Annotated in this window: 50 protein-coding genes, 2 pseudogenes and 1 riboswitch (1 of these 53 cut by a window edge); of the genes and pseudogenes, 19 read left to right on the top strand and 33 right to left on the bottom strand. The window is 71.3% G+C overall.

From position 1 onward, the window contains the following. On the bottom strand, positions 1-732 hold the 5' portion of the coding sequence (locus tag ACQVFL_RS18250) for a condensation domain-containing protein (protein WP_431727101.1). Its footprint begins 666 nt before the window's first position; the window shows 732 of its 1,398 coding nt (coding positions 1-732); it begins with the start codon at positions 730-732; its stop codon lies off the left edge, out of view. Positions 733-963: 231 nt separating this feature from the next. Here ACQVFL_RS18250 and ACQVFL_RS18245 point away from each other — a divergent pair, with 231 nt between their 5' ends. Further along, positions 964-1,230 carry an acyl carrier protein gene (locus ACQVFL_RS18245; RefSeq protein ID WP_396694558.1) on the top strand — a complete coding sequence of 89 codons (267 nt, stop codon included), beginning with the start codon at positions 964-966 and terminating at the stop codon, positions 1,228-1,230. Here the strand turns inward: ACQVFL_RS18245 and ACQVFL_RS18240 are convergent. From ACQVFL_RS18240 to ACQVFL_RS18190, 11 genes are all read right to left on the bottom strand, one after another. Next, positions 1,209-3,029 carry an ABC transporter ATP-binding protein gene (locus ACQVFL_RS18240; RefSeq protein ID WP_431727100.1) on the bottom strand — a complete coding sequence of 607 codons (1,821 nt, stop codon included), beginning with the start codon at positions 3,027-3,029 and terminating at the stop codon, positions 1,209-1,211. The genes ACQVFL_RS18245 and ACQVFL_RS18240 overlap by 22 nt on opposite strands. Beyond that, a complete protein-coding gene (locus tag ACQVFL_RS18235; protein WP_431727099.1) occupies positions 3,026-4,900 on the bottom strand; it encodes an ABC transporter ATP-binding protein in 1,875 nt (624 codons plus the stop codon). The genes ACQVFL_RS18240 and ACQVFL_RS18235 overlap by 4 nt, the downstream gene beginning before the upstream one ends. A gap of 199 nt (positions 4,901-5,099) precedes the next feature. Next, positions 5,100-5,459 (bottom strand): GPP34 family phosphoprotein, encoded by a 360-nt coding sequence (locus tag ACQVFL_RS18230; protein ID WP_431727098.1) that lies wholly within the window; start codon positions 5,457-5,459, stop codon positions 5,100-5,102. An 87-nt stretch (positions 5,460-5,546) separates the two neighbouring features. Continuing rightward, complete coding sequence (locus ACQVFL_RS18225; protein WP_431727097.1) at positions 5,547-6,245, bottom strand: DUF6082 family protein; 699 nt, start codon at positions 6,243-6,245, stop codon at positions 5,547-5,549. Between the two features lie 32 nt (positions 6,246-6,277). Next, positions 6,278-6,874, bottom strand: a complete 597-nt coding sequence (locus ACQVFL_RS18220) for a DUF6879 family protein (protein ID WP_431727096.1) — start codon at positions 6,872-6,874, stop codon at positions 6,278-6,280. Positions 6,875-6,884: 10 nt separating this feature from the next. Beyond that, positions 6,885-7,154 carry a hypothetical protein gene (locus ACQVFL_RS18215; protein WP_431727095.1) on the bottom strand — a complete coding sequence of 90 codons (270 nt, stop codon included), beginning with the start codon at positions 7,152-7,154 and terminating at the stop codon, positions 6,885-6,887. 244 nt (positions 7,155-7,398) lie between these two features. Continuing rightward, the gene (locus tag ACQVFL_RS18210; protein ID WP_431727094.1) at positions 7,399-8,598 is read right to left on the bottom strand and encodes a helix-turn-helix domain-containing protein; all 1,200 of its coding nucleotides are present in this window, start codon (positions 8,596-8,598) and stop codon (positions 7,399-7,401) included. A 350-nt stretch (positions 8,599-8,948) separates the two neighbouring features. Next, the gene (locus ACQVFL_RS18205) at positions 8,949-9,737 is read right to left on the bottom strand and encodes a GntR family transcriptional regulator (protein ID WP_431727093.1); all 789 of its coding nucleotides are present in this window, start codon (positions 9,735-9,737) and stop codon (positions 8,949-8,951) included. Between the two features lie 252 nt (positions 9,738-9,989). After that, positions 9,990-10,175: a hypothetical protein gene (locus tag ACQVFL_RS18200; protein WP_431727092.1), complete on the bottom strand. Its 186-nt coding sequence runs from the start codon at positions 10,173-10,175 to the stop codon at positions 9,990-9,992. A 399-nt stretch (positions 10,176-10,574) separates the two neighbouring features. Next, positions 10,575-17,396, bottom strand: a complete 6,822-nt coding sequence (locus ACQVFL_RS18195) for a hypothetical protein (protein ID WP_431727091.1) — start codon at positions 17,394-17,396, stop codon at positions 10,575-10,577. Between the two features lie 397 nt (positions 17,397-17,793). Then, positions 17,794-18,774: a LysR family transcriptional regulator gene (locus ACQVFL_RS18190; RefSeq protein WP_431727090.1), complete on the bottom strand. Its 981-nt coding sequence runs from the start codon at positions 18,772-18,774 to the stop codon at positions 17,794-17,796. Positions 18,775-18,985: 211 nt separating this feature from the next. On the opposite strand from ACQVFL_RS18190, the gene ACQVFL_RS18185 reads away from it, so the two are divergent. From ACQVFL_RS18185 to ACQVFL_RS18165, 5 genes are all read left to right on the top strand, one after another. Beyond that, a complete protein-coding gene (locus ACQVFL_RS18185; protein ID WP_431727089.1) occupies positions 18,986-19,978 on the top strand; it encodes a glutamate ABC transporter substrate-binding protein in 993 nt (330 codons plus the stop codon). Positions 19,979-19,998: 20 nt separating this feature from the next. Next, positions 19,999-20,670: an amino acid ABC transporter permease gene (locus tag ACQVFL_RS18180; RefSeq protein WP_396694574.1), complete on the top strand. Its 672-nt coding sequence runs from the start codon at positions 19,999-20,001 to the stop codon at positions 20,668-20,670. Positions 20,671-20,850: 180 nt separating this feature from the next. After that, the gene (locus ACQVFL_RS18175; RefSeq protein WP_431727088.1) at positions 20,851-21,462 is read left to right on the top strand and encodes an amino acid ABC transporter permease; all 612 of its coding nucleotides are present in this window, start codon (positions 20,851-20,853) and stop codon (positions 21,460-21,462) included. A 28-nt stretch (positions 21,463-21,490) separates the two neighbouring features. Next, positions 21,491-22,282: a class II glutamine amidotransferase gene (locus ACQVFL_RS18170; RefSeq protein WP_396694578.1), complete on the top strand. Its 792-nt coding sequence runs from the start codon at positions 21,491-21,493 to the stop codon at positions 22,280-22,282. Between the two features lie 77 nt (positions 22,283-22,359). Next, the gene (locus ACQVFL_RS18165; RefSeq protein ID WP_396694580.1) at positions 22,360-22,926 is read left to right on the top strand and encodes a DUF2087 domain-containing protein; all 567 of its coding nucleotides are present in this window, start codon (positions 22,360-22,362) and stop codon (positions 22,924-22,926) included. Between the two features lie 57 nt (positions 22,927-22,983). Here the strand turns inward: ACQVFL_RS18165 and ACQVFL_RS18160 are convergent, their stop codons facing one another. Together ACQVFL_RS18160 and ACQVFL_RS18155 are read right to left on the bottom strand one after the other, a co-directional pair. Then, on the bottom strand, positions 22,984-23,160 hold the full coding sequence (locus ACQVFL_RS18160) for a hypothetical protein (protein ID WP_396694581.1): 177 nt from the start codon (positions 23,158-23,160) through the stop codon (positions 22,984-22,986). Positions 23,161-23,246: 86 nt separating this feature from the next. Next, positions 23,247-24,371, bottom strand: a complete 1,125-nt coding sequence (locus ACQVFL_RS18155) for a serine hydrolase domain-containing protein (protein WP_396694803.1) — start codon at positions 24,369-24,371, stop codon at positions 23,247-23,249. Positions 24,372-24,896: 525 nt separating this feature from the next. On the opposite strand from ACQVFL_RS18155, the gene ACQVFL_RS18150 reads away from it, so the two are divergent. The 4 genes from ACQVFL_RS18150 to ACQVFL_RS18135 all read left to right on the top strand — a co-directional run bounded on the left by ACQVFL_RS18150 (position 24,897) and on the right by ACQVFL_RS18135 (position 31,387). Continuing rightward, a complete protein-coding gene (locus tag ACQVFL_RS18150) occupies positions 24,897-28,001 on the top strand; it encodes a hypothetical protein (RefSeq protein WP_431727087.1) in 3,105 nt (1,034 codons plus the stop codon). Positions 28,002-28,171: 170 nt separating this feature from the next. Beyond that, complete coding sequence (locus ACQVFL_RS18145; RefSeq protein WP_396694585.1) at positions 28,172-28,657, top strand: hypothetical protein; 486 nt, start codon at positions 28,172-28,174, stop codon at positions 28,655-28,657. Positions 28,658-28,711: 54 nt separating this feature from the next. Further along, on the top strand, positions 28,712-30,694 hold the full coding sequence (locus tag ACQVFL_RS18140) for a histidine kinase (protein ID WP_431727086.1): 1,983 nt from the start codon (positions 28,712-28,714) through the stop codon (positions 30,692-30,694). A 51-nt stretch (positions 30,695-30,745) separates the two neighbouring features. Beyond that, a complete protein-coding gene (locus ACQVFL_RS18135) occupies positions 30,746-31,387 on the top strand; it encodes a response regulator (protein WP_431727085.1) in 642 nt (213 codons plus the stop codon). Between the two features lie 21 nt (positions 31,388-31,408). Here the strand turns inward: ACQVFL_RS18135 and ACQVFL_RS18130 are convergent, their stop codons facing one another. Both ACQVFL_RS18130 and ACQVFL_RS18125 read right to left on the bottom strand, forming a co-directional pair. Next, positions 31,409-31,963 carry a hypothetical protein gene (locus ACQVFL_RS18130; RefSeq protein WP_396694591.1) on the bottom strand — a complete coding sequence of 185 codons (555 nt, stop codon included), beginning with the start codon at positions 31,961-31,963 and terminating at the stop codon, positions 31,409-31,411. 112 nt (positions 31,964-32,075) lie between these two features. Then, entirely contained in the window at positions 32,076-33,032 is a 957-nt protein-coding gene (locus ACQVFL_RS18125) for an FAD-dependent oxidoreductase (RefSeq protein ID WP_396694593.1), read from the bottom strand. Between the two features lie 110 nt (positions 33,033-33,142). Here ACQVFL_RS18125 and ACQVFL_RS18120 point away from each other — a divergent pair, with 110 nt between their 5' ends. Further along, positions 33,143-34,051 carry a LysR family transcriptional regulator gene (locus ACQVFL_RS18120; RefSeq protein ID WP_396694595.1) on the top strand — a complete coding sequence of 303 codons (909 nt, stop codon included), beginning with the start codon at positions 33,143-33,145 and terminating at the stop codon, positions 34,049-34,051. Between the two features lie 29 nt (positions 34,052-34,080). On the opposite strand, the gene ACQVFL_RS18115 is transcribed toward ACQVFL_RS18120, so the two are convergent. The 4 genes from ACQVFL_RS18115 to ACQVFL_RS18100 are packed head-to-tail and all read right to left on the bottom strand — an operon-like array spanning position 34,081 to position 37,103. After that, a complete protein-coding gene (locus tag ACQVFL_RS18115) occupies positions 34,081-34,560 on the bottom strand; it encodes a hypothetical protein (RefSeq protein ID WP_396694597.1) in 480 nt (159 codons plus the stop codon). Then, a complete protein-coding gene (locus ACQVFL_RS18110; protein WP_431727084.1) occupies positions 34,557-35,813 on the bottom strand; it encodes a signal peptidase I in 1,257 nt (418 codons plus the stop codon). The genes ACQVFL_RS18115 and ACQVFL_RS18110 overlap by 4 nt, the downstream gene beginning before the upstream one ends. Positions 35,814-35,825: 12 nt before the next feature. Then, positions 35,826-36,458 (bottom strand): hypothetical protein, encoded by a 633-nt coding sequence (locus ACQVFL_RS18105; RefSeq protein WP_396694601.1) that lies wholly within the window; start codon positions 36,456-36,458, stop codon positions 35,826-35,828. Positions 36,459-36,467: 9 nt separating this feature from the next. Next, positions 36,468-37,103, bottom strand: coding sequence for a SipW-dependent-type signal peptide-containing protein (locus tag ACQVFL_RS18100; protein WP_431727083.1), 636 nt, complete (start codon positions 37,101-37,103; stop codon positions 36,468-36,470). A gap of 159 nt (positions 37,104-37,262) precedes the next feature. Here ACQVFL_RS18100 and ACQVFL_RS18095 point away from each other — a divergent pair, with 159 nt between their 5' ends. Next, entirely contained in the window at positions 37,263-38,000 is a 738-nt protein-coding gene (locus tag ACQVFL_RS18095) for a VOC family protein (RefSeq protein ID WP_431727082.1), read from the top strand. A gap of 13 nt (positions 38,001-38,013) precedes the next feature. Here ACQVFL_RS18095 and bluB read toward each other — a convergent pair whose 3' ends face one another. Next, a complete protein-coding gene (gene bluB, locus ACQVFL_RS18090; RefSeq protein ID WP_431727081.1) occupies positions 38,014-38,649 on the bottom strand; it encodes a 5,6-dimethylbenzimidazole synthase in 636 nt (211 codons plus the stop codon). Further along, a riboswitch (cobalamin riboswitch) is annotated at positions 38,641-38,744 on the bottom strand. (Overlaps the previous gene by 9 nt.) A gap of 72 nt (positions 38,745-38,816) precedes the next feature. Between bluB and ACQVFL_RS18085 the strand changes: the two genes are divergently transcribed. From ACQVFL_RS18085 to ACQVFL_RS18070, 4 genes are all read left to right on the top strand, one after another. After that, a complete protein-coding gene (locus ACQVFL_RS18085; RefSeq protein ID WP_431727080.1) occupies positions 38,817-39,974 on the top strand; it encodes a MalY/PatB family protein in 1,158 nt (385 codons plus the stop codon). 57 nt (positions 39,975-40,031) lie between these two features. Beyond that, positions 40,032-40,640, top strand: coding sequence for a TetR/AcrR family transcriptional regulator (locus ACQVFL_RS18080; protein ID WP_431727079.1), 609 nt, complete (start codon positions 40,032-40,034; stop codon positions 40,638-40,640). Positions 40,641-40,761: 121 nt separating this feature from the next. Then, a complete protein-coding gene (locus ACQVFL_RS18075; protein WP_396694613.1) occupies positions 40,762-41,346 on the top strand; it encodes a hypothetical protein in 585 nt (194 codons plus the stop codon). Continuing rightward, the gene (locus tag ACQVFL_RS18070) at positions 41,343-41,945 is read left to right on the top strand and encodes a hypothetical protein (RefSeq protein WP_431727078.1); all 603 of its coding nucleotides are present in this window, start codon (positions 41,343-41,345) and stop codon (positions 41,943-41,945) included. The genes ACQVFL_RS18075 and ACQVFL_RS18070 overlap by 4 nt, the downstream gene beginning before the upstream one ends. Positions 41,946-41,951: 6 nt before the next feature. Here the strand turns inward: ACQVFL_RS18070 and ACQVFL_RS18065 are convergent, their stop codons facing one another. The 4 genes and pseudogenes from ACQVFL_RS18065 to ACQVFL_RS18050 all read right to left on the bottom strand — a co-directional run bounded on the left by ACQVFL_RS18065 (position 41,952) and on the right by ACQVFL_RS18050 (position 44,357). Further along, on the bottom strand, positions 41,952-42,242 hold the full coding sequence (locus tag ACQVFL_RS18065) for a DUF427 domain-containing protein (protein WP_431727077.1): 291 nt from the start codon (positions 42,240-42,242) through the stop codon (positions 41,952-41,954). 41 nt (positions 42,243-42,283) lie between these two features. Continuing rightward, positions 42,284-42,781, bottom strand: a complete 498-nt coding sequence (locus ACQVFL_RS18060; RefSeq protein WP_396694619.1) for a metallophosphoesterase family protein — start codon at positions 42,779-42,781, stop codon at positions 42,284-42,286. Between the two features lie 45 nt (positions 42,782-42,826). Continuing rightward, a pseudogene (locus tag ACQVFL_RS18055) lies at positions 42,827-43,253 on the bottom strand (DUF664 domain-containing protein); the annotation flags it as partial. A gap of 135 nt (positions 43,254-43,388) precedes the next feature. Beyond that, complete coding sequence (locus ACQVFL_RS18050) at positions 43,389-44,357, bottom strand: AraC family transcriptional regulator (protein ID WP_431727076.1); 969 nt, start codon at positions 44,355-44,357, stop codon at positions 43,389-43,391. Positions 44,358-44,446: 89 nt separating this feature from the next. Between ACQVFL_RS18050 and ACQVFL_RS18045 the strand changes: the two are divergent. After that, positions 44,447-45,061 (top strand): annotated as a pseudogene (locus ACQVFL_RS18045) (SDR family oxidoreductase); the annotation flags it as partial. Between the two features lie 279 nt (positions 45,062-45,340). Here the strand turns inward: ACQVFL_RS18045 and ACQVFL_RS18040 are convergent. Together ACQVFL_RS18040 and ACQVFL_RS18035 are read right to left on the bottom strand one after the other, a co-directional pair. After that, entirely contained in the window at positions 45,341-45,709 is a 369-nt protein-coding gene (locus ACQVFL_RS18040) for a VOC family protein (protein WP_431729845.1), read from the bottom strand. Positions 45,710-45,737: 28 nt separating this feature from the next. Beyond that, complete coding sequence (locus tag ACQVFL_RS18035) at positions 45,738-46,055, bottom strand: MerR family transcriptional regulator (RefSeq protein WP_396694627.1); 318 nt, start codon at positions 46,053-46,055, stop codon at positions 45,738-45,740. Positions 46,056-46,888: 833 nt separating this feature from the next. Here ACQVFL_RS18035 and ACQVFL_RS18030 point away from each other — a divergent pair. Continuing rightward, a complete protein-coding gene (locus tag ACQVFL_RS18030) occupies positions 46,889-50,272 on the top strand; it encodes a S8 family serine peptidase (RefSeq protein ID WP_431727075.1) in 3,384 nt (1,127 codons plus the stop codon). A 110-nt stretch (positions 50,273-50,382) separates the two neighbouring features. Here ACQVFL_RS18030 and aztD read toward each other — a convergent pair whose 3' ends face one another. The 4 genes from aztD to aztB form a co-directional block, all read right to left on the bottom strand. Beyond that, positions 50,383-51,561: a zinc metallochaperone AztD gene (gene aztD, locus ACQVFL_RS18025; RefSeq protein ID WP_431727074.1), complete on the bottom strand. Its 1,179-nt coding sequence runs from the start codon at positions 51,559-51,561 to the stop codon at positions 50,383-50,385. A 79-nt stretch (positions 51,562-51,640) separates the two neighbouring features. After that, the gene (gene aztC, locus ACQVFL_RS18020) at positions 51,641-52,519 is read right to left on the bottom strand and encodes a zinc ABC transporter substrate-binding protein AztC (RefSeq protein ID WP_431727073.1); all 879 of its coding nucleotides are present in this window, start codon (positions 52,517-52,519) and stop codon (positions 51,641-51,643) included. 32 nt (positions 52,520-52,551) lie between these two features. Next, positions 52,552-53,736 (bottom strand): hypothetical protein, encoded by a 1,185-nt coding sequence (locus tag ACQVFL_RS18015; protein WP_396694635.1) that lies wholly within the window; start codon positions 53,734-53,736, stop codon positions 52,552-52,554. Further along, on the bottom strand, positions 53,733-54,611 hold the full coding sequence (gene aztB, locus ACQVFL_RS18010) for a zinc ABC transporter permease AztB (protein ID WP_431729844.1): 879 nt from the start codon (positions 54,609-54,611) through the stop codon (positions 53,733-53,735). The genes ACQVFL_RS18015 and aztB overlap by 4 nt, the downstream gene beginning before the upstream one ends. 50 nt (positions 54,612-54,661) lie before the next feature. Here aztB and aztA point away from each other — a divergent pair, with 50 nt between their 5' ends. Continuing rightward, positions 54,662-55,300, top strand: coding sequence for a zinc ABC transporter ATP-binding protein AztA (gene aztA, locus ACQVFL_RS18005; protein WP_396694637.1), 639 nt, complete (start codon positions 54,662-54,664; stop codon positions 55,298-55,300). 18 nt (positions 55,301-55,318) lie between these two features. Here aztA and ACQVFL_RS18000 read toward each other — a convergent pair whose 3' ends face one another. Both ACQVFL_RS18000 and ACQVFL_RS17995 read right to left on the bottom strand, forming a co-directional pair. Beyond that, complete coding sequence (locus ACQVFL_RS18000; protein WP_431727072.1) at positions 55,319-56,878, bottom strand: MFS transporter; 1,560 nt, start codon at positions 56,876-56,878, stop codon at positions 55,319-55,321. Then, positions 56,875-57,432 carry a TetR/AcrR family transcriptional regulator gene (locus ACQVFL_RS17995; protein ID WP_431727071.1) on the bottom strand — a complete coding sequence of 186 codons (558 nt, stop codon included), beginning with the start codon at positions 57,430-57,432 and terminating at the stop codon, positions 56,875-56,877. The genes ACQVFL_RS18000 and ACQVFL_RS17995 overlap by 4 nt, the downstream gene beginning before the upstream one ends. Positions 57,433-57,671: the final 239 nt, after the last annotated feature.

Raw genomic sequence — 57,671 nt, 5'->3', positions numbered from 1 at the left:
CCGCTGCCGGTCGGCCAAGATCTGCGCGGCCACCGCGACGGCCGACGACTCGATGTCGAGCTGCACGATCCGGGGCGTGTGCGGCGGCTCGGACGACGGCGGCACGAGCGACTCGGGCACCTCACCGAGCAGCTCCTCGCGGAACCGTACCGCCCGCCGGCTGCGCCGACGTCCCGGCTCGCTCGCCTCGTAACCGGCCTGATCCAGCGGCTGCCACCGCGACTCGGTCGGCTCGACCGACGCACCCGCGAGAGCGCCGTGCAGCTCCGCCTTGAGCAGGGCCAACCCGGTCGCGTCGACGGCCGCGTGCGAGACGTTCAGCACCAGCGCGGCGGGCGTCTCGTCGGCCAGCACCAGAGCGAAGCGCACCGGCCACTGCCGGGCCAGGTCGAACACCGTCGCGGTCATCGCCGCGACCAACTCCTTGGCGTCCGCTATCACCCGGTCGGGCGCCGCCGACCAGACCGGCACCGTCAGGGTGCCGGACCCGTCCACCTCCTGCCGCAGACCCGTGGCGCCCATGACCAGCCGGGTGCGGAGCACGTCGACGCGCGCGACGACCTCCTCCAGCGCCCGCCGGACCCCGGCGACCGTGACGCCGTCCGGAACCAGCACCATCTCGCGCATGGTGAAGCTCTGCGGCTGATCACCCAACCAGTCGATGACGTCCCAGATCTCCCGCTGGGCCCAGGTGGCCGACGCCTGCGCCTGCCGCGCCTGCCGCACCGTCACCACGAGATCGTGGCCGGTTCTCCGATCCATCCCGGTGCCCCCGTTCCGGTCTGGGCGCCGGCACCACCTGTCCGGCGGTGCGGCTTATGGCCGGAAGGTAGCCTATGAAGCCACTTCGGCCAATGTCAATATCGAGGGGCATCGCGGCGCGCACCGCACCGTCGGGCCATCGACAAAGGGCCATACTGGTTCCGCCCGCGACCGTGGGTGGCCCCCCGACTGGAGAGCGAGATGACTGAGCTGAGCCCCTCCGCCGCGCCGACCGACACCGAACGCCGACTCGTCACCGAGGTGGTCGAGCCCCTTCTCGGATTCACCCCCGACGAGATGAGCCAGGATCTCATCGCGCTGGGCGCCGACAGCATGCAACTGGTCCACATGCTCGCCCAGGCAGAGGACCTCTTCGACGTCGAACTCTCCGCCGTCGAACTGATGGACAACGTCAGCGTCGCCGGACTCGCCGCGCTCATCGACCGTCAACTCGCCTCCGGCGGCTGATCCTCGCCGGAGGGACCGTACGCGCGGGCCTGCATCAGATACAGCTCCGCGTACAGCCCACCACTGGCCAGCAGCTCGGCGTGTGACCCGGACTCGCGCACCGTACCGTCCTGGAGCACCACGATCAGATCCACCATCTGCAAGGTGGAGAAGCGGTGGGAGACGAAGACGGTGATCCCGCCACGCCGCTGCGCCCGCTGGGCCGACTCGGCGTACCGGACGAAGATCGCATGTTCGGCGGCGGCGTCCAACGCCGCCGCCGGCTCGTCCAACGCCAACAGGAGCGGCTCGGTCCGCATCTGGGACCGGGCCAGCCCCAACGACTGCCACTGCCCACCCGACAACTCCTGCCCGTCGGTGAAACCGGTGCCCAGGTAGCCGTCCAGGCCACCCTCCACCGCGTCGACGACCCGCTGCGCCCCCGCCGAGTCGATCGCCCGCCGCACCGACTCCTCGTCGTCGATCCGCTGCACCGCACCGATCCCGACGTTCTCCCGCAGCGTCAACTCCAACCGGGCGAAGTCCTGGAACATCGCCGACGTCCGGGACCGCCACTGCGCGGCATCCACCTCGTCCAGCGCCACACCGTCGACGAGGATCCGGCCCTGCGTCGGCTGGTACAGGCCGTACAGCAACTTCACCAGCGTGCTCTTGCCCGCACCGTTCTCACCGACGATCGCCACCGTCTTGCCCGCCGGCAACTCGAAGGTGACGTCCCGCAACACCGGCCGGGTGGCTCCCGGGTAGCGGAAACCCACCCCCTCGAACCGGATGCCCTCGTCGAGCCGGGTCGGTGCCGCCGATCCGGACGGCTCCGACACCCCGTCCGGCACCGCGCTGGCGGCCCGCAGCCACTCCAGCCGGCGTACCGTCGTGCCGAACCCCTGGAGCGTGCCGAGCAACCCCAGACCGTTGGCGACCTGCAGACTCACCTGCACCGCGAGCGTCACCGCCAACACCACGTCGCCGACGCTGCCCCGGCCGTCGGCGACGTCCCGGACCACCAGCCAGAGCGCCGCACCATAGCTGAGGGCGAAGAACGCCTGCCCGGCCGCCCGCACCGCCGCCCCGCTCGCCTGCGCCCGCCAGACCGTCGACGTCACCGCCGCCATCGTGGCCTGCTGACGACGCACCAGGTCCGGACCGGTCCCGAACAGCCGCAACTCCTTCACCGACGACGCCGAGGTGGCCACCTGCAACAGGTGCTGCGAACGCCGGATCCCCTCCGCCGTGTCGTCCTTGGCCTGGTCCACCAGCCGCTGCGCCCGCCGCGCCAACAGCACCGGCGGCACCGCCGCCAGCGGCAGCAGGGCCAACCACGGATTCAACAATCCCAGCAGCACCGTCGTGACCACGAGCTGACCGACCACCCCCGCCAGTTGCAGCAGCCCCTCCACCGGCACCTGCATCGGCGAGATGTCGTCCCGCACCACCTGCAACTCGTCGGCGAACCGGGAGTCGTCGAGCTGGGCCAAGTCCACGCTCCCGTTGGCCCGCTCGATCAGCTCACCGTGCAGCTTCAGCTCCATCAGCTCGGCGAGCTCGAAATACTGGAGATGGGCGAAGTGCGCCATCATCAACTCGACCACCAGCACCACGGCCACCGCCGCCGCCAGCGTCACCGCCACGTCCGTGTGCGCCGCCAACGCCGCGTCGACCAGCCGGCCGAGCAGCACCGCCACCATCGGCGAGGCCAGATAGCCGGCCGCGATCATGACTGCGGCCAGACCCGCCCGCCGCCGGTCGGTCCGCAGCGCCAGCACCACCAGGAAACGTGCGGCCCGCCCCAACCCGCTCATCGGCCGGCCTCCGCGTCGACGAACCGGTCGGCCTGCAACCGGAACAACGTCGCGTAACTGCCCCCGGCAGCCACCAACTCGTCGTGTGTGCCCTGCTCCTGCACCACCCCGTCGGCCACCACCACGATGTGGTCGGCCCGACGGACCGTCGAGAAGCGGTGTGAGATGACCACCGTCGTCAACCCCCGACTGATCTCCAGGAACCGGTCGAAGAAGTCGACCTCGGCGCGTACGTCGAGTTGGCTCGTTGGTTCGTCCAGCACGATCATCGACGCCCCCGCGGCGACCTTGCGCATCGCCCGGGCCAACGCCACCCGCTGCCACTGCCCACCGGAGAGGTCCTGACCACCGGCGTACCGGCTCGACAGCGTCGTCCGCAGACCGGCGTCCAGTCCCTCGACGACCTCCCGCGCCCCCGCCCGGTCCAGCGCCGCCCACAGCGGCGACTCGTCGTCGGGGGCGGCACCCGCCGCCAGGTCGACGTTCTCCGCCGCGCTCAGCTCCAACCGGACGAAGTCCTGGAACACCACCGCGATCCGGGACTGCCACTGTGCCACGTCGTACTCCCGCAGATCCCGCCCGTCCACCGTGATCCGCCCCGCCACCGGGTCGTACAACCGGGTCAACAACTTGACCAACGTGGTCTTGCCGGCACCGTTGAGCCCGACGATGGCCGTCGAGCGCCCCGCAGGCAACCTCAGATCCAACCCCCGCAGCACCTCCGCACCCTGCGGGGCGTACCGGAACCGCACCTGCTCGAACCGCACCTCCCGCTCCGGGCGGTCGGCCGCCGACTCACCGGCGACCGGCGCCGCCAGCGCCGCCCGCGACCGGGACGACCGCGCGAAGTCGGTCATCGCCTCGTACGACTGGAGCCCGTACTGCGTCGGCACGTCGCTCTCCGGGAAGTGCACCCCGAAGCGGATCGGGATCAGCGCCGCCTGCACCGCCAGCCCCAGTTCGAGCACGCTGAGCCGCCCACCGGCGGCAGCCTGCGCGATCAACACGAAGACGATCGTCGCCCCGACCAGGCCGACCGCCGCGTACCCGAGGAACGGGCGCAGGTTGATCCGCCGCCGTCCCGCCCAGAACTGCCGCAGGTAGTCCAGGTACTCCGAGCGGTGCCGTTCCCGGACCCAGCCGATCAGACCGAACACCCGGATCTCCTTGGCGAACGCCGCCCCCGCCGCCATCGACCGCACATAGGAGGCGTGCCGCCAGGTGGGGAACAGTCCCTTCAGGAACGCGCCGAAACGTCCCAGCGCCCCGCGTTGACCGAAGCGCACCACGAGCGCCGTCACCCCGGCCACCAGCGACGCCCACGGGGAGAGCGCCACCCAGAGCACCACCACCGCCCCGACGAGCTGCCCGTACCGGGGCAGCAGCGCCAACGCACCTGCGGCGGCGTCACCCGGGGTGGGCATGGTCCGGCCGAACGCCTCCCGGGCCCGGCTCAGCCGATCCAGTTCCGTCGCGTCCTCAAGCGCCGAGATCGGCGCGTCCACCAGCGCCGACGTCATCAGGCTACGGGTGCACCAGGCGTCCACCCGCCAGGTCACCAGATGCCCCAACGCCGTCTGCGCCGGCGCGAGCACCTGCTGGAGGAAGAAGGCCAGCGCGGCGAGACCCAACGCGAGCACCGTCGCGCGCCACGCCTGCTCGTCGCCACCGATCGCCTCGGCGAGCCGTTGCACCATCACGCTCGTGGCCACGATGAACCCGATCGGCAGCAGACCGAGCAGGACGTTCACCGCGAGGGCCGCGCCCAGTGTCGGCATGCCCGCATGCGGGAGCAGACGGGCGATGGACAGCCAACGGTCCAGCCGGGATCGGGCACCGCGCCACACCGCCGAGAACCGTGCCATCCGCATCCGAACCTCCGCAGGCATCGTCAGTCGGCCGATCATATCGACGCTCGTATCGATGTGTGGGTGCCGACTTTGCCTCGCCGTACGCCGCCCTGGTCACCAGTCGAACGCCGGGGATCGTCGGCGGGGGAGGGACGGCAGCTCTCGTGGGGCAGGATGTGTCCGTGATCCTGATGGTCCCCGCGAATCCGATGCGCCCACGTCAACCCGACGACCACTTCACGGCGGAGGCGCAGGCGGGAGCCTGTCCAGCACCGGCCGCCGCAGGCCGGGGCCGATCGCCGCCAGGACGGTCTGGGGCGCTGCGGGGCATGTCCGAGACGTAGTCCCAGGTCGAGCGCAGGAGGTCGGCGGGGGGTACGTGGTCCGAGGCGCCGATCCGTCCGTTCGCCGTGGTCGCCACGTGGCCGCCGAGCGCGAGGTCGGCGAGGACGGCTCCGGCGAGTACGTAGAAGAGGGTGTTCTCGCCCGCGATGGTGCCGGACCGGGGCTGGAACAGCAGCAGGAGGAGATCGTCGGCCAGGGTCGGCGGGTCCGAGGACTTCCACGTGTCGACGGTCATCGGCGGGGCTCCCAGCGGAAAGGGCAGGCGTACGGCACAGTCGCCTGACGACGACGGCGCGGCACATCAGCGTCGCCGTTGGGCGGTTCAGCCTTTTCCGCTGGTAATGCGGCCGTGCCGGACGAGGTAGCGGGCGGCGAGAGCCACGCCGCCGCCGAGGACGGCACCAAGCGCCAGGTCGGCTGCGCGGCTCTGGGTCCTTCCGCGCTGCGCCGCATGCGGGTCGGGACCTACCGCGCGGTCGTTCGACGATGATCGGCCGTCCATCGCGTCGGCCGGCGGACCCGCAGTGACGGCCGTCTGGTAACTCCGGTCCACGATCAGGGTGAAACGCCGCGCTCGTCGGGACGTCTCCGCCTTCATGCGTGGACCCCGCGCCTCCGCCCAGAAGCGTCGTCCGGCCATGCCCTTGAAGAACTGATCAGCGAGGATCTCCAAGTGGTCCTCGCTCAGCAGATCCACTTCCCACATCAGTTGCCAGTGCGACACGATCAGGTTGGTGTAGACGTGTTTGCGGAACCACTCCAGGTCCGTTGACTGCTCGATCGGTCCCCAGCACTCCAACAGCCCCGGATCATCGATAGCCATCTTGAGCAGGTCGGTGTGCAGCGCGCGAAGTGCCTGCTCGCGAACTGCTTTGGCCTCCCTCGCTTGCACGATCAGAGAGATGGCGACCCCTACGAGCGCGAGACCGGCGAGGATCGCCGAGGCTGCTCCATAAGCCTCACCGACGTTGCCGAGCAACGACCAGTCGTAACCGGGTCTTTCGCCGACCCAGAGACACACCGCCTCCATGCTTGAACGTGGAGGCGAGGCTACTACAGGTGGGCGTTGGGTGGTGACAGCCCGTCGACCTCACGGTCGAAGAACGAGTCGAACGACTCCGCCCTGGCGAGCAGCGCCCGCACCTGCGAGCGGCAGCCCTCGACGACCTGCGGTTCTGCGAACTTCTCCGCACCGATCGGAGTTCCATCGACGTCGTAGCGGACGTCGTACACGGCCCTGTCGCCCGCCACCATCAGCTCCGGCACCACGCCGTGCTCCTGCTCGTACTCCCAGACCTTGTCGGCGGTGAGCACCCGAATGAGCTCACCGGCTTCGGCGCGGAAACGGAGGAAATTCAATTCCCAGATCAGGTACGGCGTGAGCGGTAGCTCCACGATCCGCAGACGGTGCAGCCCGGAACCTCGCTCGGCGAGGAGTGCGAAGAACTGAGCCAGATCCGGGTTCGGCTGCGCTGCGATCAGCAACGCCTCGTCCCACCTGCCTGCGTCGAATGCCTCCCAGCTCGGGCTGCCGGGCTCCCGGAACGTCTGCATCCGCTCCGTCTTCAGGATCGGCTCGTCCACGGACTCCACCATGGCGTAGAAGTCCGCCTCATAGTCCGACAGACTCAGCGCTTCCCCGGACGTCATCCGAAGCAGGTCACGCATCCGGGATGTCCGGCTTCGCGGCGAGGATCATGCTGCGCGGGATGACGACCAGACGCTCGTCACGGCCGACGCTGACGCCTTCAGGAAGCCGGTTGGCGTAGACATCCGTGAGGTCGCGGCCGATGACCGCCACATCGCCATTTGAGAGCTCCCAGATGTCAGGGCAGGTCGTCGTGCCGCCACTCTCGCCCAGCTCGGCAGCCGAGCGGCCGAGTCGTCGCGTGAAAGTCGCTGCCGGGTCCGCATTCCATCGAGGCTCCATGCCCATCTCCCACAGTCACGGAACGGGCGCACAGAATATCCAGGGTTGGGCAGCGAATCGCGTCAGTTAGTCTCCGTTTCGCACGACCCGAACTCAATCTTCGTCGTTACGCGGACACCAACCGACGACGGGCGGCGCCACCCGGGATTCGGTGGAAGGCGCGGATCAGGTCGTCGAGCGGTACGTCGCGCACCACGCTTCACAGGTCGTCCCGGGCGAGGTGGAGTCTCGGTAGGTGTGTGGGTCAGGACTGTCGGGTCAGGCCGACGACGGCCGCCAGTCGCGCGACGTCGGCCGGTGCGGGCCCGCGCTGGATGATCTCGGCGAGGAGGGTACGGGCGGCGGGGCGACTGCGGACCTCGGCGGGCGCGACGCTGTCGGCGTCGAGCAGCGCGTGTCCGGCTCGGCCGGGATCGCCGACGTCGAGGTAGGCGCGGGCGGCGTCGACCAGATGGGCGGCGCGATGTTCGGGTGGCAGTCGTGGCCAGTCGTCGCTGGCTAGGGCGTGCCCGTGTCGCTGGACGGCTTCGACGGTGTCGCCGAGGCGGTGGGCGGCGAGGGAGCGTGCCACCTGGACGGCGACCGGCCCGAAGCCGGTGTGGTCCTCATCGATGTGGTCGAGGGGTCCTTCAGCGAGGGTGGCGGCGTGGTCGAGCAGGTCGTGGGCGTTGCGGCGGTCACCGTCACCGGCGGCAGCGAGCCCGGCCTGGAGGAACAGGGTGCCGCGTACGACGTCGTCGTCCGTGGTGTCCGCCGCCGTGAGCGCGGCGGTGAGAGCGAGTCGGTGGTGGCCGAGGGCGCGCAGCGCCTGGGCGACGGAGATGGTGGCGCTGGCGGCGAGGGCGGGGTCACCGGCGGCGGTGGCGACGGCCCGGTCGGCGGCGAGCCAGGCGAGGTCGGCGTGGTCGAGTTTGACCAGGACGGCAGCGGTGATCCGGTAGGTCGACGCCAGCAGTCTGTGGAGACCCTGGGTCGCGTCGAGCAGGCTGGGCAGGGTTCCCACGAGTTGCGGGTACCGGCCGTGCTGGTAGCTCATCCAGGCGTGCGCGACCTGCCGGCCGGCCTGGTGCTCCGTGACCGTGCGCTCCGGCTGGTACTGGTAGCAGGCCAGTGCGGCCCGGATCGCGTCGACACCGTCCAGACTCGGCGTCGTGGGTGGCGGCCGGCGAGGCCCGAGGAGCATCTCCGGATCGAGGCGCAGAGCGTCGGCGATTTCCTGGATCACCGAATACCGGTCGAGTTGACGTACGCCGCGTTCGACCTTGTCGACCCAACTCTTCGACTTGCCGAGCCGATCCGCGAACGCCTGCTGGGTCATGCCCCGGTGCGCCCGCAGCTCGGCCACCCTCCGCCCGAGAGGTACGGAGTTGTGGTCACGCCGGTGGGTCATCTGCTGCCGCCGGTCGGGGGCATCGCGTCGGTCGACTCCCCGCAGCGCGGACACCACCGCGATTTCACCCGAAACGCGAACAGCCCGGCCAGGAACCCCAGCAGTACGGCACCAAGCAGCACCGGCACCATCTCGACAATCACGAGTTCCGACCCTCCGCCGAGGCCAAGAGCCAGGAGGGCGCCCGCAGGCGGGAAGACTCTGGACGGTGATGTTCTGTCGCATGAGCCGCAGCCGCGCCGTTCCGGCGTCGTGTGGAGGTAGCGCGCATCACTGATCCCTTCGGGAGTCTCACTCCCCACACCGACACCGTCGTTCGATGACTGATGGGGCTGTCCCTACAGGACCAAGCCTGACGGATTGTCAGCAGACAATCAAGCTTTGGGGTGACAATTTCTTTCGATCTAGCCTTCGGCGGGAAAGTCGTAGACCAGCTCGTACGCCTCAGCGTCGAGCACCATCAACGACACCTCGACGCACCGGTCACCCGCGAAGGCGTACCTGGTGATCTCAAAGACCAGGCTCCCTTCTCGGCGTAGCCCCAGCCCATCGCGGTCATCCACCCCGTCGATCTCCTCCGGCGTGGGCGCGCGGCTGATGACCCGCTCCACGAACCGGGTGGGCCCGAATCCCAGCTCGGCCAGCCGGGCGAACGTACCGCCCGGCCCAGTGTCGGTGTGCTCGATGCGAGTCCCACGGGTCAAGCCCGTTGGCAGATAGGCGGTGGCGAGTTGTACCGAGCGTCGATCTCGCACGAACCGGCGGTATCTCGACAGCACCACCTCACCGGGCGCTACTCCGAGCGCTTCGGCAACGTGTGGTGGCGGCACCACATCGCCCACTTCGACATCTACTGCCTTCGGCGGATTCGCTGCATCGTGCGCCTGGATCGACAGCCCGCGTCCCCACTGCTTGAGCGACAGGCGGCCTGGCGAGGTGCGAAGGATCCGGCCTGCCCTGACGTAGCTGCCGGAACCTCGGCGTGACTCGATCAATCCTTCGGCCCGAAGGCGATCAATGGCCTTCTCCGCAACGCCACGAGCGACGCCTTCCTCGGTAGCTGCGAGTTCCCGCAAGGTGGGGAGTTTCGCGCCAGCCTGGTAGCCCGCGACGCCCTCTCTGATCCTGCGCCTGAGCTCGGCGGCGAAGGTCTCGGCGCTGTGCCTCTTCGTGTGGTCGCTCGCGTTGTCCACCGGATCTCCAACTGTCGTCTGACAGAAGGCTACTGGCGACCCGACTTCGACATGGATGGGGCCCTGAGGCCAGTCAAATCCTTGAATATAACCTTGGGTCAAAAATTCTGTCGACAGACAGTTTGTCCCTGCTGCGGGCGGCGTCCGGGTCGTCCTGTTGAGCTCAAGGCAGCCGGTGCACCAGCAGCCGCCATGAGTGGAGACGCTGCCGGATGCAAGGCGTTCGTAAGTCCGCTGATCGGCCGACCGGACTTACGGCAGGTGTTCGGCGGCGAGCTGCTCGGCCTCGGCCACGAACTCGTCCAGCTCGGTCGGGGTCAGGTTCGACTCAAGGAGAATCTGTCCGAGGACGAAGATCTCGATTCCCAGCACGGCCTCGGCGGAGAGGTTGTCGATCAGTTCCGGCTCGCCCACGGCGGCCCGGATGACGCCCTCCACCTCAAGGGCGGGTGGGGTCGCACCTGCTGGTACTGGGAGCGAGCTGACGACACGAAGGCGGCTATGTCGGTGGGGGTGGCGTTGGCTCCGAGGTGCCGATGAACCGCAAGGGCGAAAGCGGCCTCGATCAGCCGCAGGCTGCCGGGTAGGCCGTGCTGCCTGATGTCGGCTGCCACGGCGTCGGCGGCTCCCGGTCGGCCCTGGCGAGAGCCCGAATCAGGTCGCGCAGCGGATTAACGTCCACGTCTTCTGAACCTCGCTATCCGTTCGTTGATCACCGCAGTGACCCTATGTGCCGCGACGCCCACCAGGATGCCGAGGATTGCGAGGTTGCCTGCGGCCTCCACAGCGTCGATCTTCGGCCGGGGCGAGTAGCCGATGTCGCAGAACTCGTCGACATCAGTAGCCGCACGACGCGATCAGCGCGGCCAGGTGGTCGAGTCGGGCTGACGTGGACGAAAGCCGGCCGTCGCGGTGCAGGCTGTCGGCCAGCGGCGTACCGCTCCACCAGGCCGGGTCGGTCCGCGACACCCATTCCACCCGCAGCGTCGGATCGATCAGACACTGCACGCTCGTGATCACGTCGTCGATGCTGCGGAGCACCTCCTCGTCGCGGTCCCGGTCGGGGACCCGGCGGGACAGCTCCAGGACGACGGCGACCGCCGTGGCGATGACGCCGTCCACCCGTTCGCTCGTGTTGGTGGCACCCGCCAGGACCAGTGCGGCATAGTCGTCGTACGACAGTTGGCGGTCGAACACCGCGCGAAGCAGGAAGCGGCCGGCGTGGGGGTCGCTCCACTCCGGCTCGCTGCGCGTGAGGTAAGCGAACATCTGCCCGGCCCACAGCCCGGCGACCGGGGGATGCGGGCTCCACGGGTCGGTGACGACCGGGGCGGTCACCGCCTCACCCGGCGGTGCGGTGTCGTCGCGGGCGGCCAGTTCACGCCGCAGGAGCACGGACATCGCGGCGAGTTCCCGGTCGGCCCGGCTCTCCGCCCACATCTCCTCCAGCACCCGGTTGGCGATCCCGCGCCGCGTGCTGTGGGAATCGGCCACCCCGAACTCGTGGCGAACGCGTTCCGAGTCGTGTCTGATCCGGTCGGCCACCTGCCACGGACCGACCTGGTCGAGCCAGGTCAGGACGCCTCCCGGGCGTCCCTCGGCGGTCATGGTCTGTTCGAGCGCGTCGAGCACCTCGGGGCGTACGAGCCGCTCTCGTAGCTCGTCCAGAACGGCCTGCCGCTGCGGCCAGGTGTTGGTGGAGAGCCACCGAGCCAGGTCCCGTGGCAGCGGGGGACGGGCCACCGCCCGACTCGCCTCGACCGCTGCGGTCACCAGGTCGGCGGTCGGTCGTTCCCGGAACAACTCGCGCCGACCGCCCGCACCGCGTAGCTCCCATACCGTGTCCAGGGCCACCCGGTCCTTGTCCACCGGTGCCGGTACCCGCCGCACGGTCACCACCGCCGCACGGTCGAGCCACGCCTCCAGTAGCGAGTCGGCGCGCAGCACCGCCACGACCACACCACGCCCGTCCCACCAGGCGAGCCGGTCCACCGCCTGACGAAGCGCCGCGACGACGGCGGCGTGCTGCGGCTGTAGCCGGGGCGTGTTGACGATCACCACGTGCCGCTGCGCTCCCGCCGCCTGCACCGCCTGCGTCAGCGCGGTCAGCGCCGGCTCGTCGCGGGGGCCCGGCGGGGCACCGGCGAACCAGACCCCGTTCACGGAGGTGATCTCCTCGGGCAGCAGCGGGTCGTCCTGGACAGGGGCGGCGACGTCGACCGCCGGACCGCTGTCCGCGCGTACCGTCGACGCGGCGGACGGTGGGGCCGTCGACGTGGACGGCAGGTCGGCCGGTGTCTGCTCCGCGCCGGTCTCGGCCGCGAGGGACGCGACGTCGTCGTAGGTGATCACCGCGCCCGGTTCCACGTCCACGTCCGGCGACGCGATGCTCGGCGTACGCGGTGCGGAGCGCACCGGCGAGGCCGACGCGACGTCCAGCGGGGTGACGCTGGGCGTACGCGGCGGCGGTGTCGGTGTGACGTCCAACGACGCCACGCTCGGTGCACGCGTCGGCGCGACCTCCGGGGCAGGAGGGGGCGGTTCCGGTGCCCTGGGCGTGACCGCCTCGACCGGTGCCGGGGCGGGTGGGGCCTCGGTGGTGCGCATCTCGATGTTGCCGACGACCCACCGCCTGCCGTGGGGACCGTTGACCCGGACCACCGCCACGGCGACGACCTGGTATCCGGGTGTGCCGTCCCCGGCGGCCGACTCCACCGGGGTGCCGAACCGGAGGATCTCGCGGCGCTGCGCCGAACCGCCCACGCCCTGACCGTGCGGCGCGTCGACCCCGAGAATCGGCAGCGTCGGACCACCGGTGTTGGTGACGTCCCGCGTCAGGGGGTGGGCGTCGCCGAAGGTCATCGCAGGGATCACCGACCCGGCGACGGTCGTGGTGAAGCTGTCGGTGTTCGCGTTGATGCCGTCGATGGCCACGTTGCGGCTGGAACTCGCAGGCCGTGGGGAGAAGAGCGCGAACTGTAGCGAGGTGCCCGGCCCACCCGCGCGACCCAGTAGGCGGCCCACGGCGGCGGGTTCCAGCATGGTGACCCGGCCCGAGCGGGCGAGGCTGGACAGGCGGACGAAGATGCCCTCCGCCGAGGTGGAGTTGTGCAGTTGGTCGTCGTCGGCCAGGGACGGGTCGACGGACCGGATAGCCTCGGCGAGCTGCGTGACCGCGTCGAAGTCGTACACCGAGAACGGCCGGCTCGGACGCCAGGGCGGGCCGGTGACCAGGGCCCGAACCGATGCCGGGATCTCCAGGTCGACGACGACCGCGTCGGTGGGCGGGGGTACGACGGCGGTCGGGGCGGAGGTGAGCAGCAGCGGCGAGATCTGCCGCTGGTCACCGAGCGGGACACGAGGCGTCTCCGCCTGGCTGAAACGCAACGTGACCAGGGTCGCGAAGGCGTGTGAGGACTCACCGGCCGCGCGGAGCGTCGGCAGGCTCGGCCAGGCCAGCCGGACGAGCCGGCCCGGGGTGCGGAGTCCGTTGATCGCGGCCCGGCCCACCCGGACGACGAGCGCGTCGTCCAACGGCATCGAGCGGACGGCGACGCCGAGCGTGTAGGGGACACGGTCGAACTGGGTGGTGGCGATCGTCCGTTCCCAGGTGCGGTACTCCCGCAGCGACGTCGCGGTCTGCACACGTTGGTGCTGGGCACCGATCGAGAGGGCCGGCTGTGCCTGGTGGCCGTGCTGCTTGACCATCGGGGAGAAGGCGGCGCTGTTGGCGACGACCCGGGTGACGCTCTCCTTGCTCGCGCCCGGGGTCTGTAGTGAGCCGCCTTCGCCGGACGAGTGGGCCAGGATGGTGTCCAGGCCCGCGCTGGACGAGGTCGGCCGGCCTCGCCGCGCGGCGAGCTGCGTGGGGCTCTCCACCGGCTGCGCGCGGAACTCGACCTCCACCAGCCGTGGCCCGAGCCACGACCGGTGCACGAAGTGGAACGAGGCGCGGCCCTCCGGGCCGATGTTGATCAGAGTCCGCAGCCCCAGGGTGGACGTGTGGTCGGTGATCCGCGATCGGACCCCCGGCAGGTAGGCGGCGTGGCCGGGGTGGGTCACCCCCGGTGCCTGGGCCTCGACCATCGCGCGGACGTGGCTGCGCAACTGCGGGCGCGGACCTCGGGGGACCACCGCGGTGGCCACGCCGAAACCGAGCCTGCCGCGGCCGTGCACGAACCACGAGGGCAGCGTGCGGTCGGCGATCGCGGCAGTCTGCGGGTCGGCTGGCGTGATGCCGGGGATCTGCCGCAACTCCGGATGGTTGAGCAGGTCGTTCTCGACGAGCAGGAACTCCACGGCCTCGGGTACCTCGACCACGACCTGCCACTCGGCGAACGGCCGACCCGCGAGCGTCCCGGCCACCACGTTGCGGACGCCCTTGGTGACCGTGATCAGATAGACGGCCTTCGCCGCGAAGCGGAACACCGAGACGTCGTTCTCCGTGGTGACCCGGAACGCCATCGTGTTGTCGGCGAACGTCGTACGGGTGTCGGTCTGTCTGAGGTGGGTGTACGTCCCGGCCGGTACGAACTGCGTGACGCTGCCGTACGAGCCGCTGAGCGTGGCGGGCAGCTCGTACCCGACGCTGTCCTCCGCCGTCTGCGCCGAGCCGTCGAGGGACTGCAGCCAGCTCTCCATGTCCATGACACCGGGTGCGGGCAGGAGCCGCACGTCGGTGAGATAGCCCTCGACCGTCACCGAGATGTCGGTGCCGGACACCATGCCGTGCCCGCCGATGTTCTCGGTCACGTACTGGTCGTTGAAGACCTGTAGGGCGTTGGCCACCAGATGGTGCGGGGAGACCGCCGCGTGCGCCACCTCCTGCGCCATGGTCTCCGGTCGGTCCAGCGGCTCGCCGAGCGTCCGTCGCCGCACCCACGCCCATCCGTGCATCGCCGCCCGGCCGAGCCATCGGGCCGTCCGGCCGCCCCACGGCCAGAACACCCGGTTCTCCGGGGCCGGGGCGTCGTCACCGACAACCGCCATCGGCGCGATCGCCTCGTCGACCGGAAAGGCGCCGGGCATGGTGCGCGGCCGATCCGTGTCGGCCGCACCCGGCAGCCTGCGTGCGGGCCGCACCGGCTGCATCTCCAGGTCGCCGCCGACCGGCGGCGGCGCCACGTCGTCGACCGGGTACGCGCCCGGCATGCGGGGGAGTACGGCGGTGGGCGCCTCGGCCGGTACGACCGGAGGGTGTCCGGCGCCGATCAGGGCCTTGACCACCGCACGGATGACCCGGCTGCCCTCCACCCGGTCCACGTACGCCAGGCTGGGCAGGCGCAGCACGCCGTTGCGGTAGATCGTCTCGTCCGGTTGGTCCAGGCTGGTGCGATCCTGATCGGTGACAGCCCGTGGTGCGGGATCCCGGTGCGGACGGATCTCCACCGGCTCGGCGAGCGTGCGATAGGTGGGTACCGCCAGTCCGAACATCCCGTCGGCCTCGGTCGGCTCGGGTGAGTCGCCGTGACTCCACGAGATCTCCACACGCAACCGCACCGGCACCTGGAACGCGTGCGACCCCTCACCGGTCGGGCTGAGCGCGTACGACTCCTGGCCGAAGCCGATGGTGGTGTCGGTGATGGTGGCGGGCCGGGAGAAGCGGTTGACGCCGCCGGAGAAGCCCTGCACCGGCCGGTCCGTCGCGGTCGTCCCGGCCGGGTTGGTGGAGGAGCCGGCGACGCCACCGTTCCAGCCGAACGGTGATCGGCTTCGTCCCTCACTGGCGGGCAGGGTCGAACCCGTCCAGTTCAGCGTCTGGACGTCGGGCAGGAACAGGACGTGGACGACCCCTCCCTGGGGGCCGTCGGTGAAGCGGCGTTCGGCGACGATGCGGGCCTCGGCGCGTTGGATCTCGCCCCGGACCGGCAGCTCGAACACGATCGGGTAGCCACCCTCGATCATCTCGTCCACGGCGCCGCGCAGCCCGACGCCGGAGCGGGCCACGTCGAGCTTGCGTACGTTCACCAGGCGCTGCACCCTGGTCGCCTCGTCGGTCAGCGCGTCCGACGCCGATTCGTCCTCGGGCGGCAGGAAGCCGTGCCCGGTCAGCCAGGTCTGCACCGCTGCGAACAACGGGTCCGCACCGGTGACCCGCAACGGCGTGGTGGAGACGCCGATCGACCGGAGCTGCGCGATCTCGGGCGGCAGGTAGCGTGGCGTGGTCGGTCGTCGGGTGACGAGGTCCGCGGACGGTACCCGCAGGATCGCCCGGTGCGGCACGCCGGAGCCCAACGGCGTCGCCGTTTCGGGGCGGGCCGCGGCACCGGTCGCGCGGACCAGCTCCACGTCGAGGATCACGTCGACGCCCTGGGGGATCAGCGGCTTGCGGATCCGCAGCGAGTGCGAGGTGCGTGCCCCACCACCCGATCCCAGCGTGTGCGACACCTGATGCCGCGCACCGAGCTGTCCCCGGACGGCACCGCCGGCCGGCTCGCCGCCCGCGTCGGCCGGTGAGGTCGACATGCCGAAGGTGACGAAGCCGTCGACGCCGACCGCGTTGGTGACCTCTGCGGAACCGTCCACCCGCAGGATCCGCAGCACGTGCGACTCCAGCACGGCGTCCTGCGTGGCCGGACCGGTGACCTCCCGGGCGACCAGGGTCGCGCGCATCCGCAGGTATCCGACGACGAACCCGTCGTCGTCGAACAACAGTGGCGACGGATGGCTGCCCACCCAGGCCAACGGGATGTTCGCGCGCAGGCTGTACTCGCCGAAGAACTCCCACAGGTCCCGTCTCGACGCCTCCGACAACGTCGCGAGGTGCGGCCGGAACGACGCCATGACATCGCGGAAGATCAGGTCGGCGTCCGGTACCGACTGCACCCCGAACAGGGGCACGTCGCGCAGGACGTCCAGCGGCGCGGGTACGAGCGCCCCCGCGTCCGGGGGCGTGGGCTCCACCTGATGCGTCGGGAACCACACCGTCAACCGCTCGGGCGGTGGGCTCTCGAGGTCGGTCCACGGGCGGTTCCCGTCGTCGCCCATGCGGAGCTGCCACCGCATCCGGTAGCGGTACGGCCACGACCGTTCGCGGCTGCGCAACAGCGTCAGCGCCTGCACCGCGCCGGTGACCGTCGCCGAGCTCGACGTCTGGTTGTACGTCATGCTCGGCTGGACCGTCAGCGCCACCCGCCGCAGCATGCCGCCGGTGTCCGCCGGCACCGGGTGCGAATAGGTGAACGGCAGGCGTACGGTCCGCAGGTCGCTGGCACCGCCGCTCTCCGCCACCTCCCAGCCGCCGAACGCCCAGCGCTGGAGCGTCACGGGAGGCCCGTCGGGCATCTGCTCGATGTCGGGGTCCGCTTCCACCGCGTCGCCCAGCAGCACCCGCAGCCACGGGGTCCGCTCGCCGTCGGCGGGGCTCGACAGCGGCAGCCCGGTCTCGCTGCGGACCCGGGGCCACTCGGTGAGCAGATAGTCCGAGGTGAGACGCCGTTCCAGATCCGTGCCGAAGGAAGGGTGCGTGCCACGCGTACCGGCCGCCGCCTTCACCTGCGCGAGCAGCCACGCGACGACGGCCTCGGGCACCGGCGCGATGTGCTCGAGGCCCTGCGTGCCGTCGAACCGTGATCCGTACCGCCGTACCGCCTCGGTCATGTCGCGGCGCGGGGAGGCGGGCGTCGGCTCTTCCCGGGATCCGTCCTGTGGCGACGTCAACCGCTGGTTCCTCCCTTCTGTTCCGACGGTCGTTCGACGGTTCGTCGCCGCAGGGCGCGACCGATCGACTCGGCCGCGCAATGCGATCGAGGAATGGTCTGTCCGCGCCCGACGAATGCAGGAATCACAGCCGAGGAGATGAGAAACGCCGCGATGTCGAAATCGCGGACGGCGCGACCGAGAAACCGTTCCCGGCTGTGTCGTCGAGCTCAGCCGGCGGTGCTACAGAACCGGAACGGTTCGACGAAGCGGCGTCGAATGGGACACCTGCTTGCACTCATGCCAAGAGGCTAGATCCGGCGGCGGTCCGATGTCAGCAGGTGTGATCCAATACACCTGTTAACCTACCGGTTAAGTGGGAGTTGCGGCACGCTGTACCCGTGCAGAGCGCCGGCCCTCAGGCCGCCTGTGGCCCGGAACGGTGCACGCCGACCGGCGCCGACCGCAGGCGGCCTCGCAGACTGCGCGCGGCCGTGCGCAACTCGCGGACGGTGTGCGCGACCGGCGCCTCGCGCAGCACCTCCGGCGACGCCAGTGCGTAGATCCGACGTTGCGGCCAGTTGGCCAGCGGCCGGACCCGGAGTCGGTTGTCGAGGTGGGCCGAGATCGCCAGCTCGTTCATGAGGGTGATGCCGACGCCGCTGGTCACGAGGTTCTGGATCGTGACATGGTCGTCCGCGGTGGCCACCAGGCGGGGTTCGAAACGAGCCGCCGCGCAGGCGGCGAGGAACCGGTCCCGTACCGTCTCCATGACCCACGGCTCGTCGGCGAGGTCGGCGAAGTCCACCTCGTCACCGTCGGACGTCTCCCGGGCCAGCCGGTGATCGGCCGGCACCACGACGCACCGGCGATCGGTCATCAGCGAGACGCGGCGAAGGCCCCGCTCCGCGTCGGCGGTGCCCTCGTTGCTCCAGTCGCACAGCAGGCCGACCTCGATCTTGCCGGACCGCAGGAGTTGTGCGGCCTCGGGCGGTTCGACCTGCTGCACGACGAGTTGCGGTGGGGGGTCCGCGCCGTCGTCCGGTGTGCTCCGGGCGAGTCGGTCCAGCAGTGAGGGGACCAGTGTGGCGCAACTGCTCCGGAAGGCCCCCAGGCGGACGGTGTCGGCCCGCTGCTCGCTCATCGCCCTGATCTCGGACTCGGCGGCGGCGAGTGCGGCCAGCACGATGTCGGCGTGGTCGGCCAGCCGGCGACCGGCCTCGGTCAGCACGATTCCTCGTCCCGCCCGCATCACCAGGGGCGCGCGGGCAGACCGTTCGAGCAGCCGCATCTGATAACTGATGGCCGGCTGGGAATAACCGAGTGCTCTGGCCGCTGCCGTGTACGAGCCGTGCCGCGCCACTTCGGACAGGATGAGCAACTGATGCGTGTCCAACACGAGCTGAAGCATAAAGAGCGCTTATGAATGCTCGGTGACGTTTTGATTGGACGTTCGGCGGCATCGGCCCGATGCTTTCTGCGCAGCCGAATCCGGCTGAACCTCGCTATCACGTGGTGCCCGACGCGGCCCCTCGCGGCACCTTTCGTCTACTGGCCTGCGTGTATCCGGACCACCCGAATCGCACCGGAAATCCCTGAGGAGAGACACCGTGGAACGACCAACCGCCCTGGCTGCTCGCAGCCGTCGTCGGCCCTCCGGTCGACGAGCCGTCGTCCTGGCCACCGCCGTCGCGCTGGCCACCACCCTCGGCGTGACGGCGGGATGCAGCTCCGCCCCTCTGCCGGCGCCGCCCGGGACCGCCGCCGCCGACGGGGGAGCGGGTGGCGAGTCGATCGAGAAGATCCTGGCCGACGCTCCCGTCGCCGATCCGGCCGACCTTCCGGCGGGCAGCCGGATGGCCACCGTCAAGCAGGCGGGCACCCTGCGCGTCGGCGGCACCACCACCGCAGCCCTGTTCTCCCTCAAGGACCCGACCACCGGAAAGGTGACCGGCTTCGACGCCTACCTGTCCCAGCTCCTGGCCAAGTACATCACCGGGACGCCGTCGGTCGAGCTGGTCCAGGTGACGGCGCAGACCCGGGAGCTGTTGCTGCAGAACGGCACCGTCGACGCGGTCTTCGCCACCTACACCATCACCCCGGCGCGGGCTGAGAAGATCAACTTCGCCGGACCGTACTTCAACTCGGGCACCTCCATCCTGGTCAAGAAGTCGGAGACCGGCATCACGAAACCGTCGGACCTGGCCGGCCGGACGGTCGTGACCCAGGCCAACTCCACGGCGGTCAACACCCTCAAGCAGGTGGTCCCGGACGCGAACCTGCTCCTGCTGGAGACCAACGACCAGTGCGTCCAGGCGCTCCGCCAGGGCCGGGCCGAGGCGTACGTGCTCGACCAGGCCATCCTGCTCGGCAACGCGCAGCGTGACCCGGAGGTCAAGGTCGTCGGCCAGCCGTTCACCGAGGACCCCTACGGGGTCGGGCTGCCGCCCGGTGACGCGCAGTTCAAGACGTTCGTCAACGGGTGGCTGACCAAGATCGTCGAAGCGGGCCTGTGGGAGCGGATCTGGAAGCTGACCGTGGGCACCGCGATCGAGGGCGAACCGCCGGCCCCGCCGGTTCTCGGCTCCGCCGCCGGAAGCTGAGCGCGATCCACGTGTCGTACGTGTCGGAGGTGGTTGGGTTCCCGCTGGTCGACGGCGTGCTCAGCCACCTCGGCCGGCTGGGGGCCGGCCTCCTGGTCACCATCGAGCTCACCGCGGCCTCGTTCGCGGGCGCCATGGTCCTGGGGACCGTGGTGGCGATCATGCGGATCGTGCCGGTGCCGCTGCTGAGGGTCTGCGCCGCGATCTACGTGCAATTCATGCGCAACACGCCGCTGCTGGTCCTACTCGTGCTGTTCGTGTTCGGGCTGCCCGAGATCGGGATCCTGTACGACCTGTTCTGGACGGTCACCACCGCGATGGCGATGTACGGGGCGGCACTGGTCGCCGAGACCATCCGGTCCGGCATCCGGACCGTACCGCCCGGTGAGGCGGAGGCGGCACGGGCACTGGGCATGACCACGGCCCGCAGTCTGCGCCACGTCATCCTTCCGCGCGCCTTCCGCGCGATGGTCCAGCCGCTGGGCAACATCTTCATCGCGATCGCCCTGAGCAGTTCCCTCGCCGCGGCGGTCGGCGTCACCGAACTGACCGGTGAGACCGATCTGATCAACCTGGAGTTCGCCGACGCCGGTCCGACCTTCCTGGTCAGCACGGCGCTCTACCTGATCCTGACCCTGAGCATCGGCGTGGTCACCGGGCTGCTGGAGAAGAGGGTGGCGATCGAGCGATGAGCGTGTCCGAGCAGGCCCTGTTCGACCAGCCGGGTCCCCGGGGCCGGCGATGGATCCGGCTGGCGACCATCGGCACCGCCGTGCTCCTGGTCGGCCTCTTCTGGGGGGGCGATCACCGAGTTCCACGCGCACGGCCAGCTCGACCCGGCCAAGTGGACGATCTTCGGGCAGTGGCCCGTGATGGCCTTTCTCCTCCGGGGCCTCGCGGCGACCCTCCTGGCCGCCGGGGTCAGCGCCGTCATCGCCGCGCCGTTGGGGTTCCTGGTCGCGCTCGGCCGGCTGTCCCGGCGACGGGTCATCCGGTGGCCGGCGGTGGCGTACGTCGAGCTGTTCCGCGCGGTACCGATCCTCCTGCTGCTGTTCGCCTTCCTGATCCTGGCGCCCCGCTTCGGGCTGCGGCTACCGATCTTCTGGCAACTGGTCGTACCGATCGTGGTCTCGAACGTGGCCGCGCTGGCCGAGATCTTCCGCGCCGGAATCCTCGCCGTCGACAGGGGACAGACCGAGGCCGGGCTGTGCGTCGGCCTGAGCCCGGCGGCCACCATGCGGCTGGTGGTGCTCCCGCAGGCCCTGCGCCGCGTCGCCCCGGCGCTGGTGACGCAGTTCATCCGCCTGCTCAAGGAGAGCACGCTCGGCTACGTGGTGAGTTTCCTCGAACTCCTCCACGCGGGCCGGGTCCTCGGTGAGTACACCCACGCCCTCATCCAGACCTACCTCGTGATGACCCTCATGTTCGTCGCGGTCAACGGGCTGCTGTCGTGGTTCGCCACGGTTCTACAGCGGCGTGGCTGACCGCCCGCCCTACCCCGGGAGTAGCTCCATGTGTCGTCTGTTGGGTGTGGTCGGCGCGTCCGCCGGTCGCCTGACCGATCTGCTCGCCACCGAACTGCCCGGCTTCACCGAGCTGTCGGCCGAACACGGCGACGGCTGGGGCGTGGCCCACTGGCACGACGGTGAACTCCGCGTCGACAAGGAGCCGACGTCGGCCCGGACCAGCGAGGGATTCACCTCCGCCCTGAGTCGGATCACCACCGACGCGGCCCTGCTGCACATCAGGCTGGCCAATCCCGGTTCTCCGCTCGTCCTGGCCAACACCCACCCGTTCCGGTCGGCGACGGTCGCCTTCGCCCACAACGGTGACTTCTCCCCGGCCGACGCCGTCGACGATCTGCTCGAACCGGCGATGCGCGAAGCGGCGATCGGCACCACCGACAGCGAACGCTTCTTCCTCCTGGTCCGGCAGTTCCTGCACCGCACCGACCCGGTGACCGCACTCAGCTCGGCGGCAGCGGAGGTACGCCGTCGCGCCACCCGGTACAGCGGCCTCAACTGCCTGCTGCTGACCGAACAGTCGCTGTTCGCCTACGCCGACCACGACCCGGAATCCGCCGTCAGCCGACGTCGTGGCCCCGGCTTCTTCCCCCTCAACTACCTCGTCGAACCCGATCGGGTGGTGATCGCCTCGACCGGCTGGGACCAGCCCACCCCGCCCTGGAACCACCTTGACCAACGGCAGGTACTCGAGGTCCGTCGCGCCGATCTGCGGGTCTCCCGGCACCTGACGAGGCCCGAACTGCCTCCGGTCGCGGCCGTGGAGAGCGGCGTCCGTTGAGTACGCGACCGATGCCAGGGTCGCCTCCTCGTTGCGCGCCACCGTGGTCGGCCTGAGGGCGCTGGCAGAATGATCGGATGTCCGCCGAAGCCGCGCACGCCGCGGAGATCCTCGCCGCGCTCGCCGCTCCCGAGCGCCTCCGGGCGCTGGCCGAACTCACCCGCCGCGGTGAGGACGGGCTCACCGTCCACCAACTGGCCGAGGCTCTGGACATCCCCGCTCCGAAGGCCGGAGCGGCCCTCGCCCGGCTGCACGCGATCGGTGTGGTCACCGGCACCGGCGTCTACCGGGCTCGACTCGACGCCCTGCGGGAGAGCGCCGCCGACCTGGACCGTCAGCAGCCCATCAGCCACCTGCTCGTGATCTATCCGGAGCTGCGGAGCTTCTTCGCGCACGGCCGGCTGACCAGCGTCCCGCCGACGATGTCGCGACGGTGGGAGTTGCTGGCCGAGATGCTCGTCCGATTCCTCGACCTCGACGGCCCGTGCGACGAGGACGAGATCAACCGGCGGCTCTCCGCGGTCACCGACGACGTGGCCGGCGCCCGTCGGATGCTGGTCGACGCCGGCTGGTTGGAACGCGACCGTGCCGGCACCACCTACGGCACGTCGCGCACGCTGCCCGGACGCGAACCGTCCGCCTGATCCGACCGACGCGGAAGCGTGCGGCCGGGACGGTGCCGTCCCGGCCGCACGGATGGATCAGATGTTCGAGATGCGGAACACCGTGGTGGCGGTGTCACCGCGCGCCGCGCGGTCACCGGCGGCCGCTGCCTCCTCCGGGCTGGCGCCACGAGCCATCGCCCTGGCCACGGCCTCGTTGCGCTGCTCCTCGATCTTCCGCCTACGCCGCTGGGTGAACCTGCTCCAGATAGACATACTGAAGATCTTCCCGAGCACCGACGATCCAAACCGGTCTGCGGGATATCGCCGGAACTCGCGCGGTTCGCCTCCGGCCGGACGGGTCAGGGGACCGCCACCGCCGCGTCGTTGCCCGGCATCCGGCTCACGCTGGGCAACTGCGGCGCCGTCCCCGCCGAACGGCTGCTCACGCCGCCGGCCGGGCAGATCGCGGTGATCACGAACGTCTGCCAGGCGATGTCGACCGGATGCGCGCCGGGCAGCCCGATCTGGTAGTGGCTGAGGTTGATCCCGGACGATGCCTGGCGCACGCCGTCCCGGCTGTGCAGCGAGTACGTCAGGTGACCGATGACCGCGCCGTCGTGGCCCCAGAACTCGCCGCACGGGGTGGGCAGCGCGTAGATGCCCAGACCGTAGCCACCGGCCTCCGGAACCTCCGGGACCATCGGCACCCGGCTGAGCATCTGGTCGAGGGTGGCCGGACGGAGCAGGTCACCACGGAGCAGCGCCCGGAAGAACGTGTTCAGGTCCGCCGTGGTCGAGATCATCTCACCTGCCGCGCCGGCCCAGCTCATGTTGAACTCGCTCACGTCGCGAGCGCCGAAGGGGGCGAAGTAGGCGCCACCGTGCGGACCGCGGATCGTCGGATCGGTGCCCGGGAAGGACGTGCCGGTCAGCTTCAGCGGTCGGAGGATCCGCCGCTGCACCTCGGTCGCCGTACTGTTGCCGGTGACCGCCTCGATCAGCATCCCGGCCAGGACGTAGTTGGTGTTGGAGTAGCTGAACCGCCCGCCCGGGGCGTTGGTCGGCGGCATGGCCAGGCCCATCGCGACCAGTTCGGCCGGAGCGTACGTGGTGACCTGCATCCGGTCGATCGCCGCGTACGAGTCGATCATCGCGTTGGTGTAGTTGCCGATGCCGCTGGTGTGGTTCAGCAGCATCCGGACGGTGACCTGGGCGCCGAGTTCGCCCGGCACCACCTCGGGCAGCCGCTGTCCGATCGGGTCGTCCAGACCCAGTCGGCCCTCGTCGACGAGCTGGAGCACGGTGGTGGCGACGAACGTCTTGGTGATGCTGCCGATCCGGTGACGCATCTGCGGCTGCATCGGTCGCGGCTTGGTCAGGAACGCCTGGCCGACGGCGGCCTGCCAGTCGTGCCGACCGTCGCGCACGGCGGCCAGCGCGCCGGGGACACCGGCTTCGGGTACCGCCGCGAGCGCGGCTCGCAACTCGGCGCGGTCCACCTTCCCGGCGGACGCGCCGGGCTGCGCCACGGCGGAGGCGGGTACGACAGCGATCGTGGCGACCAGCGTCAGGCTGGTGGCCACCACCTTCAGTGTCCGAAGAGTACGAGACATAGAGATATGATCAAGTTGTTCCCATCGGAACGCATCGTGCTCAGGCGCGAGATTCGACTCCCACTGCGGAGTGAGTCGCATTCGACCAGCGGCCTAACGGGCCTCCGTCGCCCGGAGGTCTGCCACGCAGGCGCCGTCACACACGTCGTGTCACGCATCCCGGCCGGTACGGATGTCCCTGGACGACGGGCGGTCGTCCCTGTCCTCCGGGACATCCCGACCACCAGCCTCGGAACGGTCAGGTTCGATGCGGCCCGGCCCGTCCGGTCCCGGTCTTGGGAGGAACACGTGGTGACGACAGCGGCGAAGGGGTCGGGCAGACCGCCCGGCCGATACGGCAGGCCCCCGGGCCGCCGGGGCAAACTCGGACGGTGGTGTGCCGTCGGGATCGCGGCGATGCTCACCGTGACCATGCACCAGACTCCGGCGCGGGCGGTCGAGCAGGTGCCGTTCGACGAGCACACCGTGCACGGTGCGCTCTTCGCTGCCGTGGTGCAGCTCCACGACAACGGTGCCGCCGGGCTCACCGACGCCCTGCTCACCGCCGAACTGCTGGACTGGCGCACGGCGAACCCGAACGCCGACGCCGCCCAGGTCACGGCACACGCCACCGGCACCCGCGCGGCCGTCGCCACGGTGGCGCCCGACGGCAGCGGGGAGGAGCGGTCCCGCTTCGCCCTGGCGATGGCCCTGCTCGCGCGGCTGGGGGAGACCCCGAGCAGCGGCGCGGTGCTCACCGGCCCGACGGTGCGGACCTTCCTGGACAGCACCGTCGGTGCCGAGGGCGCCAACGTCGTACCGGACATGCTGAACCTGGTCCGGGGCGGCTACCAGGACGCCGCGTGGAACGCGAAGTCCCGCGACGTCGTCCGCGACACCTGGATGGAGCTGCACCGGCGGGCCAAGGTGGACGACCCGCTGACCGTCGGGTGGGACGCCGCGTTCACCGGGCGCACCAAGACGGCGGTCCGCACCCCGGTGGACACGCTGCTGGCCACCCGCATCCACGAACCGCGTCCGGACGGCAACGCCGGCACCCTCGGCCACTACGTGCCGCTGACCGCCATCCGGGACGAGCGCGACGACCCGGCCGCCTTCCGTGCGCTGGTGCAGGATCGGGCGTACGCGGCGCTGGCCGTGCTGGACGCGGGCGGACGGGCCCGGGCCGACGAGGTGGTGGCCAGGGCGGCGACGTACCCGCTCAACGGCGACCCGAAGCCGACCTCGGCGGTCATCGACGAGGAGAAGCGCAAGACCGCCGAGAACAAGACCATCTTCGAGGGGCTCGGCTCCACGGTGAGCGTGCTCTCCACCGTGATGGGGTTCCACGACAAGAAGTTCGGCAAGCAACTGGAGACGATCGGCAAGGCGATCGTCACCTCCGTCACCGCCATCAACACCTACATGACCACCGTGCTCGGCCAGGGGCTGAGCACCGCCGCCGTCGCCATGGGCACCGCGGTGCTCACCGGTAACCTGCTCGGCGCGGCGGTGAGCCTGATCGGTCTGTTCGCCGGTGGCGGAGATCCGAACGCCGCCGTGCAGGCCGAGATCGGCAAGCTCCGGGACCAGATCAACCGCCTGGCCCAGGGCATGGACCGGCGCTTCGACCGGATCGAGGCGGCGCTCACCGAGATGTACGGCAACCTGGTCGCCCAGCTCGACGCGCTGACCCGGTCGCTGGACCAGGTGCACGCCAACCTCGGCCGGATCGCCACCCAGTTGCAGACCATCGAACGCAAGGTCGACGCGATGGCGCTCGCCACCCACGTGGCGTTGCAGAACATCGCCCGCGACCCGCTGAACACGGTCATCACCACCTACGTGCACCACAAGGAGATCACCGGGGAACCGATCCCGGACTACATCAACACCTACTTCCCGAAGGCCGAGTCGCCGACGTTCGAGTTCGCCACGCTGCGCGCCGCCGCCGAGGGCACCTTCACCGTCCCGGCCGGGACGAGCACCGCCGACCCGGTCTCGCAACTCGACCTCTTCCTGCCCGAGGGCTCGATCAACTACCTGACCCAGTGGGCCGGTCAGCGGGTCGGCGGCGCCTGGACCACCGGACCGGTGGCCAATGCCGCCGCCTGGAAGACCGCCGCCCGCACCTACAACATCCTGCAACTGCAGAACCCGCAGTACGCCAGGCGGATCGACACCGGGCGGGCCGAGGCGGTGGCCCTGGCCGGTGACGAGATCAACCAGCGGGTCCGGCAGTTCAGCAAGCCGGGCTCCGGCGGCGCCACCAATGCCCTGTTCACCGCGCTGGTCGACGACTACCGCACCGCCATGAACGGCTGGCGGGACCAGGTCGACAACGTCCGCCGCGCGGTCCTCTGGAACGGCAGCGACGCGATCCCCGAGTACGACATGTGGGGCAGCCCGGACCAGCAGATCGCCGCCGGCAACCGGATCAGCGAGACCGGCTCGATCAGCCCCTGCACCGGGACTCTCGGCAACCGTGCGGTGCCGGCCACGCTGCGGCACAACACCCTGCCGAACCCGTTCCAGTTGGCCGCCCACGGCCTGCCGCCCGCCCACCGGCCCTCCTTCACGAGCTGCTACGAGGCGCAGTTCGTCAACGTGGTGGAGAACCCGGGGCCCCGCTTCCACACCACCAGCGGCGACCTGCAGATCACCGTACGGTCCCGGGTGAAGTGGGCCGGCGGCGACTGGCAGCAGGTCCGCAGTGCCACCCGGGTCTTCCCGATCGGCGTCTTCTGCTCCTGGAGCGTCCGCTCGGAGATTCCCGACGGCTACTGCTACGACGAGCGCAAGTTCCTCGACGAGCGGTGGAACACCACCTATCGGACGGCATTCGAGTCCGCCGCGATCCCGACGGTCGACGCCCAGACGGCGACCGCCCGGGCCAAGGCGGCCAGCATGCTCGCCGGCCGGCAGAAGTACTTCTACCGGGTGATGCTGGCCGGCTCCGGCACCGCCGCGCCGGACCCCGGCACCTGGGACTCGGCGAAGGCGATGTGGCAGCAGGGCAAGAAGGTCTCCGACGCGCTGCGGCTGCTGCAGGCGTACACCGAGCTGGGTTGGGGCACTGCCCTGGAGTCCGACGACGGCCTGCGCGGGCTGCTCTTCGGCAGCCACGGCCTGCCGGCCGACTGGGCCCGGCCCCGCAGCGACGCCGACCAGTCCGCCAACCGGCACCTGCACAACGCCATGGCGCAGGCGCTGGCGAACTACGCCGGCTGCACGCAGCACGACGGCTGGGACCCGTGCGGCGGCGACCAGTCCGGGTTCAACCCCCTGGCCAACCAGGGCCAGTACGGTGCCGGCTGCCCGCAGGCCACGAGCGGCGCACCCCGTGACCCGCTCAGCGCGTGCCTGTTCGGCGCCGCCGAGCTGCGTGCCAACCAGCTCGCCGCCCGGTACGGCCACTGGTCGGGACGGGTGCACGCCGGAGCGCACGTCGAAGGGCTGCCGGACGTGACCGCGACGGTCGACATGACCCGTGCGGCCAGCCGGGCGATCCGGTTGGGCTGACCGGGCGGGCCACGATCCCGCCGACCCGGGACATCCGCCCCGGGTCGGCGGGACACCCGCCGGGTGACGATGGGTAGGTCGGACCTTCGTCGACGAACGCGACACCCGCGACGGTGCCACTGTGGACCACGCGCGTGTCTACGCTTCGCGTGATCCTGAGGAGACCCACCATGACCCTGCCCACTCGTACGCCCGACGTCGCCGCCGCCGGCACCGACCCGCGCATCGTGTTGGTGGCCGGCGACGACACCTTCTGCCACGTCTACCGCAACCTCGCCGAACTGCTCGACGAGCAGAGGCACTACGACAAGCTCGACGGCCCGGTGGAGTTCTTCGACCCCACCGGCCGGCAGTTGATCCCGGTCTTCTCGCAGGACTGGCAGTTGATGGAACTGCACCCGTCGCCCCGCCCGGCCGCGCCGGAGGTCCTGCGCGAACGGTTCAAGGCGGTCCTGGCACACGTCGAGCGGTTCGTCCGGGAACGCCCGCAGGTGCTCGGCGACCACCGGATCGACGTCGAGGAGGTGCTGTCCGAGCTGCCCGACTGCGACGCTCCGAACTTCACCGACGTCGTCGACGCGTTGCCGTGGCACTCACACGGCCATCGGGGCAACCTGCTGCACAATGCCATGCACGCGGCGGGCTGGGCTCGCTGACCCGACACCTTTCCGACCGTCCCGGAGGCTCCCTTGTCGCCGACCCCGCCACCAGTGACCGTCCGCCGTCGGGCCCTGGCGGTGGCGGGGACGGTCGCCGCGCTGCTCGTGGTGATCGGCCACCTGTGGAGCCGGGACGCCGCCGCGCAGGGACCGGTCGCGGTGACCGCCAGCATGGCCGCCGCGTTCACCGCGCTCGGCGCGCTGGTGCTCGCCGGTGTGCCGGGCCACCCGGTCGGCCGGCTGATGACCGCGGCCGGGCTGACGTCCGCCGTGGCCGCCCTGTCGTTGAGCTGGACCGGGATCACCCCGGTCGCCTGGGTGGGGCAGTGGCTCTGGTGGCCGCCGTACGGCCTGGTCATCCTCGCCCTGCTGGTCTTCCCCGACGGCCGGCTGCCCGGACGGCGCTGGCGTCCGGTCGCGTACCTGGTCGTCGTCAGCACCGCCGTGGCCACCCTGGCGCTGGCGGTGGCCGCGCTCAGCGACCCCCGTCGGCTGTTGCTGTCAGCGGAGCCGGCCGCCACCGCGCAGGCCCGCACCCTGGTGCAGATCGCCCTGCTGGCGATCGGCGTCGAGGTGCTGGCGCTGCTGGCGGTGTTGGTCTCGCTGGTCGGTCGCTGGCGGCGTGCCACCGGCGAGACCCGCCAACAGTTGGCCTGCCTGCTCGCCGCCGCAGTGTTGTTCCTGCTCGGACTGGTGCTCGACGCGCTCAACCTCTCCGGGGCCTGGGTGCTCATGGTGATCGCCATTCCCGGGGCGATGACCCTCGCCGTGTTGCGCTACCGGCTCTACGGCCTGGAACAGGTGATCAACCGTACGCTGGTGTGGCTGGTGATGAGCCTGCTGCTGATCGTGGCCTTCGTCGCCACCGTGAGTCTGCTGCGTGACCTGGTGCTGCGCGGCGACACCTCGAACGCCTCGCTGGTGACCACCGGGCTGATCGCGGTGACCTTCGAACCGTTGCGGCACCGGGTGCAGCGCGGCGTCAACCGGCTGCTCTACGGCGAGCGCGACGAACCGTACGCGGTCCTGGCCCGCCTCGGGGACCTGCTGGAACGCACCGTCGAGCCGCAGGCCGTGCTGCCGCTGCTCACCCGGACCGTCGCCGGCTCCCTACAGGTGCCCTACGTCGCCGTCGAACTGGCCGCCGACGGCGACCACGACCCGGAGCGGCCCCCGAAGATGCACGCCGAACACGGCCGGCCCTCCGGATCGGTGGAGCGGTTCGACATGGTCACCCACGGCGAGCGCGTCGGCTGGCTGGTGGTGGCCCACCGTACGCCCGGCACCCGCTTCACGCCCGTCGAGCGACGCCTGCTCAGCGACGTCGCCCTGCACGCCTCGGTGGCGGCGGCGACCGCGCGCTTGATCCGTGACCTGCGGGCCTCCCGCGAGCGACTGGTCACCGCTCGGGAGGAGGAGCGCCGTCGGCTGCGCCGTGACCTGCACGACGGGCTCGGTCCCACCTTCGCCGGCATGTCCATGCAGGTACGGGCCGCCCGCAAGCTCGCCACCGACCGGGAGCGACTGGTCGGCATCCTCGACGGGCTCGCCGAGGACCTCCGGACCTGCACCGCCGAGGTACGGCAACTGGTCGACCAACTGCGTCCACCCGCCCTGGATCGTGGACTGGAGTCGGCCCTGCGGGCGGAGTGCCAGCGCTTCGACGGCCCCGGCCTGTCCGTGCGACTGCGGGTGGAGGACGGACTGGAGCGGCTGCCCGCCGCCGTCGAGGTGGCGGCGTACCGGATCGTCGGCGAGGCCCTGGCCAACGTGGCCCGGCACGCCCAGGCCACCACCTGCGACGTGGTGGTCCGCCGGGGCCGGGCCCTGGTCGTCGAGGTCAGCGACGACGGCGTCGGCATCCGCGCCCGCCGCCCGGGCGGCGTCGGCCTGGACTCGATGCGCGAGCGCGCCGCCGAACTGGGCGGCGAGTGCGACCTGGTCGACCGCGAACCGCAGGGCACCCTGGTACGGGTACGACTGCCGGTCCAGCCGGTCGCATCGACCCCCGTTCCGGTGGATGGACCCGGCTGACAGCATGAGGCGGGCCGGTCGAGGCGGTCGGGCCGGAAGTGGGGCGAGGAGATGTCCGGACAGGGACGGGTGCTGATCGTGGACGACCATCCGGTGGTCCGCCGTGGACTACGGATCATGTTGGAGGGGGAGAAGTGGGTCACCGCCGTGCTGGAGGCCGCCACCTGCGCGGAGGCGATCCGTCTGGTGATGACCGAGCCGGTCGACGTGGTCGCCATGGACGTGGGTCTGCCCGACGGCGACGGTGTCGAGGCCACCCGCCGGATCGTGCGGGACCGGCCGGCGACGGCCGTGCTCATGCTCACCATGGCCGACGACGACGAGGTGGTGAGCCGGTCGCTGCACGCGGGCGCCCGGGGATACCTGCTCAAGGACACCGACCCCGACGTGATCATCGACGCGCTGCGGACCGTGGCCGGTGGTGGACTCGTGCTCGGCCCCCGGGTCGGCCCTCGGGTGCTGGCCGGCCTGCAACGCCGGCCGGTGGAGCTGCCCGCACCGTTCGACCAGCTCACTCCGCGCGAACGGGACATCCTGCGCTACCTGGCGGCCGGCGAGACCAACGCCCGTATCGCCCGCCGGGTCGGGTTGAGCGAGAAGACGGTCCGCAACCAGCTCTCCGCGGTCTTCGCCAAGCTCGGTGTCTCCGATCGGGTCCAGGCGGCCCTCCTCGCCCGCGACGTCGGACTCTAGGCGGACACCACCCGCCCGGCGTCAGCTCAACGTGAAGGTCACGTCGTCGACGTCGAAGGTCGTGACGCCGTTGCCGGCCGTCTCGCTGGCGACGAAGCTGACCGTCGCGGTGCGTTCGGTCGTCGCCGTCCCGGTCGCCATGGCGTACTCGCGCCACTGCGCCCCACCGTCGAAAGCCAGCGAGAACCTCGTCTTCGGCGGTGTCCCGGTGACCGCCAGCCCGACGTTCAGGTAGTCGCTCCGGCTGGTCTCCGTGGTCGTGGTCCGGGCCCAGAACCGGACCGTCAGGTCACAGTCGGCGGGCACGGTGACGGTGGTACGCAGCAGATCCGACCGGGTCACGTCCAGCCCGGCGAAGGTGGCGTAGGCGCGGCCGGAGTGTGCGGGCCGCGCCGCGTCCCCGAGTACGACGATGCGGGGTCCGGCCGTCCAGCCGGTGGTGCCGCGTTCGAACCCCGGGTTGGCGTGGATCTGCCCGGCGCAGGTCGCGGCGGTCGGCACCGGACCGGCGGGCGCGCTGCCCGTGGCCAGGAACAGCAGGGCCGTAGCCGAGACGGTGGTGACGAGACCCCTCATTGTTCCTCCCCGTGTCACAGCATCAATGGAATCGACCCTGCTCGATGGTCGGCGGTGCGTCAAGTCCTTCCCGCACCCGCTCCGCCCGGTGGCCCCACAGCCGTGTCCCCGCTCAGGTGCCCATCACGAGGTCGGCCACCTCGGCGGCGCACCCCCAGGACAGGGTGACCCCCGCTCCGCCGTGGCCGTAGGCGTGCACGAGCCGGCGTCCCGGACTGATCGACGGGTCCACCTCGACCCGGGGGCCGCCGTGGCGGGCCGGACGCAGCCCGATCCGTTCGCCGAGCACCGGGGCGTCGGCCAGTTCCGGCACGAGTGCGACGCAGCGCCGTCGGATCGCCGCCGCGGTGTCCGGGTCGGGCGCGGTGTGCCCCACTCCCGGCTGGTACGTGCCACCGAGGACCACGTCGTGTCGGCGCGGGTGTACGTAGGTGATCCCGGCCGGGTCGTCCTCGTCGCGTACCGAGACGGTCAGGCCCGGGTTCGCCACCAGCACCAGATGCCCGCGCACCGGATGGACGGCCGGGTCGACGGCGAGTCGACCGGCGGCCAGGCCGGTCGCGTTCACGACCGTGGGCGCGAGGTCGAACGCGTCGGTGAGCCGGTCCACCCGGTGGCGTACCAGCCGCCCACCGTCGGCCGCCAGCCGCTGCCGGAGCCAGGCCAGGTACGGCGTCATCTCCACCGTCGGCGCGGTGAACCGCAGCACTGCCGTGTACGGCGGCGTCGCCGGCTCCGCCACCAGGTCCGCGCACGCCGCCGACCACCACGGCGGCCCGGTGTACGGGCCGCGCAGCAGCATCCGGGTCGGCCGGTCGACCACCCCCGGCACGCCGTCGGCCGCCTGGCGGCTCAACTCGATCCGGGTCCGGCGTGCCCAGTCCGACACCCGGGGATCCTCGTCGGTGTGGCTCGGATACCAGACCGCGGCGGCCACCGTGGACACCGTGTCCGCCGGATCGTCGGCCGACAGCACGGTCACCCGTGCCCCCCGTCGCGCGAGGGTGACGGCTGCCGTCATCCCGACGATCCCGCCGCCGACCACCACCACGTCCGTCGCTGCCGTCATCGCTCGCTCCCGTCTGTCGGACCGCCTGTCTCGAATCGTGGCGGCGACGTGGCGGCGACGTCCAAGACGAAGTGGGCCGGTCGGCGATAAGCGGCGCTTATGGTGGCTCCATGTCCGACGCGCCGACCCTCGAAGCCTGGTCCGACCTGCGCCGACTGCGGTACTTCGCGGTGCTCGCCGAGGAACTGCACTTCACCCGGGCCGCCGCGCGGCTGCGCGTCGCCCAGCCCGCGCTCAGCCAGCAGATCCGGGCACTGGAACGTCAGCTCGGCGTGCCGCTCCTGCACCGCACCAGCCGGGGCTGCACGCTGACCGAGGTGGGCGCGCGGGTCGCCGACGAAGCCGCTCGGCTGCTCGCCGAGGTGGACGCGGCGACCGCCCGCATCCGTGGTCTGGTGCGCGGGCGGGGTGGCCGGCTGCGGCTGGCGTACACCCGGTCGGCGCGCGGCGGTCGGGTCGACGACCTGGTGGCCCGGTTCCGGGCCGCCCACCCGGAGGTCGAGGTGGTCCCGGAGACGGCCTGGACGGCACCGAACGTGGCCGGGCTGCTGGCCGGACGGCTCGACGCGGCGTTCGTCCGCCCGCCGCTCGACGAACCGGCGCTGGCCTGCCGGACGGTCGACACCGAGGAACTGCTGCTGGCCCTGCCCGCAGATCACCCACTGGCCGCCGGTCGCCGCCGGATCAGCCGGGCCGAGGTGGTCGACCTGCCGGCCGTGATGTGGCCCCGGGAGAACGGCCCCGGCATGTTCGACCGGACCATCGCGCAGGTCTGGCCGCGCGGCGGCTTCCGGCTCGTCCGGCAGGAGCCGGACGACGAGCAGTTGCTGCGGGCGGTGGCACAGGGCGACGTGGTCGCGGCCGTCCCGGCCGGTCGGGCGCGCGCGCTGCGGATGCGCGGGGTACGCCTGCGCCGCTTCACCGCCCCGACACCCACCGTGGACGTCGCCCTGGCCTGGCCCCGCGACAGCACGAACCCGGCCCTGCGCCGGTTCCTCGCGCTGCTGGCCCAGCCCTGAACCGCGCGAGGAGCACGGCTGTCGCGGTACTACGGCACGCTGCAGGTGTAGAGCACCGCGGTCACCATGCCGAGCGTGCCGGTGACCTGGGTCGACGTCCAGCCACCGGGGCCGTTCGCGACCAGTTGGAAGGTGCCGCTGCCGATGGAGAGCAACCCGCCGGGCACGCTGACGCTGGTGGCGGTGGGGCCGAGCGTCCCGCCGCCGGTGAAGCCGCCGGACAGCGACCACGTGAAGCCGCTGCGGGTGAGGCCGCCGACCGGCAGTGTCCAGGTGAAGGTCGGCGGCGTGAGCACACCCGCGCTGCACTGCAGGTTGGTCGGGGGGCTGACGACGCCGGCCTGCAGCGTGCCGCGGCCGTACTCGGTGTCGGTCCACGCCGCGAGCGTCGACTGCGGCGGTGCGAGCACCCCGACCGTGAAGGCGAGAACCAGGGCGGCCGTACCCGCGATCCACCGTCGCCCGGTCCGCGTCCCGGCCCCTCGGAGCGGGATCCGCGCACGTCTCACGGCTGCCCCACCCGGATGCGGCGTCGGCGTACGGCGAGCACGAGCAGCAGGCCGGCGAGCAGCGCGCCAGCCCCGACGGCCAACGGTGTCCGCAGGTCGGGCCCGGTACGCGGAAGCGGACCGACCGTGCCGCCGGCCGAGGCCCGGTCACCGAACCCGGTCGCGGTGACGACCAGGTCCGCCGACCCGGAGGCCGTGGAACCCGCGAGCAGACTCGCGGTGACCAGGACCCACCGTTGCTGGTCGGCGTGCATCGAGCTGATGGTGATCGGTGCCGTGGTCAACCTGGTGGCCGGACCGTCCGCCAGGACCTGCTGCGCCTGGCCGGTGGGGCAGGCGCCCCTCACCCACCGCTGCGGGCAGACGGCGGCCGTCACCTGGAGTCCGTCCGGCCTGGCGGCGAGCGGACCGGAGGCCGACAGCGAGATGGTCACGGTGCCGGGCTGCGGCGCGTGTGCCGAGACGCCCACCTGCCAGGGCACCGGTTCCTCCGGTGCCATGGTGGTCATCCGCGCCTCGTCGCCGATCGAGACCAGGGTCAGGAACCGGCTCCGGATGACGTCCTCGGCGGGGTCGGCGCGGGCCGGGCCGGGTGCCGCCAGCACCGCAGCGGTGACCCCGGGTAGCACCGCCACGGCCAGCAGCAGGCATCGCAGGGTCGGACTCGCGTGCGCGCCCGTCTCCCGGTCCGGCGGCTCCCCGTCCGGCCCGGACCGGCCCGGCCGCCGATGGCGAGCCGGTGGCCGGGGCTCGCCGCGCGGCCAGAAGGCCCAGGTGACGATCGCGGCGGTGCCGATCGTGATCGCGCTCATCGCGTACACGTTCGACACGGTGCGGACCGCGTACCCGAGCCGGGGCGCCGACCACTCGACCCGCCGTACGTGGGTCACCGCGTACGGTGCGGCGTCGTTGGACTCGTTCGCGTCCCCGCGCATGGTGAGCAGGCGCGTGGACCCGCCGCCGTCGGCGATCTCGACCACCCGGTGGGTGATCGGTGCCAGCGGCGTACGGTCGACGGTCACGACGTCTCCCACGGCGACCTCGGACGCGGGGATCTCGCGTACCACCGCCAGTGATCCGGCGGGAATGCTCGGGCTCATCGACCCGGTCTTGAACAGGATGAGCGAGATGTCGAAGAAGAACGCCAGCGGGACGAGGACGACGCACACCGTCCCGCCGACGGCGAGCAGGGTCAGCACCAGGTCGCCGACCCGCGCGAGGAGTCCGCGCCGCTGACGCGCTCGTCCCACCATCCGAGGTGTCCTTTACGTAGACGTGGCAGTGAATTCCCAGGTGACGGCACCGGTGGTGCCCTGGTAGGAGTTGCCGGCGCCGGACTGGACGCGTACCTCGAAGCAGAACCGCAACGAAGGTGTCGCGCCGGCCGGTGCCGTGATGGCCGACGACACCGGCGAGCCCGGAACCGAGGTGACACCCAGATAGCTGGGCCCGACGATCCACGTCGGCGTACCGGTGAACGCGGCGGCGGCACAGGTGGTGCTGGTGGTGGCGGTCCGCACCGCGCGGTACTCCAGTGCCGGCAGCAGGGCACCGGCGTTGTTGGACGAACTGGTCAGCGCGACCGTGCCGCCGACGTTCGTGGTGGCTGTCGTCCGGATGTCGAGGTAGGCGTAGAACGAGACCGAGGGGGACATCGCCGTCGCGTTGAACGCCAGCGTCGCGGCGTTCGCCGCCGGGGTGTGGCTGGCCCAGGTGCTGGACGCGGTCTGTGACTCGGTGCCGAAGACACTGGCCGCGAACGACCCGGTGCCGTACTCGCCGTCGGTCCACGCGGCGAGCGTGGACGTCGTGCCCAGGCCGATGACCAGGGCGGCGGCGAGTACGGCACGGGTTCGGCGGAGCCGTGGTGTCCCGGCCTGCGTGCGACGGTTGACCACGGCCACCACCTAGACGGATTCGGCGAGGAGCTGCCAGGTCTCCGTCACCGACGTGCCCTGCACCAGACCGGAGCCCGCCGTGACGACGAAGCACAGGAACACCGGCGCGCCGGGTGTCGTGGGCGGGGTGCCCTGGGTCAGGTTGAACGACAGCGCGCCGGTCACCGAGTCGAGCGCGGTGCCCTCGGGGACGATCCAGGTCGGAGTGGTGGGTGTCGGAGCACAGTCACCGAACGTCGGCACGGTCGCGATGCCGTAGGTGAGGCCGACGAAGGCGGGCGGCGCGGGGGTGGCCGACGCCACCGTGACGGTCGCGTCGTACGTCGTGGCCGCGGTCAGGCGCACCGCGAACGGTGCGGCGACCACGTCGTCCGGGCTCATGTTGTCGAAGCCGGTGCTGAACGCCAACGCCGCCGCCGTGCCGGCTGTCGGGTGCTCGGCGTAGGTGGTGCCGTCCGTGCTGCCCTCCATGCTGAAGCTACCGGCGGTGAACGTGCCCGTGGCGTACTCGGAGTCGTTCCAGGCGGCGAGGGTGATCGTGGCGCCGAGGCCGAGTGCGAGCCCGCCGGCCAGGATCGCCTTGAGCTTGCGATGACCTCCTCGACTGCTCGACTCGCCCGTCGTCATCCCTGTCGGTCCAGTCAATGTGTCCTCCTCGTGCATCCCCGTAGGCGTGCTGTCACGCAGGGACACGATAGAACTCCAATGCGGACAACTCGGGCATAAGTCCCAAAACTTCACGGAGGTGTATCGACCAGCATCAAGTAAATCGAAATCGACTCGCATTGCCGCTAGCATCGCCGGATGGCAACGCGACTCGTGCAGATCAACATGAAGGCCCGGGACGACTCCGCGCTGGGCGGTTTCTGGGCGGCGGCGCTCGGCTGGGGCATCGCCAGCGAGGAACCCGGTGTCACCAACCTCGAACCCGAGGGCGTCGGCTACCCCGACCCGGCCGCCGTCTTCGTCGACCTCGTCGCCTCCGCCGAACCCAAGACGGCGAAGAACCGGGTCCACCTCGACCTCGCCACCACCTCGACGGAGCACCACGCCGAGACGGTCGCGCGCCTGAAGGATCTCGGCGCCACCCTCGCCGACGTGGGGCAGGGCGACGTCGCGTGGACGGTGATGGCCGATCCCGAGGGCAACGAGTTCTGCGTCCTGGACCCCCGACCGGCGCACCGGGACATCGGACCCGTCGCCGCCGTCGTGGTCGACTGCGCGGACCCGCGCGCCATGGCCGACTTCTGGAGCACCGCCACGGACTGGCGCCTGCACGAGGTCACCGACCGTGCAGCGGTCCTGCGCTCCGCTGCGGACGTGGGCCCTTACCTGCAGTTCCTCCGTACGCCCGACGTGAAGACCGGGTGGAACCGGGTCCACCTCGACGTCCGTCCGTATCCCGGTGACGATCCGCAGATCGAGGTGGACAGGCTGCGGACCCTCGGTGCCACCACGGTGGACGTCGGCCGCGACGATCTGCCGTGGACGGTGCTGGCCGACCCGGAAGGCAACGAGTTCTGCCTCCTCGCCCCCGGCTGACGCACACCCGGGGTCAGTGGCCCGAACGCTCCCAGCGGTCCCGGTGTACCGCTGCCCGCCAGGGGCGGCGCTGCCGCCAGCCGTGCCGTTCCAGATCGGGCACCTGCTCCAGGTGGGTGACCGGGCCCAGGCACAGCCAGGCCACCGGGCGGACACCCGCCGGGATCCGCAACAGATCCTGCACGAACGGCTCCCGGTAGAACGACACCCAACCCACGCCGAGTCGCTCGGCCGTGGCCGCCAGCCACAGGTTCTGGATGGCCAGGCACACCGAGTACAGGCCGGCGTCGGCGATGGCGTGCCGGCCCAGCACCGCCGGGGACCCCCGGTCGGGGTCGTACGTCACCACGACGGACAGCGTCGACTCCAACACCCCGTCGATCTTGATCCGGCTGAACCGGCGTGCCTCCTCCCCGTGCAGACCGGCGGCGAAGACGTCCCGCTCCTGCTGCACGTGACGGTGGAACTCCGCCCGCAGCGCGGGATCGCGGACCAGGATGAAGTCCCACGGCTGCGACAGACCGACGCTGGGCGCGGCATGCGCGGCGGCCAGCACCCGATCGAGGACCTCGGTCGGGATCGGTGCGCCGGTGAACTCACCCCGTACGTCCCGGCGGGCGTGGATGACCTCGTACACATCGTCGAACATGGGCAGCTCCCCGGTCGGCGCGGCGGGCCCGTGCCGGATTCGCACCGGCTTCCCGATTCTCCCCACCACGGGTGGGACACCTCGCAACAGTTCGTGCCGCCGAGCACCATACCGGACACCGTCGACCGTCGGCGCTGCCGGAAGATCGAGTCACTAGTCTCGGTGTCGTGACCTCCGAGCCCACACCTCTGCGGCAGCTCACCCTGGATCAGCTCCGGAAGCGCACGAGCGAGAAGTGGCGCGCCCACCCGGGCGAGGTGCTGCCGATGTTCGTGGCGGAGCTGGACGCGCCGTTGGCCGGGCCGGTCGTCGACGCGATCACCGAGGCTGTCCGGCGCGGCGACACCGGCTACCCCGCCGGCACCGCCTACGCCGAGGCGTTCGCCGACTTCGCCCGCGACCGGTGGGACTTCGACGGCATCGCCGTGGACCGCACCACGATGGTCCCGGACGTGATGAGCGGCATCGTCGAGGTCCTCGACGTGATCTGCGGTCCGACCGATGCCGTCGTGGTCAACTGCCCGGTCTACGCGCCGTTCTACCAGGTGGTGGGGCGCACCGGCCGCCCCATCGAGGAGGCCCCGCTCGGCGCGGACGGCCGGATCGACATGGCGGGCCTGGACGACGCGTTCCGGCGCGCGGCGGGACGTGGCTCCCGGCCCGCGTACCTGCTGTGCAGCCCGCACAACCCGACCGGCGCCGTGCACACCGCCGACGAACTCGCCGAGGTCGCCGCGTCGGCCCACCGTCACGGTGTCCGCGTCGTGGCCGACGAGATCCACGCGCCGCTGGTGCTGGCCGGGGCGCGGTTCACGCCGTACCTGAGCGTGCCCGGCGCCGAGAACGGCTTCTCGGTCATCTCCGCGTCCAAGGCGTGGAACCTCGCCGGTCTCAGGGCTGCCGTCGCCGTCGCCGGACCCGCGGCGGTCGACGATCTCGCCCGCGTCCCCGCCTGGGTCAACGAGGGGCCCAGCCACGTCGGTGTGCTGGCCCACGTCGCCGCCCTCCGGGACGGCGTCGGATGGCTCGACGCCCTCCTGGCCGACCTCGACGAGAACCGTCGTCGCCTCGCCCGGCTGCTGGCCGAACACCTTCCCACGGTCCGTTACCGCCCCGGTGAGGGCACCTATCTGGCCTGGCTCGACTGCCGCGCCCTCGGCCTGGGCGACGACCCCGCCGCGACCTTCCTCGATCGCGGCCGGGTGGCGCTCAGTCCCGGCCCCGTCTTCGGCACCGGGGGAGCGGGACACGCGCGATTGAACCTCGGCACCACCCCGGAGCTGATCACCGAAGGAGTACGACGAATGGCCGAGGCGCTGACCTGACGCCGGTGGCACTGCCGGCCCGGCCTGACGACGCCCCGGGTTGCTACCGTGGTGAACATGTATGCACCCGCGGATCGCACCGCGAAGGCGATCATTCGGGACACCGCTCTGGAACTCTTCGGCGAGCAGTGGCCGGCGGCGGCGTCGCTCAAGCAGGTGGCGGAGCGCGCGGGCGTCTCGCAGTCGCTCATCATCAAGCACTACGGGTCGCGGGAGGGCCTCGTCGCCGCCGTGGACGCGCACGTGCTGGGCGTGTTGGGCAACGCGCTGGAGGCGCTCGCCGAGACGGCCGGTTCCGGTCCGCCCGACCGCTTCCTCGCGTCGGCCGACGCGCTGTCCTCCCCGGCGGCCACCCGGTATCTCGCGCACCTGCTCGTCGGTACCACGTCGCGCTCGGTCGAGGCGTACCGGATGGTGCAGGGGTTCGCCGACTCGCTGATGAACCGGATGGCCGACGCGGGCGCGGTCGCGCGAAACGTGGACCGGGCACAGCTCGCGGTCGTGCTGCTCGCCCACGAGCTGTCCATCATCCTGCTGCGCGACCGCATCACCGACGTGCTCGGCGCCGATCCGATGGGTCGCGACGGCCTCCGGCGTTGGTGGGACACCATCGACCGGCTGTACTCCGGCACCGCGATCCAAGCCCCCGTACCAGCCGACGGCTGAGTGTCGCCTCCGGGCCGGGCCGTTTCATACCGGCCCCCGGCGCAGCCCGAACTCGACGGGTGCACAAACGTTCACTATGCTGAGCGATAGTTCACCAATCGTCTCCGAGCGAACGGCAGCCATGCCCACGACCACGTCCCCGAGTCCGCCGCGCGGTCCGGTCTCGCGGCTCAACGACCTGCTCGTCGCGCCCGGAGCCACGCGGGCGGAAAGTCGGCTCAGCTACCTCACCGCAGGTGTCGGCGCGACCGTCGCCGGGGCCGTGGGCGCCGCTGCCGGCTACCCGGTGCCGATCGTCCTCCTGCTGACGGTGCTCGGGTTCGACCTGTTCGGTGGTGCCGTCGTGAACGCCACCGTGTCCGCGTCGAGGAGATTCCACACCGGCGTCGACGTTGTCCGGCGACAACTGGTCTTCGTGGCGGCCCACGTCCACCTGCCCGTCGTCGCGTTCGTCCTGCCCGCGTACCCGTGGTCGACCGCGATCGTGCTCTATGCCGGCACCCTCGCCGCCGCCGTGCTGATCGCCACCGCCGCACCGGCGCTGAAACGCCCACTCGCGTTCGCGGCCGCGACCCTGCTGCTCGTCGCGGCGGTCACGCTCTCACCGGTCCCGACGGCACTCGCCTGGTTGGCACCGATGCTCATCCTCAAACTCCTGCTCGGACACCTGCTGCCCGGCTCCCGGACCACGGAGGGGACGTCATGACCGAGACCGGACAGACCCGCACGCGCACCGATGACGTGGCCGTGTCCGAGCGCGCCCTGGCCCGCACCGGGACCCTCGTCCTCGCCGGCTTCGCCCTGCTCTGGGCGGTCTCCGGCCTGCACCTCGCGCCCGCCGCCGCGCGCATCCCGCTGCTCGTCGCCGCGACCGTGATCACCGCCGTCGTCCTGGCCCTGGGGGTGACCCGGCCTCGACCGCAGGTCACCCGGCGTCTGTCGGCATCCTGGATGCGCCGGTTCAACCGGGTCGGCGTCGTGCAGGGACTGCTGATCGGCGGCGTCTGCCTGGTCGCCGTGCCGACCGGACACCCGAGGCTGATCCCCACCCTCGTCCTGGTCGTCGTCGCGGCGCACTTCGTGCCACTCATCGCGATCCTCCGGCAACGCGAGTACGTGGGCACCGCGCTCGCGCTCGCCCTGGTGGCCGTCGGGTCCCTCGTCTCGTACGTCATGGGAATGCCGGAACTCGCGGCGGCCGTCACCTCGCTCGGCGCGGCCGTGGTGCTCTGGACGACCGCGGTGGTGGTCACCCGACCGGTGGTGGCGGTGAGCACTCCGTCGGAAACGGTGAGTCGGGTGTGACGAGAGTCAGTCCTCCCCGACGACGGTGACGTCCTTCCAGAACGCGACCCGGTCCCGGACCATCTCCGCCTCCGGCAGCGGCTCGGGGTAGTACCAGACCGCGTCCACGCTGGTCTTCCCGTCGTGCTCCAACGTGTAGTAGGACGCGGTGCCCTTCCACGGGCAGAACGTGTGCGTGTCGGAGTCGCGCAGCAGGTCGTCGCGGAGCGCCGTACGGGGGAAGTAGTGGTTCCCCTCGACCACGACGGTGTCCGTGCTCTCGGCGAGGACCACATCGTTCCAGATCGCTCTCGGCATGGTCCCAGACTATGCCGATCCGTGCGCCGGTCCACCCCTCGTCATCGCGGCACCTCGTGCAGTGTCACGGCGTCGAGCCGACCGTGGGCGACCTCGGCGGTGAGGTACGTGGCGTACGGCTGACGCCGCCGGTCGGTCGGCGAACCGGGATTGAGCAGTCGCAGGCCACCGGGCGCCTCGCTGTCCCAGGGGATGTGGGAGTGCCCGAAGACGAGCAGGTCGCAGTCGGGGAACCGGGCCGCGCACCGCCGCTCCCGGCCACCGGCCGGACCGGTCTCGTGCACCACGGCCATCCGCAGACCGCCGACCTCCGCGCGGGCGATCTCCGGCAACCGGGTACGCAACTCGGGACCGTCGTTGTTGCCGAAGACACCGATCAGCCGGGCGCTGCGTCGCTCCAGATCGTCGAGCAACGACGCACTGACCCAGTCTCCGGCGTGGACGACGAGGTCGGCCGCGTCGACGGCCGCCCACAGCCCGGCCGGCAGATCCCGCGCACGTTTCGGCAGGTGGGTGTCCGCCATGATGACCAACCGCACGCGGCCAGCGTAGCGTCGTCCGCACGCGGTGACCGGCCGGAGCGGCTAGGCGAAGCGGTCGGCCAGTCGCGTCAGCTTGGCGAGGTACTCCGGCCACGGATAGTCGGTCGGGATGTTGGTGTTGTCCTGCCGTAGGCCGATCGCCGTGTCGAGCTGCTCGCGCATGATGTCGGCGTGACCGGCATGACGCGTGAGGTCCCAGATCACGTGGATGATGACCCGCTGCAACGTCACCGCCTGCCGCTCCGGCCGCCACCACGACACCCGTCCGGGCGCGTCGAGCGGCAGCTCGGTGATGGTCTGATCCGCGAAGGCCGCGACGCGGCGGTACAGGTCGATCAGGCCGTCCTGCGTCTCGTCCTCACGCGCGTACCAGTCCGCCTGCGGGTCCTCGTCGAAAGCCGACTCGGAGACCAACTCCTCGGGGGGTCGGGAACGCGCGACCGAAGGTGGGCCCGAAGTAGCCGGCGGCGGGAGGCCAGGACCTCGTCCCTGGTCCACCTGCACCGCCGTCGGAGTGCCGGGCTCGTCCACGTGCCGCTGCTCCTTCACCCGCACCGCTTACCGGCCCAAGCCGGTCGGGGCCGACCGCCTGTTCGGCAGCACGTCAGCGGGGCAGGGTCTGCCGGGGAACCGGCCCGGTCGATGGCGGGTCGATCGTCGCTGCCATCTGTCCTGCGGACTGCGCGAGCCGGCGGTGCTCGCTGGGGCTCACCCCATGGACCCGTTTGAAGGCCGTGCTGAAACCGAAGGCGTCCGAGTAGCCGAGTCGACGCGCCATGGCGGCGACCGTCACGGTGGTGTCGGTCAGCATGTCGGCGGCGAGGGCCATCCGCCAGTCGGTCAGGTAGGTCAGTGGCGGCTCACCCATCAACTCGGTGAATCGTTTCGCCAGCGTCGTGCGGGACACCCCGGCCCGGGCCGCCAGGGAGGCGAGCGTCCACGGCTCACCCGGGGCGTCGTGCATGGCGCGGAGCACCGGGCCCACCGTGTCGTCGCCCAACGCCCGATACCAGTGGGGTGCCGCCGCGCCGGGTTGGTCGAACCAGTCCCGGATGGTGCAGTCCAGCAGGCGGTCCAGCACGATCTGTCGACCCGGGCGGCATCCGCCGAGCTGGAAGTCCAGGTAGTCGCGCAGCGACGAACAGTCGTGGTCGTCCGGTACGACCAGCACCGGCGGGAGCACTCCGATCAGCCGCTGCGGTGCCTGGCCCCGGACGTGGTAGGCCCCGGCCAGCAGCAGCATCTGCTCGGCCGTGCCCGGCTCCGCCGTCGGTGTGCCCGGCGGCTGGTGACAGTCGACGTCGCGCATCTCGTCGGGCCGGAACGTCGACCGGGGCTCGGCGGAGAGGACGAAGGGGTGTGGTCCCCGCACCACGACGGCCTCGCCGCCCCGGACCCGAACCGGCTCGTCGCGTTCCGGGTGGACGATCCACGCCTCGCCGCGCAACGGAACGCAGAGCGTCAGAGGTGCGCCGTCGGTGAACCGCAGCGCCCACGACGGCGAGAGCACCGACCTGCCGAAGGCGGCGCCCTCGGCGCGGACGTCCCGCAGCAGGGTGTCGAACGGATCCATCGCTTCACCCTAGGGGTGCGGACGATCGCACATGCCGCGCGTACGACGAGCCATGTCCTGCCGACGGGAGGGCGGGTTGACTCGTGGCCATGACGAAAGAAACGAACGAGATCCTCGTCATCGGGGGGACCGGGAAGACCGGACGTCGGCTGGTGCGGGCGCTGCGGGCGTCCGGCGAGCGGGTACGGGCGGCTTCCCGTTCGGGCGAGGTGCTCTTCGACTGGACGCAGCCGGACACCTGGCAGCCCGCGGTGGCGGGGGCGTCGGCCGTGTATCTGATCGCCCCGGCGGACCCGGCGGTCGCCGACGACTTCGTGTCACGAGCGGTGACGTGGGGCGTCGGCCGCTTCGTGGCGCTCTCCGGACGCGGGATCGACAGGATCGACCGCGAGTTCTCGCCGAGCATGCTCGGCGCGGAGGAGGCGGTCCGTGCCTCCGACGCGCACTGGACGATCATCCGGCCGAACAACTTCCACCAGAACTTCGACGAGGACCTGTGGCGGCAGCCGCTGGTCGAGGGTCGCCTCGCCCTGCCGATGGACGCCACACCGGAACCCTTCGTCGACGCCCAGGACATCGCCGACGTCGCGGCGACCCTGCTGACCGAGGACGGCCACCACGGGCAGGTGTACGAGCTGTCCGGCCGCCGGGCACTGACCTTCGCCGAGGCGGTGGCGACGATCGCCGAGGTGTCCGGTCGGGCCATCCGGTACGTGGAGTTGACGCCGGAGGAGTACCGGACCGAGGTGCTCGCCGAGGGCTGGTCGGAGGCGGACGCGGCGGCGCTCAACCTGATGTTCGCCGGGATGGGGCCGGCTACCTCGCCCAGCCGACCGACACCGTGCGGCGGCTGCTCGGACGTGAACCGATCGACTTCGACACGTACGTCGAGCACGCCGCGTCGGCCGGTGCCTGGTCGTGACGCGGCGCCGCCGTCGGGCCGCTCGAACGTGACGGTCTTCCCGACGCCGCGCGTCGCCGCGCTACCCCTCGGCCCAGACGCCCAACTCGTTCCCACTCGGGTCGGTGAAGTGGAAGCGACGGCCGCCCGGGAACTCGTACGGCCCCTCGACGACCTCACCGCCGGCCCTCCGGACGGCCTCGACGCTGCGGTCCAGGTCGGCCGAGTAGAGCAGCACCAGGGGGCCGCCGGTCCGCACCTGCTGGTCCTGGCGCAGACCGCCCACCTCAGGCCCGGAGGTCGGACCGTGGATGCCGGCGTACGCCGGCCCGTAGTCGGTGAACTGCCAACCGAACGCCTCGGCGTAGAAGCGCTTGGCGTCGGCCAGGTCGGTGACGGTGAGCTCGACGTAGTCGAGGGCATGGTGCCGGTGCGAGGTCTGCTGGGACATGCCCACCATTCTTCACCGGGGGTACGACTCAGGTGTCGGCTTCCTGTCGGCGCCGGTACTCCTCGTTCTGCCGGCGGGCCTCCTCGAGCTGGTCCTCAAGGATGATGATCCGGCAGGCGGCCTCCAGTGGAGTGCCCTGGTCGACCATCTCCCGCGCTCGGGCGGCCAGGCGCAACTGGTAGCGGGAGTATCGGCGGTGCCCGCCGGCCGACCGGGACGGGGCGATCAGCTTCGCCTCGTCGAGCCGGCGCAGGAAGTCCTGTGACGCGCCGGTGATCTCCGCGGCGCGGCCCATCGTGTAGGCGGGGTAGTCGTCGTCGCCGAACATGTCATCGGGTTGGGCCATAAACGAATCTCTCCATGACGAGGGCCCCGGCGCTTGTGCGCCGGGGCCCGGGATTACGGGTTGGAAACACCATCTACCGACTGGTCCGTCGGGTTCTCGTATCCGCACCTGCCGCCGTCGGCGTGGGGCGCGAGGATCGCATAAGCGTGACCGGAGACCACCTTTCGTTCGATGGAACCTGCGGTGTCCGCGCCAGTGGTGCAACCGTTTCCTGGCAGCGGGCGATCCAACGGTGTTCAGCCCTCCCTTTCCTCTACTTCCACCATGTGTCGTGCTGCCCGCCGGTGTCGGAGCCCACGCGACTTCATGGCCCCACACACGTGCGGCGAGCTGTCCTGCCGGGTCGGGGAAACGCCCCGCCCGTGTTGCCCCTGACCGGGAACTGCGTCAGGTCCTGCTGCGGTGCCGTGTCGTGGCACCGCTGTGCCGAGCGAGCCGCGATGGTTCCGGGCCCTGCTTGGTGCTCGGTCTTACCCGTCTGCGTCTTCCTCAGACCTCATCTGTCAACACCAGGAACACTAGCCAGATCGGATGCGAATGTCTAGTGCTTCGAGCATAGATTTTCTCGTTCACCCCCCGAGATCGTGAGATCGCGGTCAGTGCGGAAGGCTCCGGGGGTGCGGGAGTGGGGGAATTCGTCGCGGAGCGAGTGGGCGCGGGTGATCACCTGCCACCCACCGGTGGTGGCCGACGACGCGGCAGGATCCGTCAGCGCCCGATGATCGACTATGCGGCGGATCCGTACCGAGCCCGCAAACTCACCGTCCTAACAGGAATCTGATGAGTGGTCCGGATGATGCTTCTACGTCTTGATCGTCTGATGTGGAGGTCTGATGAGAGGACTGAAACGGGTCGGTGCGGCCGGGCTGGCCACCGCTCTCGTGCTGGGGCTGGGGCAACCCGGCTGGGCTGTGCCGGGCGGGGGCGGTACGCCCGGTGGTGGTGGACCCGGCCTCGGCGGCGGGGCGTCTGCCAGGGCCGACCACCAGCCGGCGACGGTCACGCTGATCACGGGGGACCGGATCACCGTCGACCGGGGCGGTCGGGTGACGATCCGTCCGGCGAAGGATCGCGCGGACATGCGCTTCCGGTCCCACCGGATCGACGGCGAGATGCACGTCGTACCCGCGGACGCGGTGCCGCTGATCGCCTCCGGCGTGCTGGACCGTCGGCTGTTCAACGTCAGCAAGCTGATCGAGTACGGCTACCACGACGCCGCCCGCGACCGGCTGCCGATGATCATGGCGTACCCGGACGGGGCCGCAGCCCGACGGGGCGGCTCGCCGGTGCCCGGTGGCGAGGTCCGGGTGGACCGGGCGCTCCCGGCGATCGAGGGAGCCGCGGTCAGCGCGGACAAGGCCGACCTGGCCGACGTCTGGACGGAGCTGACCGGAGCCGAGGAGGTCGCCGACCGCATTCCCGGCGTCGAACGGATCTGGCTCGACGGGAAGCGCCGCCCGGCGGTGGACCGGGGGGTACGGCAGATCGGGGCGCCGGCCGCGTACGAGGCGGGCTTCACCGGAGCCGGGGTGACCGTCGCGCTCCTGGACAGTGGCGTCGACCTGACCCACCCCGACCTGGCCGACGCGGTGAGCGAGGCGGTCACCTTCGTGCCGGACACCGACCCGGTCGACCGGCACGGGCACGGCACGCACGTGGCCTCGACCATCGCCGGCCGGGGCACCGCCTCCGGCGGCAAGTACCGGGGTGTGGCGCCGGACGCCGACCTGGTCTCCGCCAAGGTCTGCGACGACTGGTGCGAGGACTCGGCGATCCTCGCGGCGATGCACTGGGCGGCCGTGGACAAGCAGGCCGCCGTCATCAACATGAGCCTCGGCCGGTGGGACGGGCCGGAGATCGACCCGACGGAGGAGGCGGTGAACACGCTCACCGCCCAGACCGGCGCCCTCTTCGTGATCTCGGCCGGCAACGACGGACCGGGTGCGCGTACGGTCGGCTCGCCGGGCAGCGCGGACGCCGCGCTCACCGTCGGGGCGGTCGACCGGGACGGAAGTCTCGCGGACTTCTCCAGCCGAGGCGCGCGGGTCGGTGACGACGCCGTGAAACCGGACATCACCGCTCCGGGCGTCGGGATCGTCGCCGCCCGGGCGGCCGAGGGCGTGATGGGCGTACCGGTCGACCAGCACTACGTCGCCGAGTCCGGCACCTCGATGGCCGCGCCACACGTGGCGGGCGCGGCGGCGCTGCTCGCGCAGCAGCACCCCGACTGGGACGCGACGCGCCTCAAGTCCGCCCTGATGGGCTCGGCCAACCCACGGCCGGGTGACACCGCGTACCAGCAGGGGGCGGGCCTGGTCGACGTGGCGCGGGCCGTCGGGCAGGCGGTGACCGCCGATCCGCCGAGCGTGTCGTACGGCCGCACCCAGTGGCCGCATCACGACGACGACCCGATCACCCGGACGGTCACCCTTCGCAACGACGGGACCGAGCCGCTCACCCTCGACCTGACCTGGCAGATCATCGGGCCGGACGGCAAGGCCGCCCCCGCCGGCATGTTCCGCACCGCAGCACCGCAGGTCACCGTGCCGGCCGGTGGCTCCGCCGAGGTGGCCGCCACGGTGGACACCAGCGTCGACGGAGTGGACGGCTACTACAGCGGGCACCTGGTCGCGACCGCCGGTGAACGCCGTACCGTCGTCCCGGTCGGGGTGCACCGCGAGGTGGAGAGCTACGACCTGACCGTCCGACACCTCGACTCGACGGGGGCGGCAGCCGACACGTACTGGACGCTGGTCAACGGGATCGACGGTCCGGCGTACGAGGCGCTCGACGGCACGTCCGGCGGGCCCACCACCATCCGGATCCCCACCGGCCGCTACGCCGTGACCGGCCTCGTCGAGGAGTTCGGCGAGCGGGAGCGCAGCACCGTGCTGAGCCGACCGGAGATCGACCTGAACCGGGACCTGACGGTCACGCTGGACGCCCGGAAGGGCAAGCGGATCACGGCGACGGTGCCGGAGCGCACTGCCCGCCCGGTGCTGGTGCAGGCCGGGGTGCTGGTCGACATGTACGAGAACGCACCGGCGAAGATCGACGTGTGGGCCGGCGGGTTCGACGCCCTCTACACGGCCCAACTCGGTGACCGGGCGACCCACGACCACATCAGCGGCTTCGTCGCACACCAGTGGGCCAGGCCGGACGGCGACGGCGGTTTCGCCGGTAGCCCGTACATCTATCACCTGGGTGAGGGGTTCCCCGGCCGGTTGCCCACCGGCTACCGCAAGGACGTGCGGCGCGCGGAGTTGGCCACGGTACGGCACGAACTGCGCGGCGAACGCCTGGGCGACATGGTCGAGCGGAGCATGACGGCGGAGTTCGACGGGGTGTACGGCTGGACCGCGAGCGCGTCGGTGCCGGTCGGCGACGTCTGGACCGAGTACCACAGCACCACGGACACCGCCTGGTCGGGTGCGGTCAGTGTCGCGCAGAGCGGCGACGGGGAGCTCGACGAGGAGTTCCGGAAGATCCTCTACGGCGCGTCGGAGCGATACCGGGCCGGACGCAGCTACCGGGACGTGTGGAACGCCGCGCCGATCGGGCCGACCCTGCTGCGCAACGACACCCCGTTCAGCAGCGCGAGCCGGATCGAGGACTTCATGCGGATCGACATCCCGCTGCACGGCGACGCGGCCGGGCACGGTGGTGTCTCCAACGGGGACACCGGTCGGACCGCGCTCTACCGGGGCGACGAGCTGGTCGACGAGTACACCGGGGCGCTCGACGCCGGTTTCGGCTTCTTCGAGGTGCCGCCGGCGGCGGCGTCGTACCGACTGGAGACCACGTCCCGGCGCAGCTTCACCGAGTTGTCCACCGAGGTCGCTCTGACCTGGCGGTTCCGGTCCGCCCGGCCGGCCGGGGACGACTGGGAACGCCTGCCGGTCATGGTGGTGCGGTTCGATCCGAAGCTGGGCCGCGACGCCGCCGCGCCGGCCGGTGGGCGCCTGGACATCCCGCTGCGTGTGCTCGGCAACGAGGGGGTCGCGGTGACGCCGAAGAAGGTCACCGTGCAGGTCTCCTACGACGACGGCAGGATCTGGCAGCCGGCCACGGTCCGCTCTGTCGGCTCGACGTGGACCGCGACGGTCCAGCACCCCCGTTCCGGCGGGTACGTGTCGCTGCGCGCCTCGGTCACCGACCGGGCGGGCAACAGCGTCGACCAGACGATCGTCCGCGCGTACCGGCTGCGCCGGGGGTGACCTCGGTCGACGGCTGCTGCGGCGGCTGACCGCGCACCGTGCCGCCCGGTCGATCCAACCGGGCGGCACGGCCGGTCCGTGAGGCGACCGGAGTTCGGGGTGTCGTGGGATCAGTGCGCGGTGAGCGTCCCGCTGATCTCGTTCGGGGCCGACGGCAGTTCCACCGAGCCGACGATCGTGCCGGTGGTCAGGTCGAGCCGGTGCACCTTCCGGGTGGCCGGTTCGGTGACGTAGGCGGTGTCGCCGCGGACGAACAGGGCCGGGCGGGGCTCCTGCCAGTTCATCGGCTCCTGCCAGGCGGCGACCACTGGCCACGAGGCGGTGAAGGTGCCGGTGGCGGGGTCGACCACGTGCAGCTTGCCGTCGGTGCCGAGGATCAGGCCCGCACCCTTCGGGCCCCGGGCCAGCGACCGGAAGCTGTAGCTGACGCCCTCGGGCATCGGCACCACCTTCAGGGCGTTCGCGGCGGTGTCGATGAGCGCGAACTGCTCCGGGAACTCCCGCTCGGCGTCCGGATCGATCTTGTAGTCACCGAGCAGGACGGGCGAGTCGTCGCTGCCGACCTGGGTGCCGACGGCACCGTACGCCCGGTCGCTGGGAACCTTGACGAACGCGCCGTTCTTGAACAGCAGGACGCCGTCCTTGCAGCCGAACGCGACGACCTCGCCCTGGGCGACGGCCTCGCCGTGAACGCCGGGGCACTCCTCGCTGCGGGCGAACTCCCTGCCCTCCTTGTCGAGCGCGATCGCGCCGGGGCGGGACTCCTCGGTGCCCAGGGTGACCACGAGGGTGCCGTCGCGCAGTTCGACCGCCACGCCGTGGTGCGGCTGCGCGGTCCGGTACTGGCGTGCGGCGGGCTTGCCGTCGGTGAGGTCCGCGGAGGCGAAGCTGTGCACCTCACCGGTGCCGTCGGTGAACAGGATGGTGCGGTCACCGTGCAGGACGACGTGGCCGGGCTTCGCGCCGGGGTAGCTGATGTCGGTCATCCTGCCCGCGGCGGCGTCGAGCACCTGGAATCCGGCCTCGGTCGAGACGAAGACCCCGGTGGCGTTGCCGGCCGGGTTCACCCGGTTGAACCCGTCCAGAGCGATGGTGTGCGCCACCCGCAGGGTCTCGCCGTCGAGCACGTAGATGCCGCCCTCGTAGGTGATCGCCACCGGATCCTGCACCGAGTCGGTGCCGGCCGGTGCGGGCGATCCGCTCTCCTCCGTCGTCTCGGCGGCGCATGCGGTGAGTGCCAGCGATGCGGCCAGCACCGCGGCCAGACCACGGCTTCTGCGTGGAGTCACGATCATTTCCCTTCTAATGAAACTGACAACCATTTCCAATAACTGTACAGAGGTGTGCCCGGACCGGACGTGCCGGGGGTCAGCCGCTCAGGCCGTCGACGATCGCGTCGACGTTGAACCGCATCATGTCCAGGTAGGTCGCCGCGTCGCCGTCGGCATCGCCGAGCGATTCCGAGTACAGCCCGACGACGCGTACGGTGATGCCGGCCTCGTCGGCCAGGACCTCGGCCAGGCGTGCCGGTTGCGCGGTGTCGGCGAAGACGGCCGGCACCCGGTGGGTCTCGATGGCGGTGACCAGCGAGGCGAGGTCGGAGGCGCTCGGTGAGGCCAGGGTCGTCCCGCTCGGGATGATCGCGCCGACGACGGTCAGGTCGTAGCGCGCGGCGAGGTAGCCGAACACGTGGTGGTTGGTGACCAGGACGCGGCGTTGCGCCGGCACCCCGGCGAACCGCGCGGCCACCGTCGCGTCCAACTCGCCGACCCGCTTCGCGTACGCCTCGGCGCGCTGCCGGAGGGCGTCGGGGTCCACACCGTCGACGTGCGCGACGATCTCCTCGGTCAGCACCCGCACGGCGGCGACGACGCGGACCGGATCGGTCCAGAAGTGTGGGTCCGGCAGGCCAGCCGCGTCACCGTCCTGATAGTCCATCGGTTCGACCCGCGCGCCGACCTCCACGGTGGGCACCCCCTCGGCCTGCGCCGCCCGCACATGGTGCAGCACGCCCTCCTCCAACCCGAGACCGTTGAAGACGAGCAGGTCGGCCGTCTGCATGGCGTGCGCCTCCCGGGCGGAGACGGCGAACGAGTGCGGGTCGGCGTTCGGCTTCATGAGCACGGTGACCCGAGCGTGGTCGCCGACGATCTCGCTGACGACGTCGCCGAGGATGTTGGTGGTGACCACGATGCGCGTCCGCTCCGGCCCGGTGCAGGCGAGACCGCCGACCATCAGGACGGCCACCGTGGCGAGCGTACCCAGGACTCTGCACACCCTCACCGGCCGACCTCCACCACGAGATCCGGTCGCTCGGTGACCCGCAGCGTCCGGGCGGTCCGCAGCCCGTCGCGATAGTCGATCTCGTGGACGATCCGGGCGGCCGGTTCGGCGAGGTAGGCGCGGTCGACGTCGAGCGTCAGGCTCGCCGCCGGCACGGCCGACCGGGCGAGTTCCCGCCCGGTCTCCAGGTCGTAGCTGACCAGCGTGCCGGTGGTGTCGAGGGCCAGCACCGTACGTCCGTCGGCCGGTGAGGCCGCCGCCACGAGTCGGCGGTCGTCCACCGGCAGGTAGCGCAGGACGGCCTTGGCCGCGTTCACCGACCAGATCCCGGCGCGGTCCGCGACCGCCGCCTCGTTGCTGCGTGGTCGGTATCCGAAGACTCCGGTGGCGACCGGGGTGCGGGGGCTGTCCAGAGTGGTGGCGGTGAGCCGATCACCCTCGTGCCTGACCCGGACGAGACCGTCCGCGCAGGCGATGACCGCGCCGCCGCGCAGCACCGCCGATCCGCGTGGGGCGGCACAGGCGACGTCGAGCCCGCCGGCCGGTTCGCCCCGCTCGTCCATGGACACGATCCGGTCCGCCGGCCGGTCCGGATCGTCGCCGACGGCGACGAGGAGATGCTCCGCGTACGGCACGGCGAGCGCCGTGGCACTGCCGGTGGGGATCGTGGCGAGGCGGGTCACCTGGCCGGCTTCGAGCGCACGCCGGTCGAGCACCGTGACCCTGCCGTCGGTGGTGCCGATGGTGGTGTGGGCCTCGAAGCCGACGACCGTGGTGATCGGCGCATCGAGCGTCAACGAGCCGACCGGACGGGCCGACGCGCGGTAGTGGTGGACGTGGTCGGTGTGGTCGACCGTCCAGACGCCGGTGTCGACGATCTCGACCCGTCGGTCCCCGTCGTCGACGTAGACGAACCGACCGTCCTCCGTGATCCGTTCGGCACCGACGGAGAGGTCGACCCCGCTCTCCGACTCGGTGATCAGGTCGAGCAGGTGCAACCGCTGGCCGCCCCGGGGCGCGTACGCGATGGCCGACTGCGGCTCGGGTGTCTCCTCGGCACCGGCGACGTAGCCGTGCGGTGTCTCCTCGGTCCCCGGTGGATCACCCGACCCGCAGGCGGCCACGGTGAGCGTGAGGCCCAGGGCGAGGACACGGGCCGACAGTCTGTCGGTTCTTGTCACGGACGTCCTTCCAGCGAGGGGGCGGCGACGGGCGCGGGCACCGGGGACCGGAGACGCCGCACCGTGGTGGCGATCCACCGCGCGCCGAGAATGGTGAAGAAGATCAGTACGGTGACGGCCGCGATCGTGGCACCGGCGGCGGTCGCGGCGTACCAGGAGACCCAGAGGCCGACCACGGTGGCCACCGAGCCGATCAGGAAGCTGGTCAGCATCAGGGCGGGCATCCGCCGCGCGACGAGCATGGCCGCTGCCGACGGCGCGATCAGCATGCCGAAGGCGAGCAGTGTGCCGACGACGCTGAAGGCCACCGCCATCGTGATCGTGAGTAGCGCGAGCATCACGGCGTTGGTCAGGTCGGGGCGCAACCCGAGCGTTCGGGCCTTGCGCGGGTCGAAGGTCAGCGCGAGGAACGGCCGGTAGCACGTGACGGTCACCGCCGCGACCACCGCCACCGCGACGCCCAGCATCACCAGGTCCGACCAGCGGATCGCCAGGACGTCGCCGAACAGGAACGCGGTCAGGTCGGTCGCGAACGACCGTGAGTGCGACACGATGATGACTCCGACCGAGAGCATCCCGACGAACAGCAGCCCGATCGTGGTGTCGCGTCCGAACTCGCGGCTGTGCCGGAGCGCGTTGACCCCGGCCGCCATGGCGAACGCGCTGGCGGCGGCACCGACGACGAGGTTCCCGCCGAGGATCGACGCGACCGCCACGCCGGGCAACATGCCGTGGCTCATCGCCTCACCGAGGAAGGTCATCCCTCGGGCGATCACCCAGACGCCGACCAGCGCGCACGCGCCGGCCAGCAGCACGCCGCCGACGAGCGCGCGGACGACGAACGACACCGTGAACGGTTCGACCAGGGACGACATCACCCGACCGACTATACTGAAACGAAAACCGTTGCCGATAAGGGGTTGCTGTGGGTCCCGTCGTCCTGACCGCCGAGAGCGTCGGCTTTCGATACGCCGACGTTCCCGTCCTGCGCCATGTCGACCTGCGCGTCGAACCCGGAGCCGTGATCGCGCTGACCGGCGCCAACGGCTCCGGCAAGAGCACGCTGCTGCACCTGCTGGCCGGCGTCGCGCAGCCCACCGAGGGGCGCGTCCACCGTCGGCCCGGCGCCCGCCTCGCCCTGCTGCCGCAGCGCACCAGCGACATCGACGCCACCCCGCTGACCGTCGCCGAGTGCGTCCAGATCGGGCGCTTCACACCGCGCCGCCGCCTCGGCCGCGACGATCGCGTCGCGGTCGCGCAGATCATGCGGCGACTGGACATCGCGCACCTGGCCCGACATCGGCTGCGCGAACTCTCCGGCGGCCAGCGACAGCGCACGCTCATCGCCCAGGCGCTCGTCCAGGACGCCGACGTCTACCTCCTCGACGAGCCCACCGCCGCCCTCGACACGCCCAGCCGACAGCGGGTCCACGAGCTGCTCGCCGAGCGCGTCGCCACCGGCGCGGCCCTGGTCGTCGCCAGCCACGACCCCGCCGAGACGGCGCTCGCCGACCGCGCCGTCCACCTCGACGGCGGCACGCGCGGCACCGTCGTCACACGGTGACGACCCCTACCCGGCCGCTCAGTGGCCCTTGGTCACGTCCAGTCCCCTCGGGGTCAGGGCGAACACCACGACCACCGACACCAGCATGATCGCGGCACCGATGCCGCCGACCAGCATCAGCCCACGGGTGAACGCCTCCTGCGCCTGGGCGGCGGCTGCGGCCCCGGCCGGACCGAGGCCCTCCAGGACGTGCAGGGCGCCGCCGAGGGACTCCTGGGCCACCCCCACCTGCTCGGCAGTCAGCCCTGCGGCGGCCAGCTCCGAGGCCGGGAGTTCGGCGCGGTACCACGCCGCCGCAGTGCTGCCCAACACGGCCACGCCCAGCACCGCGCCCAGTTCGTAGGAGGTCTCCTCGATGGCGGCGGCGCTGCCCGCGTGCTCGGCCGGGGTCCCGGACATGATGATCGCCGAGGCGATGGCCAGCGAGCCCATCCCGGCCCCGAGCAGGGCCAGGAAGACCCCGACCGGGGTGTACCCGAGTGGCTCGGGGGCCACCGCCAGGACCGCGAAACCCAGACCCGTCAACGCCAGGCCCCCGACCAGGACGGTACGGGCACCGATGCGCTGGGCCAGCGCCGGTGCCAGCGGCGAGACGACCGTCGCGGCGACGGCCAGCGGCAGCAACGCGACACCAGCCTGCAACGGCGACATGCCCCGGACGAGTTGGAGCCACTGGGCCGAGAGCAGCAGTGCCGACCCCATGGCCAGCATGGTGAACAGCGCCGCCAGCGTGCCGGCCGTGAACGAGGGGACACCGAACAGGCGTACCCGCAGCAGCGGCGAGTCGCTGCGCAGGCACCGCAGCACGAACCACACCAGCAGGGCGAGTCCCGCCGTCAGCGCCGTCAGCGCCAGCAGGTCGGTCGGTCCCTCCTTGGCGATGCGCTTGATGCCCCACACCAGGGCGGTCATGCCCGCGATGGACAGGGCGGTGGCCAGCGCGTCCCAGCGGCCCGGGTTCGGGTTGCGGGCCTCCGGCAACAGCAGCACCGCCGCGACGATCGCCGCGACCATCCAGGGCACGTTCAGCAGGAACGCCGCCTGCCAGGCGAAGTGCTCCAGGAGCACGCCACCCACGATCGGTCCCACGGCCGCGCCCAGGGAGGCCACCGCCGCCCAGATGCCGAGCGCCTTGGCGCGTTCGGCCGGATCGGTGAACAGGCTGCGGATCATCGACAGGGTCGCCGGCATGATCATCGCGCCACCCACGCCCAGCAGGGCGCGAACGGCGATCACCATCGGAGCCGACTCGGCCACCAGGACCAGCAGGGACGCGCCACCGAAGACCGAGAATCCGGTCAGGAGCATCCGCTTGCGCCCCCACCGGTCGCCCAGCGTGCTCATGCTGACCAGCAACCCGGCGAGGACCAGCGAGTAGATGTCGACGATCCACAACTGCTGGGCGGCGGTCGGCGACAGCGCCGCGGCCATGTCGGGCAGCGCGACGTTGAGGATGGTCATGTCCATGACCACCACCAGCAGGCTGGTGGAGAGCACGGCCAGGGCGGCCCACCGGCGTCGGGCGGACAGGTGCCCGGCAGTGGCCCCGGGTGCGTCGGAGGTGTGCGTCGTACTCACTGGTCCTCCGGGAGGGACGTGCCCATCAGGGCGGTGATGGCCATGCGCAGGGCCCGCTCGTCGACGGGCCGGTCGTGCAGCAGGGTGTAGAGGATGACGCCGTCCAGGTAGAGGGCGGTGGCCTGGGCGGCCTCCGGGGTGGCGTACGCCGAGAGGATCTCGGTCATGCCCCGGATCCAGCGCTGGGCGTACGGACGCAACTCGGGCTGCTGGACGCCGGCGTAGTAGAGCAGGTTCTCGGCCTGTAGTCGCGCGTGGTCGCTCAGGTAGTCCATGAACAGCGCGGCGAGACCCTCGGCGCTTCCCCGGCAGGCGTGCACGGCCGCCGCGACCTGCCGGATCTCCTCGTCGGCCTGGGCGACGACGACCTCCAACGCGCTCGTGCGCAGGTCGTCCAGGGAGTCGAAGTAGTAGGTGGTGGCGCCCAGCGGCACCTGGGCCAGCTCGGCCACCCGGCGGTGGGTCAGCGCCTCCCAGCCGTTGTCGATCATCTCTTTCGCGGCGACGTCGAGCATCGCGCGCCGCCGTCCCTCGGGGTCCCGGCGAGAGGTCACGGGCGCTCCCGGTGTGCGGGTCGTCCGGTGGTCATGCGTGACTCCTCGTTCTGGTACGTCCGTACAAGTACAAACGTACTAGACGGCACGCGCCTGTCGGCGTGACCCGCGTCACCGCGCCCGGGCCGTGCGGGAAAGGAAGGGCCCCCTGCTAACGCCTGGTGTATTGCAAGGGTCCCTTCCTTGCATCCGGTCGGCCTCGGAAAGAATGCCGCAATCATCGATAAGCATCATTGCAT

Source organism: Verrucosispora sp. TAA-831, assembly GCF_050780145.1.
GTDB lineage: Bacteria > Actinomycetota > Actinomycetes > Mycobacteriales > Micromonosporaceae > Micromonospora.
Note: the sequence above shows the minus strand (reverse complement) of the source record. Positions and strands in the feature narration are given on the sequence as shown.

Bases quoted from the DNA above. Each gene is read 5' to 3' on its own strand.
- ACQVFL_RS18245 (WP_396694558.1), top strand. From the start codon at position 964: ATGACTGAGCTGAGCCCCTCCGCCGCGCCGACCGACACCGAACGCCGA.
- ACQVFL_RS18240 (WP_431727100.1), bottom strand. From the start codon at position 3,029: ATGAGCGGGTTGGGGCGGGCCGCACGTTTCCTGGTGGTGCTGGCGCTG.
- ACQVFL_RS18235 (WP_431727099.1), bottom strand. From the start codon at position 4,900: ATGCGGATGGCACGGTTCTCGGCGGTGTGGCGCGGTGCCCGATCCCGG.
- ACQVFL_RS18230 (WP_431727098.1), bottom strand. From the start codon at position 5,459: ATGACCGTCGACACGTGGAAGTCCTCGGACCCGCCGACCCTGGCCGAC.
- ACQVFL_RS18220 (WP_431727096.1), bottom strand. From the start codon at position 6,874: ATGACGTCCGGGGAAGCGCTGAGTCTGTCGGACTATGAGGCGGACTTC.
- ACQVFL_RS18215 (WP_431727095.1), bottom strand. From the start codon at position 7,154: ATGGAGCCTCGATGGAATGCGGACCCGGCAGCGACTTTCACGCGACGA.
- ACQVFL_RS18175 (WP_431727088.1), top strand. From the start codon at position 20,851: ATGGCCTTTCTCCTCCGGGGCCTCGCGGCGACCCTCCTGGCCGCCGGG.
- ACQVFL_RS18170 (WP_396694578.1), top strand. From the start codon at position 21,491: ATGTGTCGTCTGTTGGGTGTGGTCGGCGCGTCCGCCGGTCGCCTGACC.
- ACQVFL_RS18165 (WP_396694580.1), top strand. From the start codon at position 22,360: ATGTCCGCCGAAGCCGCGCACGCCGCGGAGATCCTCGCCGCGCTCGCC.
- ACQVFL_RS18160 (WP_396694581.1), bottom strand. From the start codon at position 23,160: ATGTCTATCTGGAGCAGGTTCACCCAGCGGCGTAGGCGGAAGATCGAG.
- ACQVFL_RS18150 (WP_431727087.1), top strand. From the start codon at position 24,897: ATGCTCACCGTGACCATGCACCAGACTCCGGCGCGGGCGGTCGAGCAG.
- ACQVFL_RS18145 (WP_396694585.1), top strand. From the start codon at position 28,172: ATGACCCTGCCCACTCGTACGCCCGACGTCGCCGCCGCCGGCACCGAC.
- ACQVFL_RS18135 (WP_431727085.1), top strand. From the start codon at position 30,746: ATGTCCGGACAGGGACGGGTGCTGATCGTGGACGACCATCCGGTGGTC.
- ACQVFL_RS18130 (WP_396694591.1), bottom strand. From the start codon at position 31,963: ATGAGGGGTCTCGTCACCACCGTCTCGGCTACGGCCCTGCTGTTCCTG.
- ACQVFL_RS18125 (WP_396694593.1), bottom strand. From the start codon at position 33,032: ATGACGGCAGCGACGGACGTGGTGGTGGTCGGCGGCGGGATCGTCGGG.
- ACQVFL_RS18120 (WP_396694595.1), top strand. From the start codon at position 33,143: ATGTCCGACGCGCCGACCCTCGAAGCCTGGTCCGACCTGCGCCGACTG.
- ACQVFL_RS18110 (WP_431727084.1), bottom strand. From the start codon at position 35,813: ATGGTGGGACGAGCGCGTCAGCGGCGCGGACTCCTCGCGCGGGTCGGC.
- ACQVFL_RS18095 (WP_431727082.1), top strand. From the start codon at position 37,263: ATGGCAACGCGACTCGTGCAGATCAACATGAAGGCCCGGGACGACTCC.
- bluB (WP_431727081.1), bottom strand. From the start codon at position 38,649: ATGTTCGACGATGTGTACGAGGTCATCCACGCCCGCCGGGACGTACGG.
- ACQVFL_RS18080 (WP_431727079.1), top strand. From the start codon at position 40,032: ATGTATGCACCCGCGGATCGCACCGCGAAGGCGATCATTCGGGACACC.
- ACQVFL_RS18075 (WP_396694613.1), top strand. From the start codon at position 40,762: ATGCCCACGACCACGTCCCCGAGTCCGCCGCGCGGTCCGGTCTCGCGG.
- ACQVFL_RS18070 (WP_431727078.1), top strand. From the start codon at position 41,343: ATGACCGAGACCGGACAGACCCGCACGCGCACCGATGACGTGGCCGTG.
- ACQVFL_RS18065 (WP_431727077.1), bottom strand. From the start codon at position 42,242: ATGCCGAGAGCGATCTGGAACGATGTGGTCCTCGCCGAGAGCACGGAC.
- ACQVFL_RS18050 (WP_431727076.1), bottom strand. From the start codon at position 44,357: ATGGATCCGTTCGACACCCTGCTGCGGGACGTCCGCGCCGAGGGCGCC.
- ACQVFL_RS18040 (WP_431729845.1), bottom strand. From the start codon at position 45,709: ATGTCCCAGCAGACCTCGCACCGGCACCATGCCCTCGACTACGTCGAG.
- ACQVFL_RS18035 (WP_396694627.1), bottom strand. From the start codon at position 46,055: ATGGCCCAACCCGATGACATGTTCGGCGACGACGACTACCCCGCCTAC.
- ACQVFL_RS18030 (WP_431727075.1), top strand. From the start codon at position 46,889: ATGAGAGGACTGAAACGGGTCGGTGCGGCCGGGCTGGCCACCGCTCTC.
- aztB (WP_431729844.1), bottom strand. From the start codon at position 54,611: ATGTCGTCCCTGGTCGAACCGTTCACGGTGTCGTTCGTCGTCCGCGCG.